This is a genomic window from Streptomyces sp. SID10853 (assembly GCF_010548145.1).
GTDB lineage: Bacteria > Actinomycetota > Actinomycetes > Streptomycetales > Streptomycetaceae > Streptomyces.
The window spans coordinates 1-56,273 of record NZ_JAAGLN010000009.1 but is presented as its reverse complement, the minus strand read 5'-3'; the positions used below and the strand labels follow the sequence as shown (position 1 = coordinate 56,273).

48 protein-coding genes and 2 pseudogenes (1 of these 50 running past the window's edge) are annotated in these 56,273 nt (G+C 71.8%); 26 read left to right on the top strand and 24 right to left on the bottom strand.

The features are described 5' to 3' along the window. From G3I19_RS04130 to G3I19_RS04105, 6 genes are all read right to left on the bottom strand, one after another. Positions 1 to 1,761, bottom strand: the 5' portion of a protein-coding gene (locus G3I19_RS04130) for an arylsulfatase (RefSeq protein WP_164259568.1). 555 nt of this gene lie to the left of the window's left edge; 1,761 of the gene's 2,316 nt are visible here — the first part of the coding sequence; the start codon lies at positions 1,759 to 1,761; its stop codon lies beyond the left edge, outside the window. Positions 1,762 to 1,924: 163 nt separating this feature from the next. Next, on the bottom strand, positions 1,925 to 3,844 hold the full coding sequence (locus G3I19_RS04125) for an ABC transporter ATP-binding protein (RefSeq protein ID WP_164259566.1): 1,920 nt from the start codon (positions 3,842 to 3,844) through the stop codon (positions 1,925 to 1,927). Next, positions 3,841 to 4,878, bottom strand: a complete 1,038-nt coding sequence (locus G3I19_RS04120; protein WP_239073950.1) for an ABC transporter permease — start codon at positions 4,876 to 4,878, stop codon at positions 3,841 to 3,843. The genes G3I19_RS04125 and G3I19_RS04120 overlap by 4 nt, the downstream gene beginning before the upstream one ends. Positions 4,879 to 4,883: 5 nt before the next feature. After that, entirely contained in the window at positions 4,884 to 5,828 is a 945-nt protein-coding gene (locus G3I19_RS04115; RefSeq protein WP_164259564.1) for an ABC transporter permease, read from the bottom strand. 1 nt (position 5,829) lies between these two features. After that, complete coding sequence (locus tag G3I19_RS04110; protein WP_164259562.1) at positions 5,830 to 7,422, bottom strand: ABC transporter substrate-binding protein; 1,593 nt, start codon at positions 7,420 to 7,422, stop codon at positions 5,830 to 5,832. Between the two features lie 555 nt (positions 7,423 to 7,977). Next, positions 7,978 to 9,183 carry an ROK family transcriptional regulator gene (locus G3I19_RS04105; protein ID WP_164259560.1) on the bottom strand — a complete coding sequence of 402 codons (1,206 nt, stop codon included), beginning with the start codon at positions 9,181 to 9,183 and terminating at the stop codon, positions 7,978 to 7,980. Positions 9,184 to 9,817: 634 nt separating this feature from the next. Here G3I19_RS04105 and G3I19_RS04100 point away from each other — a divergent pair. Continuing rightward, entirely contained in the window at positions 9,818 to 10,882 is a 1,065-nt protein-coding gene (locus tag G3I19_RS04100) for a TauD/TfdA family dioxygenase (RefSeq protein WP_275402686.1), read from the top strand. Continuing rightward, complete coding sequence (locus G3I19_RS04095; RefSeq protein WP_164259558.1) at positions 10,879 to 12,297, top strand: sulfatase-like hydrolase/transferase; 1,419 nt, start codon at positions 10,879 to 10,881, stop codon at positions 12,295 to 12,297. The genes G3I19_RS04100 and G3I19_RS04095 overlap by 4 nt, the downstream gene beginning before the upstream one ends. 37 nt (positions 12,298 to 12,334) lie before the next feature. On the opposite strand, the gene G3I19_RS04090 is transcribed toward G3I19_RS04095, so the two are convergent. After that, the gene (locus G3I19_RS04090) at positions 12,335 to 14,179 is read right to left on the bottom strand and encodes a protein kinase (protein ID WP_164259556.1); all 1,845 of its coding nucleotides are present in this window, start codon (positions 14,177 to 14,179) and stop codon (positions 12,335 to 12,337) included. A gap of 62 nt (positions 14,180 to 14,241) precedes the next feature. On the opposite strand from G3I19_RS04090, the gene G3I19_RS04085 reads away from it, so the two are divergent. Continuing rightward, positions 14,242 to 14,874: a TetR/AcrR family transcriptional regulator gene (locus tag G3I19_RS04085; RefSeq protein WP_164259554.1), complete on the top strand. Its 633-nt coding sequence runs from the start codon at positions 14,242 to 14,244 to the stop codon at positions 14,872 to 14,874. A gap of 23 nt (positions 14,875 to 14,897) precedes the next feature. Then, a complete protein-coding gene (locus tag G3I19_RS04080; protein WP_164259552.1) occupies positions 14,898 to 15,683 on the top strand; it encodes an SAM-dependent methyltransferase in 786 nt (261 codons plus the stop codon). Here the strand turns inward: G3I19_RS04080 and G3I19_RS04075 are convergent. Beyond that, positions 15,656 to 16,162, bottom strand: coding sequence for a GNAT family N-acetyltransferase (locus G3I19_RS04075; protein WP_164259550.1), 507 nt, complete (start codon positions 16,160 to 16,162; stop codon positions 15,656 to 15,658). The genes G3I19_RS04080 and G3I19_RS04075 overlap by 28 nt on opposite strands. A 63-nt stretch (positions 16,163 to 16,225) precedes the next feature. Here G3I19_RS04075 and G3I19_RS04070 point away from each other — a divergent pair, with 63 nt between their 5' ends. Further along, a complete protein-coding gene (locus tag G3I19_RS04070; RefSeq protein ID WP_164259548.1) occupies positions 16,226 to 17,029 on the top strand; it encodes an exodeoxyribonuclease III in 804 nt (267 codons plus the stop codon). Between the two features lie 131 nt (positions 17,030 to 17,160). Here G3I19_RS04070 and G3I19_RS04065 read toward each other — a convergent pair whose 3' ends face one another. Continuing rightward, positions 17,161 to 17,826 (bottom strand): MerR family transcriptional regulator, encoded by a 666-nt coding sequence (locus G3I19_RS04065; RefSeq protein ID WP_203599161.1) that lies wholly within the window; start codon positions 17,824 to 17,826, stop codon positions 17,161 to 17,163. Positions 17,827 to 17,987: 161 nt separating this feature from the next. Here G3I19_RS04065 and G3I19_RS04060 point away from each other — a divergent pair, with 161 nt between their 5' ends. The 3 genes from G3I19_RS04060 to G3I19_RS04050 are packed head-to-tail and all read left to right on the top strand — an operon-like array spanning position 17,988 to position 21,315. Then, entirely contained in the window at positions 17,988 to 19,526 is a 1,539-nt protein-coding gene (locus G3I19_RS04060) for an NAD(P)/FAD-dependent oxidoreductase (protein WP_164259544.1), read from the top strand. Beyond that, positions 19,523 to 20,437 (top strand): alpha/beta hydrolase, encoded by a 915-nt coding sequence (locus G3I19_RS04055; RefSeq protein WP_164259542.1) that lies wholly within the window; start codon positions 19,523 to 19,525, stop codon positions 20,435 to 20,437. The genes G3I19_RS04060 and G3I19_RS04055 overlap by 4 nt, the downstream gene beginning before the upstream one ends. Continuing rightward, positions 20,434 to 21,315 carry an SDR family oxidoreductase gene (locus G3I19_RS04050; RefSeq protein ID WP_164259541.1) on the top strand — a complete coding sequence of 294 codons (882 nt, stop codon included), beginning with the start codon at positions 20,434 to 20,436 and terminating at the stop codon, positions 21,313 to 21,315. Before G3I19_RS04055 ends, G3I19_RS04050 begins: the two co-directional genes overlap by 4 nt. A 233-nt stretch (positions 21,316 to 21,548) precedes the next feature. Here the strand turns inward: G3I19_RS04050 and G3I19_RS04045 are convergent, their stop codons facing one another. After that, positions 21,549 to 25,106 carry a S41 family peptidase gene (locus G3I19_RS04045; protein ID WP_164259539.1) on the bottom strand — a complete coding sequence of 1,186 codons (3,558 nt, stop codon included), beginning with the start codon at positions 25,104 to 25,106 and terminating at the stop codon, positions 21,549 to 21,551. Positions 25,107 to 25,312: 206 nt separating this feature from the next. Here G3I19_RS04045 and G3I19_RS04040 point away from each other — a divergent pair, with 206 nt between their 5' ends. Further along, positions 25,313 to 25,900 (top strand): TetR/AcrR family transcriptional regulator, encoded by a 588-nt coding sequence (locus tag G3I19_RS04040; protein ID WP_164259537.1) that lies wholly within the window; start codon positions 25,313 to 25,315, stop codon positions 25,898 to 25,900. A 152-nt stretch (positions 25,901 to 26,052) separates the two neighbouring features. Next, positions 26,053 to 28,248 (top strand): MMPL family transporter, encoded by a 2,196-nt coding sequence (locus G3I19_RS04035; protein ID WP_164259534.1) that lies wholly within the window; start codon positions 26,053 to 26,055, stop codon positions 28,246 to 28,248. A 21-nt stretch (positions 28,249 to 28,269) separates the two neighbouring features. Here G3I19_RS04035 and G3I19_RS04030 read toward each other — a convergent pair whose 3' ends face one another. Continuing rightward, positions 28,270 to 28,743, bottom strand: coding sequence for an SsgA family sporulation/cell division regulator (locus G3I19_RS04030; protein WP_164259532.1), 474 nt, complete (start codon positions 28,741 to 28,743; stop codon positions 28,270 to 28,272). A gap of 279 nt (positions 28,744 to 29,022) precedes the next feature. Between G3I19_RS04030 and G3I19_RS04025 the strand changes: the two genes are divergently transcribed. From G3I19_RS04025 to G3I19_RS04015, 3 genes are read left to right on the top strand one after another with little or no spacing between them, the layout of a single operon-like run. Then, a complete protein-coding gene (locus tag G3I19_RS04025; protein WP_164259530.1) occupies positions 29,023 to 30,078 on the top strand; it encodes an energy-coupling factor ABC transporter permease in 1,056 nt (351 codons plus the stop codon). Position 30,079: 1 nt separating this feature from the next. Beyond that, positions 30,080 to 30,841: a cobalt ECF transporter T component CbiQ gene (gene cbiQ / locus G3I19_RS04020; protein ID WP_164259528.1), complete on the top strand. Its 762-nt coding sequence runs from the start codon at positions 30,080 to 30,082 to the stop codon at positions 30,839 to 30,841. Next, positions 30,829 to 31,596 carry an ABC transporter ATP-binding protein gene (locus G3I19_RS04015; RefSeq protein WP_164259526.1) on the top strand — a complete coding sequence of 256 codons (768 nt, stop codon included), beginning with the start codon at positions 30,829 to 30,831 and terminating at the stop codon, positions 31,594 to 31,596. The genes cbiQ and G3I19_RS04015 overlap by 13 nt, the downstream gene beginning before the upstream one ends. A 45-nt stretch (positions 31,597 to 31,641) precedes the next feature. Here G3I19_RS04015 and G3I19_RS37230 read toward each other — a convergent pair. Further along, positions 31,642 to 32,311, bottom strand: a pseudogene (locus G3I19_RS37230) (hypothetical protein). Between the two features lie 303 nt (positions 32,312 to 32,614). Between G3I19_RS37230 and G3I19_RS04010 the strand changes: the two are divergent. Next, a complete protein-coding gene (locus G3I19_RS04010; RefSeq protein WP_343234977.1) occupies positions 32,615 to 33,772 on the top strand; it encodes a serine hydrolase domain-containing protein in 1,158 nt (385 codons plus the stop codon). A 7-nt stretch (positions 33,773 to 33,779) separates the two neighbouring features. Further along, positions 33,780 to 34,559, top strand: coding sequence for an SDR family NAD(P)-dependent oxidoreductase (locus G3I19_RS04005; RefSeq protein WP_164259522.1), 780 nt, complete (start codon positions 33,780 to 33,782; stop codon positions 34,557 to 34,559). Between the two features lie 157 nt (positions 34,560 to 34,716). On the opposite strand, the gene G3I19_RS04000 is transcribed toward G3I19_RS04005, so the two are convergent. Beyond that, positions 34,717 to 35,964: a S53 family peptidase gene (locus G3I19_RS04000; protein ID WP_239073949.1), complete on the bottom strand. Its 1,248-nt coding sequence runs from the start codon at positions 35,962 to 35,964 to the stop codon at positions 34,717 to 34,719. Between the two features lie 272 nt (positions 35,965 to 36,236). Here G3I19_RS04000 and G3I19_RS03995 point away from each other — a divergent pair, with 272 nt between their 5' ends. Next, on the top strand, positions 36,237 to 37,037 hold the full coding sequence (locus tag G3I19_RS03995) for a TrmB family transcriptional regulator (RefSeq protein ID WP_164259520.1): 801 nt from the start codon (positions 36,237 to 36,239) through the stop codon (positions 37,035 to 37,037). Between the two features lie 102 nt (positions 37,038 to 37,139). On the opposite strand, the pseudogene G3I19_RS03990 reads toward G3I19_RS03995, so the two are convergent. Next, a pseudogene (locus G3I19_RS03990) lies at positions 37,140 to 38,440 on the bottom strand (chloride channel protein); the annotation flags it as partial. Between the two features lie 126 nt (positions 38,441 to 38,566). Here G3I19_RS03990 and G3I19_RS03985 point away from each other — a divergent pair. After that, on the top strand, positions 38,567 to 39,004 hold the full coding sequence (locus G3I19_RS03985; RefSeq protein ID WP_164259517.1) for a glutaredoxin domain-containing protein: 438 nt from the start codon (positions 38,567 to 38,569) through the stop codon (positions 39,002 to 39,004). Positions 39,005 to 39,014: 10 nt separating this feature from the next. Here the strand turns inward: G3I19_RS03985 and G3I19_RS36775 are convergent, their stop codons facing one another. Together G3I19_RS36775 and G3I19_RS03975 are read right to left on the bottom strand one after the other, a co-directional pair. Further along, positions 39,015 to 39,239, bottom strand: coding sequence for a DUF397 domain-containing protein (locus G3I19_RS36775; RefSeq protein WP_164259515.1), 225 nt, complete (start codon positions 39,237 to 39,239; stop codon positions 39,015 to 39,017). Further along, positions 39,226 to 40,050, bottom strand: a complete 825-nt coding sequence (locus G3I19_RS03975) for a helix-turn-helix transcriptional regulator (protein ID WP_164259513.1) — start codon at positions 40,048 to 40,050, stop codon at positions 39,226 to 39,228. The genes G3I19_RS36775 and G3I19_RS03975 overlap by 14 nt, the downstream gene beginning before the upstream one ends. A gap of 173 nt (positions 40,051 to 40,223) precedes the next feature. Here G3I19_RS03975 and G3I19_RS03970 point away from each other — a divergent pair, with 173 nt between their 5' ends. Further along, on the top strand, positions 40,224 to 40,502 hold the full coding sequence (locus G3I19_RS03970) for a hypothetical protein (protein WP_164259512.1): 279 nt from the start codon (positions 40,224 to 40,226) through the stop codon (positions 40,500 to 40,502). Then, a complete protein-coding gene (locus G3I19_RS03965) occupies positions 40,502 to 40,930 on the top strand; it encodes an ATP-binding protein (protein ID WP_164259510.1) in 429 nt (142 codons plus the stop codon). The genes G3I19_RS03970 and G3I19_RS03965 overlap by 1 nt, the downstream gene beginning before the upstream one ends. 12 nt (positions 40,931 to 40,942) lie before the next feature. Here G3I19_RS03965 and G3I19_RS03960 read toward each other — a convergent pair whose 3' ends face one another. From G3I19_RS03960 to G3I19_RS03945, 4 genes are all read right to left on the bottom strand, one after another. Then, positions 40,943 to 42,025 (bottom strand): hypothetical protein, encoded by a 1,083-nt coding sequence (locus tag G3I19_RS03960; protein WP_164259508.1) that lies wholly within the window; start codon positions 42,023 to 42,025, stop codon positions 40,943 to 40,945. A 100-nt stretch (positions 42,026 to 42,125) separates the two neighbouring features. Continuing rightward, entirely contained in the window at positions 42,126 to 42,839 is a 714-nt protein-coding gene (locus G3I19_RS03955) for a DUF4232 domain-containing protein (RefSeq protein ID WP_164259506.1), read from the bottom strand. Between the two features lie 238 nt (positions 42,840 to 43,077). After that, the gene (locus tag G3I19_RS03950) at positions 43,078 to 43,821 is read right to left on the bottom strand and encodes an LLM class flavin-dependent oxidoreductase (protein ID WP_239073948.1); all 744 of its coding nucleotides are present in this window, start codon (positions 43,819 to 43,821) and stop codon (positions 43,078 to 43,080) included. 85 nt (positions 43,822 to 43,906) lie between these two features. Beyond that, a complete protein-coding gene (locus tag G3I19_RS03945) occupies positions 43,907 to 45,124 on the bottom strand; it encodes an amidohydrolase family protein (protein ID WP_164259504.1) in 1,218 nt (405 codons plus the stop codon). Between the two features lie 272 nt (positions 45,125 to 45,396). Here G3I19_RS03945 and G3I19_RS03940 point away from each other — a divergent pair, with 272 nt between their 5' ends. From G3I19_RS03940 to G3I19_RS03930, 3 genes are all read left to right on the top strand, one after another. After that, positions 45,397 to 48,351, top strand: coding sequence for an AfsR/SARP family transcriptional regulator (locus G3I19_RS03940; protein ID WP_164259503.1), 2,955 nt, complete (start codon positions 45,397 to 45,399; stop codon positions 48,349 to 48,351). A 312-nt stretch (positions 48,352 to 48,663) separates the two neighbouring features. Then, positions 48,664 to 48,819, top strand: a complete 156-nt coding sequence (locus G3I19_RS03935) for a hypothetical protein (RefSeq protein ID WP_164259501.1) — start codon at positions 48,664 to 48,666, stop codon at positions 48,817 to 48,819. Between the two features lie 132 nt (positions 48,820 to 48,951). Then, complete coding sequence (locus G3I19_RS03930; protein ID WP_164259499.1) at positions 48,952 to 49,128, top strand: hypothetical protein; 177 nt, start codon at positions 48,952 to 48,954, stop codon at positions 49,126 to 49,128. A 128-nt stretch (positions 49,129 to 49,256) separates the two neighbouring features. Here G3I19_RS03930 and G3I19_RS37975 read toward each other — a convergent pair whose 3' ends face one another. Both G3I19_RS37975 and G3I19_RS03925 read right to left on the bottom strand, forming a co-directional pair. Continuing rightward, complete coding sequence (locus G3I19_RS37975; RefSeq protein WP_275402685.1) at positions 49,257 to 49,391, bottom strand: hypothetical protein; 135 nt, start codon at positions 49,389 to 49,391, stop codon at positions 49,257 to 49,259. Between the two features lie 72 nt (positions 49,392 to 49,463). Continuing rightward, positions 49,464 to 51,047, bottom strand: coding sequence for a FadD3 family acyl-CoA ligase (locus G3I19_RS03925; RefSeq protein WP_164259497.1), 1,584 nt, complete (start codon positions 51,045 to 51,047; stop codon positions 49,464 to 49,466). Positions 51,048 to 51,117: 70 nt separating this feature from the next. On the opposite strand from G3I19_RS03925, the gene G3I19_RS03920 reads away from it, so the two are divergent. Genes G3I19_RS03920 through G3I19_RS03910 form a run of 3 tightly spaced genes read left to right on the top strand, consistent with a single transcriptional unit; the run spans position 51,118 to position 53,492 of the window. Then, positions 51,118 to 52,293, top strand: a complete 1,176-nt coding sequence (locus G3I19_RS03920) for a lipid-transfer protein (protein ID WP_239073947.1) — start codon at positions 51,118 to 51,120, stop codon at positions 52,291 to 52,293. 6 nt (positions 52,294 to 52,299) lie between these two features. Next, entirely contained in the window at positions 52,300 to 52,725 is a 426-nt protein-coding gene (locus G3I19_RS03915; protein WP_164259495.1) for an OB-fold domain-containing protein, read from the top strand. Then, a complete protein-coding gene (locus G3I19_RS03910; protein ID WP_164259493.1) occupies positions 52,722 to 53,492 on the top strand; it encodes an enoyl-CoA hydratase/isomerase family protein in 771 nt (256 codons plus the stop codon). The genes G3I19_RS03915 and G3I19_RS03910 overlap by 4 nt, the downstream gene beginning before the upstream one ends. Before the next feature lie 69 nt (positions 53,493 to 53,561). On the opposite strand, the gene G3I19_RS03905 is transcribed toward G3I19_RS03910, so the two are convergent. Continuing rightward, positions 53,562 to 54,083 carry a hypothetical protein gene (locus G3I19_RS03905; protein WP_164259491.1) on the bottom strand — a complete coding sequence of 174 codons (522 nt, stop codon included), beginning with the start codon at positions 54,081 to 54,083 and terminating at the stop codon, positions 53,562 to 53,564. Between the two features lie 124 nt (positions 54,084 to 54,207). On the opposite strand from G3I19_RS03905, the gene G3I19_RS03900 reads away from it, so the two are divergent. Beyond that, positions 54,208 to 54,888 carry a hypothetical protein gene (locus G3I19_RS03900; RefSeq protein WP_239073946.1) on the top strand — a complete coding sequence of 227 codons (681 nt, stop codon included), beginning with the start codon at positions 54,208 to 54,210 and terminating at the stop codon, positions 54,886 to 54,888. Positions 54,889 to 55,070: 182 nt separating this feature from the next. Here G3I19_RS03900 and G3I19_RS03895 read toward each other — a convergent pair. Continuing rightward, a partial coding sequence (locus G3I19_RS03895; RefSeq protein WP_164259487.1) for a PQQ-binding-like beta-propeller repeat protein occupies positions 55,071 to 56,273 on the bottom strand: 1,203 nt, incomplete at its 5' end.

Sequence of the window (56,273 nt, the reverse complement as noted above, 5' to 3'; positions counted from 1 at the left end):
CCGGCGCTCCGCCGGGTTGCGGCGGGCGAGTGCGCCGCTGCCGTCGGGCAGCGGGAAGACTCCGTTGCGCAGGGCCGCGGTCTCCCAGGCCGCCGACAGTTCCTTGACGAGAGCGGGCCGGTCCGCGGCCAGGTCGTGGATCTCGGTCGGGTCGGTCCTGATGTCGTACAGCGCCCACTCGGTGTCGTCGTAGGGCGTGCCGGGGCGGTGCAGGGTGACGAGTTTGTGGCCGTCGCGGTAGTAGCTGCGGTTGCCCGTCATCTCGCAGTACTGCTCGGGGTGGGTGGACCGGTGCTCCGCGTCGGCGAGTACGGGGGTGAAGCTGACCCCGTCCTCCTCCTGGACCGGGGCGCCGTGGCGCTCGGCCGGCCGCTCGACGCCGGCCAGGCGCAGCAGGGTCGGGGCGACGTCGGTGACGTACTGGTACTGGGTGCGCAGCCCGGGGGTGAGCCGGCCCTCGCGGGCGCCCCGCGGCCACGACAGCAGGAACGGCACCCGCACCCCGCCGGCGTAGGTGTGCCCCTTGTACAGGCGGAAAGGGGTGTTGGACGCCATGCCCCAGCCGCGCGGGTAGTGCACCAGGCTGCGCGGGCCGCCGATCAGCTGGGGGTCGCGGTCGACGTCCGGGGTCCAGTCGCCGGGCAGGGCCGGGTGGTGGACGAAGCGGCTGAAGTAGGAGCGGGTGCCCTCGGCGCCGCCCTCGCCCGTGCCGCCGTTGTCGGAGGTGAAGACGATGATGGTGTTGTCGAGTTCGCCGAGGGCTTCGAGGGTGTCGGTGAGCCGGCCCAGGTTCTGGTCGATGTTGTCGACGAGCGCCGCGTACACCTCCATGTAGCGCGCGTAGAGCTTCTGTTGCTCATCGGTGAGGTCGGACCAGGCGGGGACGTCGAGTCCGGCCTCGCTGTTGCGCTCGGGCAGTTCGGTGCCGGGCGGGAGGAGACCGTCGGCGAGCTGGGCGGCGAAGCGCCGCTCGCGCAGGACGTCCCAGCCCTCGTCGTAGCGGCCCCGGTGGCGGGCGATGTCCTCCTCCTTGGCCTGGAGCGGGCCGTGGACGGCGTTGTGCGCCAGATAGAGGAGGAACGGTTTGTCGGGGTCGTGGGCCCGCAGCGACTTCACCATGGAGATGGCCTGGTCGGTGATGTCGTCGGTGTAGTAGTAGCCGTCGGGGAACTCGTCGATGTCCAGCGGGCTGTTGTCGCGTACCAGCTGGTGCGGGTGGAAGAGGCTGGTGAGGCCCTCCAGTACGCCGTAGTACTGGTCGAAGCCCTTGCGCAGCGGCCAGTTGTTCCGGTCGTCCGCCGCGTTGGACGCCGAGTCGCGGACCAGGTGCCACTTGCCGACGGCGTACGTGGCGTAGCCGGAGTCGTGGAGCAGTTCGGCGAGGGTGGGGATGTCGTCGGCGATCTCCATGCCGTAGCCGGGGAAGCCGGGGTCGGAGTTGGCGACCATCGCATAGCCGACCCGGTGCGGGTTGAGGCCGGTGAGCAGTGCGGCGCGGGCCGGTGAACACAGCGGCATGGTGTGGTAGTTGGTCAGCTTTACGCCTTCGTCGGCCAGGGACGTGAGGGTGGGCGTGGCGATCTCGGAGCCGAAGGGGGCGATGTCGCTGTAGCCCATGTCGTCGACGAGGACGACCACGATGTTCGGGGCCTTCTCCGGCGGGGTGGTGCGCGGCGGCCAGGCCGGTTCCGATGCGGCGAAGGTACGGCCGATCCGGCCGGGGAAGCCGTCGTACGGGTCGCGTCGGGTCGTGGTGCTCATGGGCGTGTGGACTCCGTCGTCGTCGTCGTGGGTCGGGGAGAGGAGCACGGCCGGGTAGTGGTGCGCGGTCGGGTAGTGGTGTGCGGCTGGGCAGGGGTGTGCGGTCCGGTAGCGGTGTGCGGTCGGGCAGCGGTGTGGTCCGGGGCGTGGGGCGGTGGTTCGGTCATGCCGGGACCTCGCTGCGCCGCGCGTGCTCCGCCAGGGGTACGGGGTCGGGTGCCGCCGCCAGCAGCGCCCGGGTGTACGGCTCGCGGGGGTGCTCGCAGATCTCGTCGGCGCTGCCGCTCTCCACGATCCGCCCCTGGTGCATCACCGCGATGCGGTGGCTGACCTGCCTGACCACTCCGAGGTCGTGCGCGATGAAGACCAGGGCGAGGCCGAGGTCGCGCTGGAGATCGGTGAGGAGGCCGACGATCTGCGCCTGTACGGACACGTCGAGCGCGGAGACGGGTTCGTCGCAGATGAGGACGGACGGTTCGGGGGCGAGCGCACGGGCGATACCGATGCGCTGGCGCTGCCCGCCGGAGAACGCGCGGGGATAGCGGTCGGCCACCGCCGGGTCGAGTCCCGCCCTGCGCAGCAGTCCTGCGACCCGCCGCTCCCGTTCCTCCCGGTCGCCGATGCCGAAGGCGACGAGTGGCTCGGCCACGATCTGTCCGACCGTCATCCGGGGGTTGAGCGAGGCGTACGGGTCCTGGAAGACCATCTGGACCTGTCGGCGCACCGCGTGCAACTCGCGGCGCGACGGCCGGGTGACGTCCGCACGGCGCAGCCGCAGGGTGCCGCCGTCCGCCGGGTGGGCGTGTGCCAGGACCCGGGCCAGGGTGGACTTTCCGGAGCCGGACTCGCCGACGATGCCGAGGGTCTCGCCGGCGGCGAGCGTCAGGGACACCCCGTCGAGCGCGGTGAAGCGGCGCCCACGGACCCCGCGCCCCTGGTACGTCTTGCGCAGGCCCTCGGCCTCCAGGACGGTCGCCCCCGGTGCGGGGCGGTCGATGAGGGTGGGCGCGGCGGGTGCGGTCAGGGGTTCGGTGCGTCGGGCGGCGGGCGGGCAGGCGGCGCGTACCCCGCCCGTGAGCGGGGTGAGCACCGGTGTCTGCGTACGGCAGCCGGCCTCGGCGAAGGTGCAGCGGTCGGCGAAGGCGCAGCCGTCCCCGAGCAGGGTGAGGTCGGGCGGGCTGCCGGGGATGCCGGTGAGCCGGGTGCCGGACGGGGCGGAGAGCCGGGGCACCGCGGCGAGAAGACCGGCGGTGTACGGGTGGCGGGGGCGGGCGAGCACCTCGGCGGTGGGGCCGTCCTCGACGACGGTGCCGCCGTACATGACGAGGACGCGGGCGCAGGCGCGGGCGACGACGCCCATGTTGTGCGTGATGAGGACCAGGGCGGTGCCGGTCTCCCGGTTGAGGTCGGCCAGCAGGGTCAGGATCTGGTCCTGGACGGTGGCGTCGAGGGCGGTCGTCGGTTCGTCGGCGAGCAGGATGTCGGGCTCGCCCGCCAGGGCCATCGCGATGAGGATGCGCTGGCGCTGGCCGCCGGAGAACTGGTGCGGGTGGTCGTCCGCGCGGCGGTGCGGTTCGGGGATGCCGACCCGGTCGAGGAGTTCGACGGTACGGGCCCGGCGGGCGGCTCGGTCGCGGTTGCCGTGGGCGCGGAGCACCTCGTCGAGGTGGCGGCCCACCGTCAGGACGGGGTTCAGCGCCGTCATCGGGTCCTGGAAGATCATGCCGATCCGGGCGCCGCGCACCGCGCGCAGTTCCTGCTGGGTCGCGGTGGCCAGGTCCTGCCCGGCCAGGCGGACCGAGCCGGTGGTGATGCGGCCGGTGCCCGGCAGCATCCGGGTCAGGGCGAGCGCGGTGGTGGACTTCCCGGAGCCCGACTCGCCGACGACCGCGAGTGTCTCGCCGCGGCGCAGGTCGAAGGAGACATGCCGGACGGCGCGCAGGGCCGGTCCTTCGGGTGAGGTGAACTCGACACCGAGGTCACGGACCTGGAGCAGATCCTGTGCTGTCTGTGCTGTCTGGGTTGCTTGGGCTGTCTGAGCTGCTTGGGCTTCCTCAGCTTCCTGGGCTGCTTGGGCGGTCATCGGCGTATCTCCCTGTTGAGCGCCTCGGCGATGAGTGAGAGCCCGAGGACGAGAGCGGTCACGGTGATCAGCGGACCTGCCGCGAAGGTGGGGGCCTGGGCGAGATAGGGCATGGCCTGGCTCAGTACGGCTCCGAGCGTGGGCGCGGGCGGCCGTACGCCCACCCCGAGGAAGCTCATCGCTCCCTCGATGAAGACGGCGACGCTCAGCGACACCGCGATCTGGACGATGAGCGGGTCGGCGGCGTTGGGCAGGATGTGCCGGACCAGCACCCGGCGGCCCGAACTGCCGCCGACCCGGGCGGCCGTGACGTACTCCTGCTCCCGCTGGACGAGGATGCTGCCGCGCAGCAGCCGCCCGAAGGCCGGGACCTCGGCGAGCGCGATGACCAGGATGACGGGGAGCCTGCCGGGGCCGAGGATCGCGGTGATCGCGAGGGCCAGGATCAGGCCGGGGAAGGCGAGGACCAGGTCGAAGACGCGCTGGACGACGGTGTCGGCGGCCGGGTGCGCCGCGGCGGCCAGGGCGAACAGGCAGCCGAGCACCGCGCCCGCGGGGACCGCGATCGCGATGATGCCGAGATCGGCCCGGATCCCGTACAGGACCCTGCTGAGCAGGTCGCGTCCCAGGTCGTCGGTGCCCAGGGGGTGGCCGGGGGTGCCGAGCCCGGCGAGGCTCTGGCCGCTCTGGTCGGTGGGCCCGTGTCCGGCGATGAGGGGGGCGAGCAGCCCGGCCAGGACCACGGCGCCGACCAGGACGAGACCGGCCCGGCCGCGGACGGTGGACAGCGCGCCGCGGTACGGATGACGGCTGCGGGCCGGGCGGCGCGGGCCTGCGGGGGAGTGGCCGGTGGGGTCCGTGGGCGTGGTGGGGCCGGTGGGACCTGCGGGACCGGTGGGGGAGTGGACGGTGGAGTCTGCGGGCCCGGTGGGGCGTGTGGGGTCTGCAGGGCCGGTGGGCCCGGTGGGGCCGGTCGGGGAGTGGTCTGCGGGGCCGGTGGGGCCGGTCGGGTGGAGGTCGGCGGTTGAGCTCATGGCGGTTACTCCCACCTGATCCGGGGGTCGACCCAGGCGTACACGAGGTCGGTGAGCAGCTGGACGAGGACGAAGACGGCGACCAGGAGCAGCAGGAGGTCCTGGACGACCGGGTAGTCGCGGAGGGTGAGGCCCTGTTCGGCGAGCTGGCCGAGGCCCGGCCAGGCGAAGATCGCCTCGACGAGTACGGCCCCGCCGAGCAGTTGGCCGGTCTGCATGCCGAGCAGGGTGACCACGGGCGGCAGGGCGTTCGGCAGCGCGTGCCGCCACAGCAGCCGGCGCGGTGCGACCCCGGCCGCAGCTGCGGTACGGATGAAGTCCTCGGCGAGCGCGCGCTCGATGCCGTCCTTGAGGTAGCGGCCGAGTACGGCGGCGCTCGGCAGCGCCAGGCAGAGCGCGGGCAGCACGAGATACTGCACGGCGAGGTCCGGGGCGGTGAGGAAGGCCACCCGGCCGCCCGGGGGCAGCACGCGGAGGCTCACCGCGAAGAGCCACACGAGCAGCACGCCGCTGACGAACGGCGGCACGGCGAGCGCCGCGGTCGTCGTCACCCGCACCGCGCTGCGGATCCACCGGCTGCGCGCCGTGGCACCGAGCATGCCGAAAGCCGTACCGAGCACGATCACGAACAGCAGCGCGCCCAGGGTGAGTTCGGTGGTGGCGCCGAGGCCGTGGCCGATCAGGTCGGCGGTCCGGCCGCCGACCGCGTACGAAGGGCCGAGGTCCCCGGTCAGCAGGGAGCCGATCCAGTGGGCGTACTGGGAGAGCAGCGGCGCGTCGAGGCCGAGCCGGTCCCGGATCGCGGCGACGGTCGCCGCGTCCGCGTCGGGCCCGGCGAGGGTGGTCGCGGGGTCGCCGGGGACGAGCCGCAGGATGGTGAAGATCAGGAAGGAGGCGATGACCAGGACGAGGAGGGCGGACGGCAGCCGCCGGATCAGATAGCTGCGCATGTCACACCAGGTAGGCGTGGTCGAGGTTCAGATACGAGAACTTGTTCAGGGCCACACCGTGCAGTTGGCGGGCGGCGACCTGGATCTGTCCGCGGACGACCAGGTCGATGATGAACGCCTCGTCGAGGAGGATGCCGGAGATCTCGTCGTGCAGGGCGTTCGCCCGCGCCGCGCTCGACTCCGGTTGTGTCCATGCCTCCCGCACCACGCGGGTGTAGTGCGCGGAGTGGTACTTGGAGGTGTTCTTGGCCTCGTTGAACGGATAGGCACTCACCGCCAGCGTGGAGGGCTGGACCTGGGCGAAGCCGTGGTTCATGGTCCACAGGGCCGGCATGCCCTGGGAGATCAGCTTCTTCTGCGCGGTCGCCGAGTCGGTGGGCTGGAGGGTGACGTCGACGCCCACCTGCTTCAGGTCGTACTGGACGGCTTCGGCGATCGCCGTGTCGCTGGGTAGCGCGATGTGGAGGAGGGGCAGTTCGAGCTTCCCGTGTCCCGCGGACTTGAGCAGTTCGCGGGCCTTGCCGGGGTTGTGGGTGTAGTGCGTGCGGTGGGCCTCGGTGAAGGCGGGCGACGACTTGGGCCAGGGGGCGGCGGAGGCGAGACCGTACCCGCCGAGTGCCTGGTCGAGGAGGCGGTCGCGGTCGACGGCCCAGGCGATGGCCTGCCGGACCGTCCGGTCGTCCAGCGGGGCGACCTTGGTGTTGACGCCGAGGTAGACCGCTCCGGCCCCGGTGTCGTAGTCGGTGATGCCGAGCTTCGGGTCGGCCTTGACGGTGCCCAGGCTCTTCCCGGGGACGTCGAAGGAGAGCTGGGACTGGCCGGAGCGCAGGGACGAACTCAGCGCGTCGGCCTGGGGTATCACCCGTACTTCCACCCGGTCGAGATAGGGCCGGCCCGGCAGCCAGTAACCGTCGTACCGGGTCAGGCTCAGGCCGGAGCCTGGGCTCCACTTCGTCAGCCTGAACGGGCCGGTGCCGATCAGTCTCTTGCCGGTGACGGCGTCGTCGACCGTGCCCGGATCAGTGATGATCATGAATTCGAAGAGATCGAAGAGGTTGTTCACGCGGTGCGCGAGCTTCAGTACGAGTCCGTGGTCACCGCGCTTCTCGAAGCCGGTGATGGTGGCGGCGGTGCTGCGCAACTGGGCGGCACGCACCGGGTTCTGCAGATTCTTCACCGCGAAGATCACGTCGTCCGCGGTGAACGTCCGGCCGTTGTGGAACGTGACGCCTTCGCGCAGCTTGAGCGTGATGCTGCGGCCGTCCTTGGCGTACGTCCAGGAGGTGGCGAGTTCCGGCTGGGGCGTGAGGTGGTCGTCGTACCGGGTCAGGGTGTTGTAGATCAGCCGGTGCTGGAGGGCCTGGTTGCTCTGCGAGAAGAGCAGGCCGGGGGTGAAGTCGCTGTTGATGGCGACATTGACGGTGCCGCCGCGCCGGGGGGCGGCACCGGCGCCCTGCGTCCCGGACGAGGCGTCCGAGACCGCGGAGCGGCAGCCCGAAAGACCCAGCCCCGTCAGCAGGGTGGCGCCGCCCGCGGCCCGCAGGGCGGTGCGGCGGGACGGCCCGGTGGGCATGGAGGGGTGGAGCTCGGTCATCGAAACCTGCCTGTGGCGGTGAGAGACAGTGAGGGGCGGGGTGTGCTGCGGCATTGCTTCCGCAGCGGTACGAAGTGGTTCCACGCGCGCTTACAGAGCCCGTACGCCGTGAGCCGTGACGCGTGAGCTGTGCTGCGTGAGCCGTGACGCGTGAGTAGTGCTGCGTGAGTAGTGCTGCGTGAGTCGTACGTCAGGCGGTTCTGGCGTGAACAGGTAGGGGAATGCCGGGAGTTGTGCGCGCCGGTGCGGGCGGTGCGGGCGGTGCGGAGGTACGGGAGGTCCTGGCCCGGTGTGCAGGGCCGGCCGGGAGCGTGACCGGGCCGGGCCGGGTCAGCTGTGGGTCACGGGCAGCCGGGACGGGCCCGCGGGGAGAGCGTCCGGGTCAGCCGCGCGGGGCACAGACCGCGCTGGCCTGTCGACAGAGGTCGACGTGCCTGCGGGAGATGAGGCGCATGTCCGGGTTCACGGGAGCAATATGGCAGTGGCCTCGCCGGGCGGTCAACACGGTCCGTCCGGATCCTGATACCGGGACCGGCTCAGGACTCGGCTGCGCGGCTACTCGCCGAACGCCGCCAGAGGGCTTCTGAACAGCGGGTTCAGCAGAATCGTGCCGGCCGCCACGGGCAGAACCGCCGTTTCGGCATGTGGAATCACGATCCGTTCGGGATCGGCGCAGACATGGGACAGGTCGACCGCCGCGCCCCGGATCTCCTCCAGGTACTCCGGGTTGACCAGGCTGGAGTTCTCGGTGATCACGACCAGATCGGGGTTGAGGACATCGAGCAGCAGGGCCGCCGCACGGCCGACCGCGCGGGCCCTTTCGCGCAGCAGCCGGTCCGCGCGCCGGTCACCGGCCGCCGCCGCGTCCACCACCAGGAACACATCCGGCTCCGGAACGATCCCGCGCCGCACGGCGGTCAGCGCGACCGCCGTGTTGGAGGCCGTCGCACCCAGACAGCCGGACCGCCCGCAGGGGCAGACGACCGTGGAATCGGGCACGGGCAGATGCGCGACATCACCCGCGCCCGACCCGGGCCCCTGGTGCACCACCCCGGCGATGCCCAGGGCCGCGTCGACCACATTGCCGACGAAGAGATGCACCAGGCTGCGGCGCGCCGCAGGCCGGCCGAAGAGGATCTCGGACTGGGCGATGGCACGCGCGTGATTGTCGATCCGTACGTGAAGTCCGCCCAGGTCACGGGCGAGTTCAGCGGCGAGCGGCCGCTGGTGCCAGCCCAGTGCCGGGTGCCGTACGACGGTCCCCGGCCCGGGATCCACCCAGCCGCCGATGGCCGCGCCCACCCCCAGCAGCCGGCGGCCGCCTGCGGTGTCGTCGAGGAACGTCCGCAGCCCCTGGCGGATCCGGTGCGGCAGCTCTCCGGGATCGATGCCGTCGTGCGGGAACGCCCGGCGGGCCAGCAGCTGTCCGCGCAGGTCGAGCAGGCCGAACGTCGAACCGGGTACGCCGATGTGGACGCCGCCCGCCACCGGGCCGCCCGGCTGCCCGGTGTGCAGGTCGACCGGGATCTGCGGTCTGCCGACACCGGTGCTCTCCGTGAGGTCGGGCAACTCCCTCACCAGGCCCAGGCGGACGAGATCGGTGCACTGACGGGACACGGCGGCCGGGCTGAGGCCGGACAGCTCGGTGATGGTGCGGCGGGCGACGGGGCCGTGATCGAGCACGGTGCGCAGCACCGATGCGGCATTGGCCTCGCGGCGGCCGTCACCGGTCGCCCGGGAGATCCGGGGGGCGGCTGTCATGGGACTTCCTTCGTCCGGCGCCGCCGGGGCGGTCGCAACGTTACGGCGGCATGAAATCGCGCCGCTGTGTGGGACCCGGTTCACGACGGGGTGTGCGCACCTCGCACGGCTGGCTGAAAAGCCGCTGCTCAGAGGTGCTTTGAGGGTGCGGGGGCGGTGCTGCCCGAGGCCCTGCGCAGACGCCGATTCAACCACTCCCGCGCACGGTCCGGCAGACGAAGGGCCCTTGACGCGGACGGAAGGGCGCTGGAAATCTCCGGGGCATGTTCGCGACGGCCGTTCCCGACGCGTGGCCCGCCCACGCCACCCGCCCCGCTGTGCGGGTGGCGTGTCCGGGCGGCTGTCGCTGTACCGCCGCCTGACCGGACGGCCCGGCGGTTCCGGTCTTTCCGGCCACGCCGCACCGTCACCACCGGTGGGCCGTAACGGCCCGAAGGTCCGTGACCACGTGGCCCCGAAGGCTTGTCGTCACTCGTCAGCACTGACCCGTACCTGACCTGACCCCGTAACTGGCCCCGTAACCGCACACGTTCGGCTCTCTCGTCCGTGCCGCCCTGGCTTCGCCGCTCGGCCTCATTAATTCCTCTCCAAGATTAATCACCGGATGATCTTGGCCTCCGAAGGGAATCCCGCCATGTCCTCGGCAACCACCGCAGCTGCTTCCGCCCCCGCCACCGGAAAGTCCGCCACCGGAAAGTCCGGCGCGGACGAGGTCACCGTCCAGAAGCTCGGCGGCCGTATCGGCGCCGTCATCTCCGGGGTGCGCCTCGGAGGCGACCTCGACCCGGCGACCGTCACCGCCGTCCGGGACGCGCTGCTGGCCAACAAGGTCGTCTTCTTCCGTGGCCAGGACCACCTGGACGAGGACAGCCACGAGGCGTTCGGCCGGCTCCTCGGCACCCCGGTCGCACACCCCACCGTCCCGTCCGCCGACGGCCGTTACTCGCTCGGCATCGACTCCGACCACGGCGGCCGGGCCAACCAGTGGCACACCGACGTCACCTTCGTCCCCGCCTACCCGGCCTTCTCGATCCTGCGCGCCGTCGTCATCCCGCCGTACGGCGGCAACACCCTGTGGGCCAGCACCGCCGCCGCCTACGCCGGGCTGCCCGAGCCGCTGCGCGCCCTCGCCGACACGCTGCGCGCCGTCCACTCCAACGACTACGACTATGTGGCCGTACGCCCCAACGCCAGGCCCGAGGCCCTCGCCCAGTACCGGAAGGTGTTCACGTCCACGAAGTTCCTCACCGAGCACCCGGTGGTGCGCGTCCACCCCGAGACCGGCGAACGCGTCCTGCTCCTCGGCAACTTCGTGCAGCGCATCAGCGGTCTGACCGGCCGGGACTCGCGCGCCCTCGTCGACCTGTTCCAGTCGCACATCGAGCGTCCGGAGAACACCGTGCGCTGGCAGTGGCAGACCGGTGACGTAGCCATCTGGGACAACCGCGCCACCCAGCACTACGGGGTCGACGACTCGGACGAGCACACGCGCAAGCTCCGCCGCGTCACCATCGACGGGGACGTCCCGGTCGGGGTCGACGGCCGCCCGTCCACCCTCATCAGCCCCGAGGAGGTGCCCGACCCGGCCTTCGGTATCGCATCAGGCGCATCGGGTGCATCAGGCGCAGCCGGTACCTCGGGCGCATCAGGTACCTCGGGCGCGGCCGGCACCCGGGTGCCGGAGACGGCCGGCGCATGAGCACCTCCGCCGGGGCGCCCCCGCAGGTGATCGTGGTCCTCACGGACCAGCAGCGCTGGGACACCACCGGCGTGCACGGCAACCCGGCGGGGGTGACACCCGAATTCGACCGCATCGCCCGCGAGGGGACGCTCTTCGAGCAGGCGATCACCCCCAACCCGGTCTGCGCACCTGCCCGTTCGGCGCTCCAGACCGGCCGCTACCCCACCGCGACGGGGGTGTTCCGCAACGGGCTCCCGCTCCCGCGGGACATCCCCACGCTCGCCGGTGAGTTCGCGGGTGCCGGTTACGCGACCGGGTACATCGGCAAGTGGCACCTGGCGGGCGACGACTGCCCGCCCGGCCCGGTGCCGTCCGGTAGCCGTGGCGGCTACCGGACGTGGCTCGCTTCGGACCGGCTCGAATTCACCTCGGACGCCTACCGCACGGTGGTGTACGACGAGGACGGCGAGCCGGTCCGGCTGCCCGGCTACCGCTCGGACGCGCTGGTCGACGCGGCCATCCGGTTCGTCGCCGACCACCACGACCGCCCGTATCTGCTGTTCCTCTCCCTGCTGGAACCGCACCACCAGAACCCGGCCGACGACTACCCCGCACCCACCGGCTTCCGTGAGCGTTACGAGGGTGCCTGGCTGCCGCCCGACCTGGCCGCGCTCGGGCCCGGCGCCCCGCAGGGCGGAGCCCACCGGCACATCGCCGGATACCTCGGTCAGATCAAACGGGTCGACGAGGGGGTGGGGCGGCTGCGCGACGCCCTGCGCAGCCTCGGGACCGAGGAGAACACGGTGCTGGCATGGACCGCCGACCACGGTTCCCACTTCCGCACCCGCAACAGCGAGTACAAGCGCTCGGCACACGAGGCATCGGTCCGGGTGCCGCTCGCGCTGACCGGGCCCGGCTTCAGCGGCGGCGGCCTGGTCAGGGAACCGGTCGGCACGGTGGACCTGATGCCGACCCTGCTGGCCGCCGCGGGCATCCCGGTGCCGGACGGTGTGCAGGGGCGCTCGCTGCTGCCGCTGACCGGCGGCGGCCGTGACCCCGGCCGCCCCGGCTCCGTGTTCGTGCAGATCAGCGAGGACCGGGTGGGCCGTGCCGTGCGTACGTCCCGCTGGAAGTACGCGGTCGACGCACCCGGCGCCGACGCCTGGCACGCCCCGGGCGCCGACCGCTACACGGAGACCGAGCTGTACGACCTGGCGGCCGATCCGTACGAGCTGGACAACCTCGCGGGGCTCGACTCGCACCGGTCGGTCGCGGACGGGCTCCGGGACACCCTGCTGGGGTGGCTCGACCGGATCGAGGACGCGAAACCCGTGATCGAACGGGCCGCGCCCCGCCCGGCCGGCCAGCGCCGTGCGGAGTCGTTCCCTGCGGAAGTGCCGTGGGAGGGGGTGCGGTTCGGCCACCGGCCCTGAGGGTGCGGCCGGTGAGCAGGGGGGACGCGGGCTCGCGTCACCCCCTGCTCCAGCGCTGGGACGTTCCTCCGTCGCACGGCGTCGTCGCCAGACCGCTGCTCATGGCCAGGTCGAGGCAGCCGCCGCTGAACTCGCTCACGAGGCTGCTGCCCGAGCCCGCTTTCCACAGCCGGCCGGCGTTCGACGCGCAGTCGCCCACGATGACGTTCTGGCCCATCATGTTGGCCGCCAGGCACCGGCCGGTGTGCTTGTTGACGAGTGTGAACGTGCCGCCCGACGCGCTGCGGGCCGTCCACTGCGCGGTGGAGTCCGAGCAGCTGCCGTGGTCCGCCGCGTTGCCGTACGTCTCGATGATGCACGCGCCGTCGTCGCCGTTGCGGTAGCTGTGGGTGCCGGACGCGGGGGGCTTGGGGGCGGTGGGCGTACCGCCGCCGGAGCTTCCTGAGCCGCCGGATGTGCTGGAGCCGCCGCCTGAACTTCCGCCCGAGCCGCCGCCGGTGCTGCCGGAGGTGCCCCCGCCTGAGCCTTTGTGTGAGCCGCCGGAGGAGCCCCCGGTCGTGGAACCGGACCCGCCCGCGCCGCCGTTCCCCCCGTCGCCGGCCTTCCCTTTCCCCTTGTCCTTGTCCTTGTCCTTGTCCTTGTCCGACGGCTTCGCCTTGCCCGGAGAATGCGCCGGGGACGCCTTGCCGGACGGGCCGCCCGATGCCGTCCCCGCCGGGGCCGCGTGTGATGTGGCCGGGGTGCCCTGGGCCCGGGCGTCGGGCGCGGAGGTGTGCGGGAGGTACTGGACGGCGAGCGTGGCGCCGCCCGCGATCAGGACGACCGGGACCGCGGCGAGGATGACACGGGTACGACGGCGCCGCTCCGGCCGTTCACCCGCGGAAGCGGACGCAGCCCCGGACGCGGGCCCCGCAGCCGCCCCCGGCTTTCCGTCCGCGAGGGGGACCGTCGGCAGGTCGAGCTTCTGGACCTGCGCCGCGAACGCGGCTCGCTCGGACAGTGACCCGCTGATGTCCGCCGGCCACAGCGGTTCGGTGAACGGGCCGTGCTCCTGCGCGAGACAGAGGAGTTCAGCCGCGGTGGGGCGGCCGTCGGGGTCCTTGTCCAGGCAGGCCGCGACAGCCTCGGCGAGGCCGGGGTCCAGCTCCCGCAACGGCGCCAGGTCCGGCTCCTCGTGGACGACGCGGTACAGCACACCGGGCCCCGACTCGTCACCGAACGGCGGCCGGCCGGAGCCCGCGTACGCGAGGACCGAGCCCAGCGCGAACACATCGGTGGCCCCGCTCAACTGCCGTGACCCCGAAGCCTGTTCGGGTGCCATATAGGCCGGCGTACCCACGACCATGCCGGTCCTGGTCAGCTGGGACTGCTCGGCGGCCCTGGCGATGCCGAAGTCGATGAGGGTGAGACCGCCGGAGGTCAGCATGACGTTGGACGGCTTGAGGTCCCGGTGCACCATGTCCAGTGCGTGCACCGACGCCAGCCCGGCAGCCGCCTCCCGCAGCAGCAGCCACAGCGCGTCCGCGGGCAGCGGACCGTCGTGCAGCTCCATCGCCTCCCGCAGGGTGAGCCCGGGGACGTACGCGGTGGCGAGCCACGGGGGCCGCGCGTCGCGGTCGCTGGCCAGCAGCGGCGCGGTGGCCTCCGGGGGCAGCAGGGCGAGGTTGTCCAGCTCGTGCGCGAAGCGGCGCAGGAAGTCCTTGTCCTCCCCGACCACCGAGGCCAGCAGCTGTTTGACGGCGACATACCGGCCCTCGTGGACGCCGAGGTACACCCGTCCCATACCGCCGGCGCCGAGCCGCCCCGCCAGCGGAACCGGTCCGATCCGGCGCGGGTCGTCCGGCTCCAGTGGCTCGGCCCCGCTACCCCTCAGCTCCCACACATCAGCCCCGTTAGAATTGGAATCAATTTCTAGAAATCTACTGGACAACCGGAGAGGATTCCATGAGCCCGAAGCAGCAACGCGGTGAACTGACAGCCGAGTTGCTGCTGGACACGGCGCTGCGCCTCTACGCGGCCGACGGCCCCCGTGGCGTCACGGTCGGCGCGGTCACCCGGGCCAGCGGGGTCAGCGCGGGCAGCCTCTACCACCACTTCGGCAGCGTCGAAGGGCTGGTCGCCGCACTGACGGACCGCTGGCTCGGGCGGCTCCTCGGCGATCTGCTCACGTCCCTGCGCGGCGCCCGCACCGCCCGTACCGGCATCCGCGCCCTGGTCCTGGCCTATCTCGCCTTCGTCGATGAGCACCGGGACGCCGCCCTGCTGCTGCACTCCGCCACGGCCGACCGCCGCACCATGGAGCAGGGCAAGGTGCTGCGGGACGCCCAGGAAGCCAGGCTCTCGGCCTTCGCCGGGTGGGCCCAGCAGTTTGTGACATCCGGTGAACTCGCCCCGCTCTCCATGCCGTTGATCGAGTCACTGGCTCTGGGCCCGGTCGTCGGTGTCGCCCGGCGCTGGCTCTCCGGCACCGGGGACGTCGATCTCGGCGAGGCCGCCAGGGTCCTGCCGGAGCGGATCTGGCTGTCGCTGGCCGCAGCGCGCGGACCGGCGGTCCCGACTACCGTGGAGGCTCAGTGATTCGAACATCCGAGGAGCGTTCCGTGACGGCCGGCAGTGACAAGCCTCTGATCGACACCAGCAGACCCCATCCGGCGCGCGTCTACGACTGGCTCCTGGGCGGCAAGGACAACTACCCGGTCGACCAACAGGTCGGCGAGAAGCTGCCGTTGGAGGCGCGCGCCAACGCGGCGCGCAACCGGGCCTTCATGCACCGCGCGGCCGGGTGGCTGGCGCGGAACGGGGTCGACCAGTTCCTCGACATCGGTACGGGCATTCCCACCGCGCCCAATCTGCACCAGGTGGTCCAGGCGGTCACGCCCGCCGCCCGGGTCGTCTACGCGGACAACGACCCGATCGTGCTGCGCCACGCGGAGGCCCTGCTGATCAGCAGCCCGGAGGGAGCAACCGACTACATCGACGCCGATGTGCGGGATCCGGAGTCGATTCTCGCCCGCGCCCGGGAACTGCTCGACTTCGAGCGGCCTGTCGCCCTGTCGCTCATCGCGCTGATGCACTTCCTGCCTGACGACCAGGACCCGTACGGCATCACGCGCGCCCTCGTCGACGCGCTGCCTTCCGGCAGCTGGCTGGTGCTCTCGCACGGCACGGCCGACCAGCATCCCGAGCTGGAGGACGAGACCAGGACGGCGTACCGCAACGGCGCCATCTCGCTGCGGATGCGCACCCGGGCGGAGGTGGAGCCGTTCTTCGCCGGGCTCGATCTGGTCCCGCCGGGGCTGGTGCCCGCGACCGAGTGGTACCAGGACGGGCCCGCGCCCGAGCAGGAGCGGAGCGGGTTCTACGTGGGGGTGGCCAGGAAGCCCTGAGCGAGCGGCTTGGCGAAGCAGCGGCTGCTCTCGTACTCCCGGTAGTGGCCGAATTTGGCGCAGGGTGTGTAGCCGCTCGACGTGTACAGCGCGATCGCCTCGGGCTGCTGGTCCCCGGTCTCCAGCACCATGCGGGTCCGGCCCGCCGCGCGGGCGCTCTCCTCCAGGGCGGCCAGGATCCGGCGGGCGAGACCCAGACCGCGTGCCTCGCGCACCACGTACATCCGCTTCAGCTCGGCGTCGCCCGTCGCGTACCCCTCGGCGCCGGCCCCGTCCTGGTTCCGCCAGCCGCCGGTGGCCACCGGGCTGCCGTCCTCGTCGTACGCCAGCAGGTAGAGCCCGGCGGGCGGGTCGAACATCGTGGCGTCGAGCGGGGTGATGTCGCCCTCGTCGCCGTAGCGCTCGATGTATTCGAGCTGGACCTGGTCGTTGAGCTTGACCGCGTCGGGATGGTCGTAACGGACCGGCCGGATATTCATGCGAAGCATGGTACATCTATGCGGATGGAGTGTGCTCCGGGCCGGGGTCGGTAAAGTGCCTTGATGCTCACTGTGACAACCGTAAACGTGAACGGGCTGCGCGCCGCCGCCAAGAAGGGCTTCGTGGAGTGGCTGGCGCAGACCGACGCCGATGTGATCTGCCTCCAGGAGGTGCGGGCCGAGCCCGGACAGCTGACCCCGGAGGTCCGCGAGCCGGACGGCTGGTTCACCGTGCACGCTCCGGCGGCGGCCAAGGGGCGCGCGGGCGTCTCGCTGTACGCCCGGCGTGAGCCGGAGCGGGTGCAGATCGGATTCGGCAGTGCGGAGTTCGACGGCAGTGGGCGGTACGCCGAGATCGACCTGCCCGGGGTGACGGTCGCGAGCCTCTATCTGCCGTCGGGCGAGGTCGGCACCGAGCGGCAGGACGAGAAGCTGCGGTTCATGGCGGAGTTCCTGCCGTATCTCCAGGGGCTCAGGGAGCGGGCGGCGGCCGACGGCCGTGAGGTCGTGGTCTGCGGCGACTGGAACATCGCCCACCAGGAGGCCGACCTCAAGAACTGGAAGGGCAACAAGAAGAACTCGGGCTTCCTGCCCGAGGAGCGCGAGTGGCTGACGCGTGTCCTCGCCGGGGACGGCGGCGCCTACGTCGACGTGGTGCGGGAGCTGCACCCGGATGTGGCGGGCCCCTACTCGTGGTGGTCCTACCGGGGACGGGCCTTCGACAACGACTCCGGCTGGCGCATCGACTACCAGATGGCGACCCCCGGTCTCGCCGCGAAGGCGGTCAAGGCGTGGGTCGAGCGCGCCGCCACGCACGACGAGCGGTGGAGCGACCACGCGCCGGTGACGGCGGCGTACGACCTGTAGGGACGGCCTCGGTCGGCGCTGACCGGCCGGGGCGTACGGGCCGGGGCGGGGTGGCCGGCGGTGTGCGCGCTGGGGTGGGGCGCCCGTGGGCGTGTGCGGCCGGTGCACCGGGGCGGGGCCGGCGGCCGGTGCTACTCCGCGTCCGGGCCGCTCTTCTCCGCCCGTATCCGGCGGTCAAGTGACATCGACAGCTCCGCCTCCACCACGTCCTTCGCCAGCGGCCGCACCCGCTCCATCGCGCCCGCGAAGCCCTCGTCGGGCAGGTGGTCGTGGACCAGGGCGGAGAACAGCTCCGTGAGGGCCTCGGTGTGCTTGCGGACCTGGTGGCCCGCCGCGAGGACCGACGCCAGCGGGACCCCCTGGCGGACCAGGGCGGCCGACACATCCAGCAGGCGGCGGCTGATGTGGATGATGTCGTCGCCGTCCGTGGCGAGATAGCCGAGGTCGAGGGCCGCCGCGAGATTCTCCGCCGTGACCTCGCCCTCGAAGTAGTCCGCGAGCTGCTCGGGAGTGAGCCGGACCGGCTCCTCCTCGGTCCAGGCCGGCGGTTCGGTGGCGGCCAGGCCGAGCAGCTGGCCCACGTCCCTGCCGCTCTCGAAGGCCGTGGCGAGATCCGCGATGCCGCTGAGGGTGTGGCCCCGCTCCAGCAGGGCCGAGATCGTGTGAAGCCGGGCCAGGTGGTGCTCGTCGTACCAGGCGATGCGGCCCTCGCGGCGCGGTGGCGGGATCAGCTTGCGTTCGCGGTAGAAGCGCAGGGTGCGCACGGTGATCCCGGCCGCTTCGGCCAGCTCCTCCATGCGGTACTCGCGCCCCGTTCTTTCCTCTGCCACGCCGGAAGCCTATGCCGTACCGGCGCGAACTTTCCTTGCTCTGCCCCCTACCCATGAGTACGAAGCTGCTCTACTCTCCAACGGTGCCAGTGATTACTGGCAGAGTCGGGCACTCGGGAGGCGGCAGCATGGCCGAGCACGAGCATGTACGCGTGGCGGTGATCGGATCCGGATTCGGAGGCCTGGGGGCCGCCGTCCGGCTGCGCCGCGAGGGGGTGACCGACTTCGTCGTCCTGGAGCGGGCCGGTTCCGTCGGCGGGACCTGGCGCGACAACAGCTATCCGGGGTGCGCCTGCGACGTGCCGTCCCACCTCTACTCGTTCTCCTTCGCGCCCAACCCGGACTGGCCGCGCACCTTCTCCGGCCAGCCGCACATCCGGGCCTATCTGGAGAACGTCGCCGACACCTTCGGGCTGCGGCCGCACATCCGCCTCAACCACGAGGTGCGGATGATGCGCTGGGACTCCGGCGAACTGCGCTGGGAGATCGAGACCACGCGGGGGACCTTGACCGCCGATGTGGTCGTCTCCGCGACCGGGCCGCTCTCCGACCCGAAGATGCCCGACATCCCCGGGCTCGACTCGTTCTCCGGTGAGGTCTTCCACTCCGCGCAGTGGGACCACGGAGCCGACCTGCGCGGCAAGCGCGTCGCGATGATCGGGACCGGGGCGTCCGCGATCCAGATCGTGCCCGCGATCCAGCCCGACGCCGGCCGGCTCACCCTCTTCCAGCGCACCCCGCCGTGGGTGATGCCCCGCATGGACCGCGCCATAAGCGGCGCCGAACGCTGGCTGCACGGGAAGGTGCCCTTCACCGCGGCCGCCCGCAGGCGGCTGCTGTGGAGCATACGAGAGCTGCAGGTCAGCGCCTTCACCAAGCACCCCAACGAACTCGGCCTGATCGAGTCCATAGGCAAGGCCAACATCGGCCGGTCGATCAAGGACCCGGCGCTGCGCGCCAAGCTGACGCCCTCGTACCGGATCGGGTGCAAGCGCATCCTGCTCTCCAGCACGTACTACCCGGCGCTCGCGCAGCCCAATGTGGACGTCGTGGCGTCCGGGCTCAAGGAGGTCAGGGGAAATACGCTGGTCGCGTCCGACGGCACCGAGACCGAGGCGGACGTGATCATCTTCGGCACCGGTTTCCATGTGACGGACATGCCGATCGCGGAGCGGGTGGTGGGCGCCGGTGGTGCCACGCTCGCCGAGGCGTGGAAGGACGGCATGCAGTCGCTGCGCGGCGCCACGGCGACCGGCTTCCCCAACTGGATGACGATCATCGGCCCGAACACCGGCCTCGGGAACTCGTCGATGATCCTCATGATCGAGTCCCAGCTGAGCTATCTCGCCGACTATCTGCGGCAGTTGGACGTCCTGGGTGGCAGTGTCGCGCTCGACCCGCGGCCGGCGGCCGTGGACGCCTGGAACACGCGCGTCCAGGAGCGGATGAAGCGGACCGTCTGGAACACCGGCGGCTGCACCAGCTGGTACCTCGACGCCAACGGGCGCAACACCACGGTCTGGCCCGGCACCACCGCCGAGTTCCGCAGGGCCACCCGGGGGGTGGACCTCGGTGAGTACGACGTCGTACGGGCCGGGGCCGGCCGGCCCCTGGTGCGCCAGCGCACCGGCGACCACGACCGCGTCGTGGACCGGGAGTCGGTGTGAGCGGCGCCGGAGCGGTACGCGAACCGACCGCCGTCTCCGCGGACGGCACGCGGATCCACACCGAGGTGTACGGGCCCGACGGCGCCCCCGCCGTGGTGCTCTCGCACGGCTGGACCTGCTCGACCCGCTTCTGGGACGCCCAGATCGGCGCGCTCTCGGCGGATCACCGGGTGGTGGTGTACGACCAGCGCGGGCACGGGCGCACGCCGGCGGCCGATCAGCGCGGTTACACCACGGATCTGCTGGCCGACGATCTGGAGGCGGTGCTCGCCGCCGCCCTCGCCCCCGGTGAGCGGGCCGTCCTGGCCGGCCACTCCATGGGCGGGATGACGATGATGGCCGCCGCGGGACGGCCCGGGTTCCGGGAGCACGCTGCGGCGGTTCTGCTGTGCAGCACGGGCAGCTCGCGGCTGATCGCCGAGTCGACGGTGCTGCCGCTGCGGCCCGGACGGCTGCGGACCCGGCTGACCGGCGCGGTCCTGGGGGCGCGCGCCCCGTTCGGCCCCGTCACGCCCGCATCGAAACGGATCCTCAAGTACGCGACGATGGGCCCCGGTTCGGCCCCGGACCGGGTGGCGGCGTGCGCACGCATCGTGCACGGCTGCCCCCGGGCGACCCGGGTGGCCTGGTCGCGGGTGCTCGCCGGGCTCGATCTGGACGCGGGAGTACGGGAGTTGACCGTACCCACCGCTGTGGTCGCGGGGACGGCCGACCGGCTCACCCCGGTCGCCCACGCCAGGGCGCTGGCCGCCGCGCTGCCGCACTGCGCCGGACTCACCGAGCTGACGGGCATCGGGCACATGACACCGGTGGAGGCCCCCGAAGCGGTCGGTGCGCTGCTGCGTGAACTGGCCGCCGCACACCTGCCGGTCGAGCCGGCCACCCGAGTGGACAAGGAGAGGGCCGTATGAGCAGGGACAGCCTGGAGGGCCAGGTCGCGGTCGTCACCGGGGCCGCACGCGGGGTCGGCGAGCTGCTGGCCCGCAAACTCTCGGCGCGCGGCGCGAAGGTGGCGCTCGTCGGCCTGGAGCCGGACGAACTGAAGGCGGTGTCGGGGCGGCTGCACACCGAGAGCGCGCACTGGCACGCCGACGTCACCGACCATGTGGCGATGGCGGTCGTCGCGCAGGAGGTCAAGGCGCACTTCGGCAAGGCCGACATTGTCGTGGCCAACGCCGGGGTGGCGTCCGGCGGGCCCTTCACCGACTCGGACCCCGAGGCGTGGCGGCGGGTCATCGAGGTCAACCTGGTGGGCGGTGCGGTGACCGCGCGGGCGTTCCTGCCGGTGCTGGCGGAGAGCCGCGGGTACTTCCTGCAGATCGCGTCGCTGGCCGCGATCACGCCCGCGCCGATGATGTCCGCGTACTGCGCGTCCAAGTCGGGCGTCGAGGCGTTCGCGCACTGTCTGCGCGCCGAGGTCGGCTACAAGGGCGTACGGGTGGGCGTCGGTTATCTGTCCTGGACGGACACGGACATGGTGCGCGGCGCGGACGAGGACGACGTGATGCGGGAGCTGCGGCAGCGGCTGCCGTGGCCGGCGAACCGCACCTATCCGCTGGGCCCGGCCGTCGACCGGATCGTGGCCGGGATCGAGCGCCGGTCCTCGCATGTGTACGCGCAGTGGTGGCTGCGCGGGATGCAGTCCGTACGCGGGTATCTGCCCGGGCTGATCGGCACGGTCGGCCAGCGCGAGATGCGGCGCTTCGAGCCGCGGCTCGCCGGGGTCGGGCGGGGGCTCGTGGGTGCGGGCGGGGCGGCGGACGAGAAGGCGCGTACGGAGCGTTACTGATCCTGGCGGGGGGCGCCTTCCCGCTGTGCGGGCTGTGTGGGTCGGTGCGGGCCGGTGCGGGCCGGTGCGCACGGGGGCGCTGCCCCCGGGCCCCCGGTCCTCAATCGCCGGACGGGCTTGAAGGTGGCCTCGATCGCCGGACGCTGCAAAAATCAGCCCGTCCGGCGATTGAGGACATCGGTGACGGCGATGCGCGCGTTGCCGCAGGCGTGGGCGGCAGGGTCGGCCGCGCCCTACCGCGGCGGTAGCTTCGGGCGCCGTTTGTCCGGGACCGCCGAGTAGTCCGGCGGTTCCGCCGCCGGCTTGGCGGCCAGCAGGTCGAGCGCCGTCCAGACCGCGTCGTCGAGTTGACCGTGCCGCCCCTCCGCCCAGTTCAGAGGCGTGCGCAGGGCCTCGATGTCCGGTTCCACGCCGTGGTTCTCGACCGACCAGCCGTACCCGTCGAACCAGGCCGCGTTCATCGGCACCGTGATCACTGTGCCGTCGCCCAGCCGGTGCCGGCCGGTCATGCCGACCACGCCGCCCCAGGTGCGCTGGCCGACCACCGGGCCGAGCCCGAGCAGCCGGAACGCCGCCGTGATCATGTCGCCGTCGGACGAGGTGGCCTCGTCGGCGAGGGCGACCACCGGGCCGCGGGGGGCGTTCGACGCGTACGAGACGGGCTGGGCGTCACGGGTGAGGTCCCAGCCGAGGATCGTGCGGGTGAGCTTCTCGACCACCAGCTCGCTGATGTGGCCGCCCGCGTTCCCCCGTACGTCCACGATCAGCGCCGGGCGTGACACCTCCAGGCGCAGATCCCGGTTGAACTGGGCCCAGCCCGAGCCGCCCATGTCGGGGATGTGCAGATAGCCGCACCGGCCGTCGCTCAACTCCCGTACGACAGCGCGCCGTTTGGCCACCCAGTCCTGGTAGCGCAGCGGGCGTTCGTCGATCAGCGGGACCACCGCGACCCGGCGGGAGCCTCCTGTGCGGCCCGCCGGATTGAACGTCAGCTCGACCGTGGTGCCGCCCGCCGCCGCGAGCAGCGGATAGGGGCCGGTGAGCGGGTCGACCGCGCGGCCGTCGACATGGGTCAGTACGGCGCCCTCGCGGATGCCCGTACCGGCCAGCGGGGAGCGCGCCTTCGAGTCCGACGAGTCGCCGGGCAGGATCCGCTTGACCACCCACGCGCCGTCCCGGCACACCAGGTTCGCGCCGAGCAGGCCCATCACCCGCTGGTAGTGCGGCGGCCCCTCGTTGCGGCGGGCGGCCGTGACGTAGGCGTGCGAGGTGCCCAGTTCGCCCAGGACCTCACGGAGCAGGTCGGCGAACTCGTCGGGGGATGCGACCCGTTCGACCAGCGGGCGGTACTGCGCCAGGATCGCCGACCAGTCGATGCCGCACATCCGCGGCTCCCAGAAGTAGGCGCGGATGATGCGCCCCGCCTCGTCGTACGCCTGGCGCCACTCCGACGGCGGGTCGACGTCGTGCAGGATGCGGCGCGGGTCGAGGAAGACCGTGGTGTCGTTGTCGCCGAGTTCGGTGGCGGGGACCGCGCGCAGTTCGCCCAGGTCCATGACGACCAGCCTGCTGCCGTCACCGCTGACCTCGAACCAGTCCAGGTGGTCGACCAGTTCGGCCTTGCGGGCCCGTGCGATGGCGAAGTGTTCGAGGGTGGGGCGGCCCGAGAGGTCGGCCGGGTTCACGAAGGTCTCGCCGAGCGCGCCCGAGATCGGCCAGCGCAGCCAGACGAGGCCGCCGCCGCTGACCGGGCAGAGCGACGAGTACTTCGAAGCGGGCACCGGGAACGGGGTGACCCGGCTCTCCAGGCCCTCGATCTCGACCAGCACCTTGCTGCCGTCCGCGCTCTCGTCCCCCAGGTCGTCCACCGGGTCGAGACCGCCCGCCGCGGGACGGCCGTCGGGGGAGAGCGCGAAGGGCGAGGGCGTCGTGGAGGTCAGCGGCACCAGATACGGGCGGCAGCCCAGCGGGAACGACAGGTCGCCGGTGTGGACGTCGTACACCGGGTCGAAACCGCGCCAGGAGAGGAAGGCCAGATAGCGGCCGTCGCTGGTGAAGACCGGGTTCTCGTCCTCGAAGCGGCCGTTGGTGACGTCGACGACGGTGGGGGCCATCGGTCCGGCGATCTTCGCCATCTTGATCTGCCGCAGGGAGCGGCCGATCCCGGGGTGCGACCAGGTCAGCCAGGTGCCGTCGGGCGAGAAGGCCAGATCGCGCACCGGGCCGTTGAGCGAGCGGATCAGCTCGGTGACCTCACCGGCGGGCTGCTGGTCCGTCGCCGCACGGCCCTGCGCCGCCCTGCCCGCGACCTCCCTGCCCGTGACCTTCCCGCCCGGCGCCTCCCTGCCCTGCGCCGTCCCGTCCGCCGCCTCCCTGCCCTGCGCCTCCCCGTCCGCCGTCTCCCCGTCCGGCGCCGTCCTGCCCATCGCTTCCCCGGCCGACGCTTCCCCGGCCGTCGCTTCCCCGTCCGTCGTTTCGGCGTCCGCCGCTTCGGCATCCGTCTTTTCGGCGGCCGGGGCGGTGCCGAGCACCTCGTCCGTTCCGTCGTCGGTGACCGTGAGCAGCAGCAGCCGCCCGTCGTGCGAGGCGATGGCCAGCCGTTCCCCCGCGGGGTCCGAGACCATCTCCTGGACACGGCCCAGCTCACCGGTGGCGTACCGCCGGGGCGGCCGGTCGCCGCTGGCGCGCGGCATGTACGCGATCTCGACGGCGTCCTCGCCCCCCGCGTCCGTGACGTACGCGATCCGTCCCGCGCTGCCGAGCATCTCGGGCAGCCGGACCCGTACCCCCGGGGTGTCCGTGATGGTGCGGGCGGGGCCGTCGCGGTGGGTGAGCCAGTACAGACTGCCGCGTACGGCGACCGCGCTCGCCCGGCCCGTCTCGTCCACGGACAGCCCGTCGACATTGGTGGACGCCGGGATCTGGTAGGCGCGCCGCCCGGTGCGCGGGCTCCCGATGCGGACGTCCAGCCTGCGCGGCACCGCGCCCGGCGACAGGTCGTCGGCCAGCCAGATGTCGCCCGCGCACTGATAGACCACCCGGTGGCCGTCGGTGGAGGCGTTCCGCGCGTACCAGCTGTCGTGGTCGGTGTGGCGGCGCAGATCCGTGCCGTCAGGCAGACAGGAGTAGAGGTTCCCGATGCCCTCGTGGTCGGAGAGGAAGGCGACCCGGCCGTCGACCAGCATCGGGCAGGACAGATGGCCGTCGATGCCGTCGAGCAGGCGCCGGCCGTGCAGCCAGAGGCGGCCGGTGGCGCCGCCGCGGTAGCGCTTCCAGGCGGCCGGTTCGTGCGGCGGCTTCCCGGTGAGCAGCAGCGTGCGGCGCTCACCGGCGATGTCACCGACCGCGATGTCGTGCACCGGGCCCCAGGGCAGCTTGGCGCCAGGCGAGCCGTCGGTGGCCACCGTGTAGGCCCAGCTGAAGTGCGAGAACGGCTGGTTGTGCGAGGCCACGGCCAGGATGTCGCCCTCCGGTGTCCAGCCGCGTACCCGGGTGTCGAGCGAGCCCCAGTACGTCAGCCGCCGGGACGGCCCGCCCTGCACCGGGGCCAGATGGATCTCCGGGTCGAGGCTGCGCCAGGACGTGTACGCGATGTGCCCGCCGTCGGGGGAGAACCGCGGCTGGCCCACCCGGGTCCGGTCGGCGGTGAGCCGCCAGGCCCGTTCGGGGCGGCCGGCCCCGGCGCAGACGGGCGCGGCCCAGAGGTCGTCCTCGGTCACGAAGCACAGCAGGTCGCCATGGAGGTTCGGGAAGCGGAGGTACGCGGTGTCTCCCGCATCGGCTTGGCTCACCCCCCAATGCTTTCCGTGCCTCGGATGCCCGGCAACTCGTGGCGCCGCCCCAGCGGTCACCCGCGCCGTTCGGACCGCCTGTGCGCCGGCCGGACTTATGCCCGTCCGACAACCGTGACTGAGTCCACAAGCGAAACGTTGTCGTTTCGCTCGGCCGCGGCGTACCGTCGTGGTGTACGAATCCGTTTCGCTCGGGAAGGCCGGGGATGGCGAGCAGACTGACGCCGGAGCGCGAGGGTGAGCTGTACGCGGCCACACTCGATCTGCTGCGTGAAGTCGGCTACGAAGCCCTGACCATGGATGCCGTCGCCGCCCGTACGCGATCGAGCAAGGCCACCCTCTACCGCCAGTGGGGGAGCAAGCCTGAGCTGGTCGCCAGGGCTCTGCGGTACAACAAGCCCGTCCGTATCGAAGACGTCGACACCGGTTCGCTGCGCGGGGACTTCCGGTCCATGGTGGCGCGCGAGGACGACTGCGAGATGGAGCGGAACTCCGCCCTGATGCGGGGTCTGATGCATGCCGTGCATGAGAACCCGGATCTCTTCCAAGCGCTGCGCGAGCTTCTGATCGAACCCGAGGTGACCGGGCTCAAGCAGATGCTGCAGCGCGCTGTGGAGCGTGGCGAGGTCAGTGCCGGCAACCCCGCGCTGCCCTTCGTCCCGCACATGCTGGTCGGCGCCTTCGTCGCCCGGCAGCTGCTGGAGGAGCAGCCTGTCGACCAGGCTTTCCTCTCCCGTTATCTGGACTCCGTGGTACTCCCCGCTCTCGGCGCCCAGCCATCGGACCACCCGTGATCCACGACTGATCAGCACCGTGACCGTCGCTGCGATCACCACCTGAGCCACCGCCTGACACAGCTGAACACCTCTCCACCTGACACGCCGCTCTCGTCGTCGGGCTGGTTCATGACGCCCTTTTCCACCCGACCTGACCGGGAGACGCCCTCGTGGCCACGTACCTCTACAAGCTCGGACGGTTCGCCTTCAGGCGCCGCCGTTATGTCGCCCTGGTGTGGGTGGCGCTGCTCGCGCTCGCCGGCTTCGGCGCCTCGTCCGCCGCCACCGCGACCGCAAGCTCCTTCTCCATACCCGGCACGGAGGCCCAGAAGGCTTTCGACCTGCTGGGGCAGCGGTTCCCGGGGGCGAGCGCCGACGGCGCCACCGCCCGGGTCGTCTTCAAGGCCCCGTCCGGCGAGAAGATGACATCCGCGGCGAACAAGGCCGAGGTCAAGAAGGTCGAGGGGGAGCTGAGCTCCGGCTCGCACCAGATCTCATCGGTGACTGACCCGTACACCGCGAAGGCCGTCTCCAAGGACGGCAGCACGGTCTACGTCCAGGTCTCCTACAAGGTCAGCTCGATGGAGCTGACGGACCAGACCAAGGACTCGCTCCAGAACACCGTGGACAAGGCCGAGCACAACGGGTACACGGTGGAGATCGGCGGTGACGCGCTCCAGGCCATGCCGGAGACCGGCTCCGGCGAGATCATCGGTGTCGTGCTCGCCGCGATCGTGCTGATCGTCACCTTCGGCTCGCTGATCGCCGCGGGGCTTCCGCTGCTGACCGCGCTCATCGGCGTCGGCATCGGCGTCTCGACGATCACGGCGCTGGCCAATGTGCTGGATCTCGGCAACACCACATCGACGCTGGCGATGATGATCGGCCTCGCGGTCGGTATCGACTACGCGCTGTTCATCGTCTCCCGCTACCGGGCGGAACTCGCCGAGGGCAGGGAACCCCAGGAGGCCGCGGGGCGGGCGGTCGGAACGGCCGGCTCGGCCGTGGTCTTCGCCGGGCTCACCGTGGTCATCGCCCTGGTCGGCCTGGCCGTCGTGAACATCCCGATGCTCTCCAAGATGGGCTTCGCCGCGGCCGGTACGGTCGTGATCGCCGTCCTCATCGCGCTCACCCTCATCCCCGCGCTGCTCGGCTTCGCCGGAAAGCGCGTGGTGGGGCGCAAGGCCCGCAAGAACCCGCCGGTGCCGGGCGCCGAGGTCAAGGCCAACGGCGGCACCCGCTGGGCGCGCACCGTGCTGCGCCGCCCCGTCCTGGTCCTGCTCGTCGGGGTGATCGGCCTGGGGGCCATCGCGATCCCGGCGGCCTCCCTGGAGATGGGCCTGCCCGACGACGGGGCGCAGCCCACCAACACCACCCAGCGCCGTGCGTACGACCTGCTCTCCGAGGGCTTCGGCCCCGGCTTCAACGGTCCGCTGACGACGGTCGTCGACGTCAAGGGCGTCAGCGACGGCAAGGCGGCGGTCGACGAGGTGCACCAGAAGATCGCCGGGCTGGACGGTGTGGTCTCGGTGGCGCAGCCGTTCTACAACAAGGCGCACGACACCGCGACGATCAGTGTCGTCCCGAAGGACCGGCCGTCGTCGGTCAAGACCGAGGACCTGGTCCACTCCATCCGTGACGCGGGTGCGCAGGTCAAGTCGGACACCGGTGCCACGGTGCTGGTCACCGGCGCGACCGCGATGAACATCGACTTCTCGCAGAAGATGAACGACGCGCTGGTCCCGTATCTGGCGCTCGTCGTCGGGCTCGCGTTCCTGCTGCTGATGCTGGTGTTCCGCTCGGTGCTGGTGCCGCTCAAGGCGGCGCTCGGCTTCCTGCTCTCGGTGGTCGCCGCCCTGGGCGCGGTCGTCGCGGTCTTCCAGTGGGGCTGGCTCGGCTCGCTCTTCGGTGTCCAGCAGACCGGCCCGATCATGTCGATGATGCCGATCTTCATGGTGGGTGTGGTCTTCGGCCTCGCGATGGACTACGAGGTCTTCCTGGTCACCAGGATGCGGGAGGCGTACGTCCATGGGGAGACCCCGGGTCAGGCCGTCGTCACCGGCTTCAAGCACGGTGCGCGTGTGGTGACGGCCGCCGCCGTCATCATGATCGCGGTCTTCTCCGGCTTCATCGGCGCCAGCGACTCGATGATCAAGATGATCGGTTTCGGGCTCGCCATCGCGGTCTTCTTCGACGCCTTCGTCGTACGGATGGCCATCGTGCCCGCCGTCCTCGCGCTGCTCGGCAAGCGGGCGTGGTGGCTGCCGCGCTGGCTCGACCGGGCGCTGCCGAACGTGGACGTCGAGGGCGAGGGTCTGAACAAGCACATCGAGGCGCAGGCGCAGCGGGAGCTGGTCGACGCCTGAGGGAGCCGGAGCCCGAGTGGCTCAGGTCCGCAGAGGCCCCCCATGCCCCACGGCGTGGGGGGCCTCCGCCTGGGCCTCGGTCCGTGCTCCGGTCTGCTTCAGGGGCGCGTCCTCGCGGAGCGCCTCCCTGCGGGCGGCCTTCCCGGCCCGTTCGGTCTCCTGCGGGGCCGCCGCGTGGGTGCGGCGCAGGAAGCGGATCAGCGGCGCGTTGTCGAACTGCACCACAGCCACCCCGTCCGCCGAGTAGAACTCCAGCACCACCTGGGCCCGCCCGCACGGCCAGATCCCGATGTCACCGGAGCGCCGGGGCGTCCGCAGCCCCGCTTCGAGCAGCTCCCTGGGGAAGACCCACTCGTTGTCGCCGGGGAAGACGAGGCGCACGGCGCCCGGGTCCTTCTCCGGCTCGTACTGGAGCGCGACATAGACCACCGACCACTGGCCGGGGACATCCGTCACCACATGGCCTCGTACGGGCACCTCGACGGCGGGGGACATGTGCGCTCCCTTGATCTGTGACGCGGGCGATCCGGCGGTGCGGGTGGCCCGGCGGTGCGGAGGCTCCGGCGGTGCGGGTGATCCGGCGGTTCGGATACATGCGTCATTTGGGACTGTTTGTATTCCAATGTCCCATATTTCTGCGGTGATGCCACCGCTCGGCCCCTGCCGGACCGTCGCTGCTGGGAGCAAGGCGCTCTTGCGAGCTGTTCGCAACAGGGCTCTATCATCGAACGGTTCACCACCGCCGGTGCGCCATCGCGAGGAGAGAGTCACCACATGCATGTCCCCGACGGATTCATCAACGCCCCCGTATCGGCGGTGACCGGTGTCATCGCCGCGGGCGCGATCGCTGTGAGCCTCCGGGGCGCCCGCCGAGAGCTGGACGAGCGCACCGCGCCGCTCGCCGGTCTGGTCGCCGCCTTCATCTTCTCCGTGCAGATGCTGAACTTCCCCGTCGCCGCCGGCACCAGCGGTCATCTGCTGGGCGGAGCGCTCGCCGCGATCCTCGTCGGCCCGTACACCGGGGTGCTCTGTGTCTCCGTCGTCCTGCTGATGCAGGGCATCCTCTTCGCCGACGGCGGGCTCACCGCCCTCGGGGTGAACATCACCGACATGGCCATCGTGACGACCGTCGTCGCGTACGCCGTCTTCCGCGGCCTGGTCAAGGTGCTGCCCCGCCGCCGCAGCTCGATCACCGCCGCATCCTTCGTCGCCGCGCTGCTCTCCGTGCCGTGCGCCGCGCTCGCCTTCACCGCGATGTACGCGCTCGGCGGCACCACCGACGTCCCGGTCGGCAAGGTGCTGACCGCGATGGTCGGCGTCCATGTCCTCATCGGCATCGGCGAGGCCGCGATCACCGCGCTCACCGTGGGCGCCGTGATCGCCGTCCGCCCCGACCTGGTCCACGGCGCCCGCGGCCTGACCGCCCCCCTCAAGCTCCGGGTGGGCGGCGAGCTCGTCGACGCCCCCGCGGCCGAGCCGGTCCCGGCCGCCGCCAGGTCGGCCCGCTCCACCCGCAAGATCTGGGGCATCGGGCTGATCACCGCCCTCGTCCTGGCCGGGTTCGTCTCCTTCTACGCGTCCGCCAGCCCCGACGGCCTGGAGAAGGTCGCCCACGACAAGGGCATCGACGCCAAGGAGCAGCCGCACCGCACCGGCGACTCCCCGCTCGCCGGTTACGGCGTCAAGGACATCACCGACGCCCGGCTCTCCGGTGGCCTCGCCGGGCTGATCGGCGTCGGCGCCACCGTCGTCGTGGGCAGCGGAGTCTTCTGGGTCATCCGCCGCCGTCGTACGCAGGCCCCGGCCGGCCCGCGCGCGGAAGCCGTCTGACATGGGCGCCGGTCACGCCCACAAGCTCTACCGGCACGGGCACTCGCCGGTCCACGACCTGCCGCCGCACTGCAAGCTCGCCGCCGTGTTCGCCTTCGTGATCGTGGTGGTCTCCACCCCGCGCGAGGCGATGTGGGCGTTCGCGCTGTACGCGGTGCTGCTCGCGGGGGTGACCGCCGTGGCGCGTATCCCGGCCGGGTTCCTCCTCAAGCGGCTGCTCATCGAGATCCCGTTCGTGGCCTTCGCGGTGCTCATGCCGTTCGTCGTCCCCGGCGACCAGGTCCACGTCCTGGGCCTGTCACTCAGCGAGCCCGGACTCTGGGGCGCCTGGAACGTCCTGGCCAAGGGCACGCTCGGCGTCGCCGCTTCCGTGCTCCTCGCGTCCACCACCGAACTGCGCTCGCTGCTCCTCGGGCTCCAGCGGCTGAAGCTCCCGCCGATGCTGGTGCAGATCGCGTCCTTCATGATCCGGTACGGCGACGTGATCACCGACGAGATGCGCCGGATGTCGATCGCCCGCCGCTCCCGCGGGTTCGAGGCACGCGGCGTACGGCAGTGGGGGGTGCTCGGCAAATCGGCCGGGGCGCTCTTCATCCGCTCCTACGAACGGGGCGAGCGCGTCCATCTGGCCATGGTCAGCCGGGGATACACCGGGACCATGCCGGTCATCGACGAAGTGACGGCGTCGGGCGCGCAGTGGCGGTCCGCCGCCGCACTCCCGTTCGCCGCGCTCTGCGTCTGTCTGCTGGGATGGTGCCTATGACCACGACCCCCACCGCCCCTCCGTCCCTTGAGGTCGCCGGGCTCGCGTACGCCTACCCGGACGGCCACCAGGCGCTCTTCGGGGTCGACCTGGCGGTGCAGCGCGGCCAGCGGGTCGCCCTGCTCGGACCCAACGGCGCGGGCAAGACCACCCTCGTACTCCACCTGAACGGCATCCTCACCGGCGGCGCCGGCACGGTCTCGGTGGCCGGGCTGCCGGTCGCCAAGGCCAACCTCGCGGAGATCCGCCGCCGCGTCGGCATCGTCTTCCAGGACCCGGACGACCAGCTCTTCATGCCGACGGTCCGCGAGGACGTGGCGTTCGGCCCGGCCGCCGCCGGGCTGCGCGGCCCGGAGCTGGAGGCGCGGGTCGTCGCCGCGCTCACCCAGGTCGGCATGGAGTCGTACGCGGACCGTCCCCCGCATCACCTCTCGTACGGCCAGCGCCGCCGTGTCGCGGTCGCCACCGTCCTCGCGATGGAGCCCGAGATCCTGGTCCTGGACGAGCCGTCGTCCAACCTGGACCCGGCGTCCCGCCGCGAACTCGCCGACATCCTGCGGTCGTTGGAGGTGACGGTGCTGATGGTGACGCACGACCTGCCGTACGCGCTCGAACTGTGCCCGCGCGCCGTGGTCCTCAGCGACGGTGTGATCGTCGGCGACGGGCCGACCGGCGACATCCTGGCCGACGAGGCGCTGATGCAGGCGCACCGCCTTGAGCTGCCGTTCGGCTTCAACCCCCGCGCGGCGGTCTGAGCGCGGCGGTGCGCGTGGCTGTCTGCCCCGCTGTCGGCCCGGCCGTCAGCCCTGCTGCCTGTCCTGCTGCCGGAGGAGACCCGAGGCCGGGTCAGTGCCGGTCAGTTCGCAGCTGATCTCCCACAGACGCCCGGCGACCACCGGGTCGGCCAGATGCGCACGGACCCTCTCGGGCTTCGGCCTGCCGCGCAGCCCGAACACCCGCGGTCCCCACAGCCGGCCGCCCACCACCGCCGGGTCGAGGACGGCCCGGACGGCGGGCTGGGCCGCGGCCTCCTTGCCCTGGAGCAGCAGAACGGCGGGCAGGGCCGTCAGCCGGACGCTCCCGGTCGAGCAGGACCCGTGCGTGCAGCCGTCGCTCTGTGGCGGGGCCGGCGCTCGGCCGGGTCGGTGGGTCGCGGCGCGAGGGCCGGGTCGCGCGATCGGTCGGCAGCTGGCCGGGCCGCGTGCCGGGCACCGGGGAGCGGATCGGGGCCATGGCGGCTGCGGCCTTCGCCGCGTCCCGGCTGCCGAGGACCACGGTGGCCCCGGTCCCGGCGAGCTGTTCGGCGGTGAAGTACCCGATGCCCGCGTTGCCCCCGGTGACCAGGAACGTCCTGCCGTCGGCCCGGGGCAGCCGGTGCACGTCCCAGGGCCGGGGGGCGGCCAGGCCCGAGGGGGCCGAGGGGGCCGCGGACGGTGTGGCGGACGACGGTCCGGAGGGTGTGGCGGGCATGGGCTCTCCTGTGTACGTGCGGTACGGCCGGCTGTCCCCGGCCGGGCCGCGGACGGGATCCTCACCCGTACCGGCGGCCGGACCACCCATGCTGGCCGCCCCCGCCGACAGCCCGCCGACAGCGGACGCGTACGCACCGACAACCGGCCGACAACCAGGCCGGGCCGCCCGGCGCGCACGGCCCCCGCCGGTCACCAGGATCAGCCGGAAACCCCACCCCCCGGCATGTGACGGCGGGCCCGCACCGCACCATGGACCCTGTACGCCGTCCGGGCGTACAGCTAGACGTGGGAGCGCGACGTGGTGGACGTCCAGGGCACAGTGGCGGACGGATTCGAGGCGGTCCGGGACGCCTTCGTACGGAACTTCACGCACCGTGCGGAGCGGGGCGCAGCCGTCACGGTCTACCGCGACGGTCACAAGGTCGTCGACATCTGGGCCGGTACGAAGGACGTCGACGGCGCCGAGCCCTGGGCCCTGGACACCGCGCAGATCGTCAGGTCCGCGACCAAGGGGGTGGCCGCCGCCGTCCCGCTGCTCCTGCACCAGCGCGGCCAGCTCGACCTCGACGCCCCGGTCTCCACTTACTGGCCGGAGTTCAAGGCGGGCGGCAAGGAACGCGCCCTCGTCCGGCACTTCCTGGCCCACCGCACCGGCGTCCCCCTCATCGACCGCCCCCTCACCCCCGCCGAGGCCATCGACGGGGTGTCGGGCCCGCGCGCGGTCGCCGCCCAGCAGGCCGCCTGGGAGCCGGGCACCGACCACGGCTACCACGCGCAGACGTACAGCTGGCTGCTGAGCGAACTCGTCCGGCGGGTCACCGGCCGCACCATCGGCCGCTGGATCGCCGAGGAGATCGCCCGCCCCCTCGACATCGACTTCTGGGTCGGCCTGCCCGCCGAGGAGGCGCACCGCGTCGGCCGGATCGGCAGCGTCGCCGCGCCGCCGGTCGGCAGCGGCCTCAAGATCAGGCCGAAGCGGTCCGTCAGCGACGCCTACCAGGACCCCGCCTCGCTGACCAGCCGCGCCTTCGGCGTCATCGAGCCGTTCCCCGACGAGAACGACCCGGACTACCGCGCCGCCGAACTCCCCGGCTCCGGCGGTATTTCCACCGCCCGCGCCCTGGCCCGCGTCTACGCCGCGATGATCGGCCACGTCGACAACGGCAGCCGCCTCTTCGCCCCCGCCACGCTCGCCCTGGCCCGCAGCGAGGAGTCATCGGGCCCCGACCGTGTGCTCGTCGTCAACACCCGCTTCGGCCTCGGCTTCATGCTGCACGGCCCGTCGGCCCCGCTGCTCGGCCCCGGCTCGTTCGGCCACCCCGGCCGGGGCGGCTCGCTCGGGTTCGCCGACCCGGAGGCGGGCATCGCGCTGGGGTACGTGACCAACGCGCTGCAGAAGGGCGTCACGGCCGATCCGCGCGCCCAGGCCCTGGTCAGGGCGGTACGCGCGGCGACATGATCGCCGTATGGAAATCACGAGGCGGTTCGAGGGTTACGCGGTCCTGATCACCGGAGCGGGCAGGGGCATCGGCGCGGCCACCGCCCGCAGGTTCGCCGACGAGGGCGCCCGCGTCCTGGTCACCGATCTGGACGGGGCCCGTGCGGAGAAGACGGCGAAGGAACTGCCGGGCGCGCTGCCGTTCCCGTGCGACGTCACCGACCGGTCCGCGGTGGAGGCGGCCGTGGCGTACGCGGTGGCCGAGTTCGGCGCACTGGACGTCCTGGTCAACAACGCGTACGCCTGCTCGCCGGACGCCCCGCTCTTCGAGGACGAGGACGACGAGTCCTGGCACCGCGACCTGGACGCCACCCTGAGCGGCGCGTTCCGTGTCTCGCGCGCCGCCATGCCGCACCTCGCGGCGGCGGGCGGCAGAGGGGCGATCGTCAGCATCGGCTCGGTCAACGGCGCCCAGGACTTCGGCAATCACGCCTACAGCGCGGCGAAGGCGGGTCTGACCAGCCTGACCCGCACGCTCGCGGGCCACGCGGCGCCGCGCGGGGTCCGGGTCAACCTGGTGGCGCCGGGCACGATCCACACGGACGTCTGGGCGTCGCGCGGTGTGGAGGCGACGCTCGAACAGGCCGCGAAGCACTACCCGTTGGGCCGGGTGGGAGTCCCGGACGACATCGCGGCCGCGGTCGCGTTCCTGGCCTCGCGCGACGCCGCGTGGATCACCGGGGTGACGCTGCCGGTGGACGGCGGCCTGCTGAGCAGCAACCTGGGGCTGCGCGGCGCACTGGGCTGAGCAGGGGGGAAGGAACGGGCCGGACAGGACAGCGGGCCCGGACCGGGGTTGCCGGCTCGGGCCCGCTGCGTTCACGGTGCGGTGATCACGTCGTCGTGGTCACCGCGTCGCCCGGTGGCCGCGTTGGGCCGGTGGGCGCGTCTGTCGGTGGTGCGGGTTACTTGGTGAAGGCCGCGGTGCCGTTCGGCGTGCCGAGACCGGTCGGGCCGTCGTAACCGGTGCCCGCCTTGCACAGGTAGTCGCTGCACGACCCGTTGGCCCCGCTGGTGACGTCGTTGAGGGAGCCGGTGTGGGCGTACGGGTACGAGGCGGGGGTGTCACCCGAGCCGGGGGCGCCGGCGAGGGCGTAGACACCCGCGATGAACGGCGACGAGGCGCTGGTGCCGCCGTAGACGTTCCAGCCGTCGGCCTGGTAGCTGTCGTAGACCGCGAGGCCGGTGGCCGGGTCGGCGACGGACGACACGTCGGCGACGGCGCGCTTGGCGCAGTTGGCGTCCTTCTGCCAGGACGGCTTCGCGTCGTACTTGGAGCAGCCAGAGCCCGCTCCCTCGCCGCCCGCGCTGGTGCCCCAGACGGACTCGGACCAGCCGCGCGTGCTGCTGTCCTTCTTGAGCGAGGTGCCGCCGACCGCGGTGACGTACTGCGAGGCGGCCGGGTACTCCACGCCGTAGCCGCTGTCACCCGAGCTCACGGTGATGGCGACGCCGGGGTGCTTGAAGTACTGGTCGTCCGCCTGCGTGTCGGTGGTGTCCTCGTCGCCGCCGTAGCTGTTGGAGACGTACTTGGCGCCCTGCTTGACGGCCTGGTTCACGGCCGCGCCGAGGTCGTCCATGCTGGCGGACTTGGCCTCGACGAGCAGGATGTGGCACTGCGGGCAGGCCGCGCTGACCATGTCGACGTCGAGGGAGATCTCTCCGGCCCAGCCGGCGTCGGGCGCCGGGTAGTCCGAGCCGCCGTCCTGGTCGATCTTCTTGAAGCAGCCGTTGTCCGTGGTGCACTCGGGCAGGCCGTACTGGGACCGGTAACTGCCCAGGTCCTTCTCGGCGTTGGGGTCGTCGTTGGCGTCGACGATCGCGACCGTCTGGCCCGAGCCGCCGTCCTTGGGGAGGTTGTAGGCGGCCTGCAGGTCGCTGGGGCCGAAGCCGGAGGGGGCGGCGTTGTGGCCGATCGACTTCTGCTGCTTGATGTCGGTACGGGCCAGCGCGTTGCACGCCATGTAGCCGGGCTTGGACGGTTCTGAGCAGAGCCGGTGCGTGTGCGCCGTGGCCGCGGCCGGTGCCGCGGAGTCCGTCGCCGCGAACGCGGATGTCTGGGAGGCGGCAAGGAGGCCGCCGGATATGAGTGCCGCTGCCGACAGCAGGGCCGGTGCGCTGCGGCGCAGCAGACCGTTTCGTTGGGATCGCAAGGAGCTGCCCTCCGTGGGGGGGTTGGGTGTCCGGACGGACATCCGGGTGCATTCCCGCCAAGGGCTGTCAAGAGCATGACAACCCACATGACGAGGAACTTATCCGGACGGAGCGTCGCGGGTCCTGAGGGTGGCGCTGTTCGGTCGACTACTGCCACCCCGGTGAGTGGTGGCTAGACAGAAAGCTATTCAATCGCTTGCCCAAGTAGCTACCGGGCGTTGGTAAAGCCTTTCCCTCGACCCGTGCGCTTTGGCATATACCTTGTCTTGCCATGGAGTTGGAAGAAGGACCGATCAGCGATCTGGTGGCGCTCGGCCTCGCGCGGTACGAGGCACGTGTCTATCTGGGCCTCATCAGGCGTGATGCGTACACGGCCGCCGAGGTGGCCCGCGAGACGGACGTACCGCGACAGCGGGTCTACGACGTCCTGGACGCACTGGTGCGGCGCCGGCTGGTCACCACCCGCCCCGGGCGGGTCGCCACCTATTCCGCCGTCACCCCGGAGCTGGCCGTGGCCCGCCTGATGGCACTGCAACGCGAGTCCGTCGACCGGCTGGAGCGGGTGTCGGAGGGGCTCGCCGCCGTGCTCCAGCCGGTCTGGTCCGACGGGCGGGTGCACACCGACCCGCTGGACTACATCGAGATCCTGCGCGATCCGAAGGCGATAGCCGAACGCTTCGCCGACATCCAGCAGCAGGCCAGGCACGAGCTTCTGACCTTCTGCAAGCCACCGTTCGTCGCCCCCGAGGAGAACACCGAAGGCATCAAGGTCGTCCGCCGTCTGCACCGGGCCGGCGGCACGGTCCGCGCCATCTACCTTGACGACGCGCTGGACAACCCCGGGACGGTGGAGCACATCAAACGCTTCGCCGACGCGGGGGAACAGGCCCGCTTCACCGCCGAACTGCCCCTGAAACTGGTCGTCGCCGACTCGTCCCTGGTGCTGTGCGACATGCCGGACCCGGTGGCGGGAGCGGGCTCCACCACGACCCTGTTCATCGAGCACCCGGCGCTCGCGGGATGCCTGCGCCTGGCGTTCCTGACGGTCTGGGAGGGCGCGACGGAGGGGTGACGGCCGGGCCCGGGGGCTTCTGCCGGAGGTGGCCCCGCCGGGTCAGGCGGGCGCCGGTGCGGGCACGGCAGGGGCGGTCGGGGCCGCAGTCCGTGGCGGGTTGAGCCGTGCGGACGCGACATGGCAGACCACCACCGCGACGATCACCAGCGGCATGACAGTGACACCGTCATGTCCGAGCAGCAGCGTGGCGAGCAGTACGGAGGTCATCGGCAGCCTGAGCAGCGCCACCGCCATGGCGCCCATGCCCATCGCGGCGGCCGCGACGAACGGCAGGCCCGGCAGATGGGACAGGGCGATCCCGCCCGCGGCGCCGAGGAAGAGCGCCGGGAAGATCGGGCCGCCGCGGAAGGCCGCGAGCGACACGCAGTAGGCGAGGCTCTTGCAGGCGATCAGCAGCACCAGCGCGCCCACGGAGTACGAGCCGGTGCCGAGGAGAAGCCCGGGCAGTGCGCTCTGCCCGGAGAACAGCACATCGGATGTCCCCTTCCCGGTCCCCTCGGCGTACGCGACGGCAAGACCCGCCACGACCAGGCCGACCACCGGTGTCCACACCGTCCGGCGCCGGTTCACGCCCGGTTGCAGCCGCAGCGCCAGGCGGTGGACCCCCGTACCGAGGAGCGCGGCGGCGGCCCCGATCACCAGCGCGTACCCGAACTGGGCGAGATCTGGGCGCCCCGCGGTCGGCAGGCTCGGGATGGTCAGGGTGCCGACACCGAAACCCGCCCACGTGCCGAGCCCGGTGAAGACCAGCGAGCCGATCCCGGCGGCCAGCAGCCCCGGCACGAGCACGATCCCGAGCATGGGTCCGCCCAGGCCGGACGCCTCCATCAGCAGAAACGCGCCCACCAGCGGCGATCCCAGCAGCGCGCTGATGGCCGCGAAGCTGCCCGCTGCCGCGACCAGGGCCTGCTGCGGCGCGGTGGCACCGGGCCGCAGCAGACGGAAGGCGTACAGGGCGATGCTGCCGCCGAGCGCGATCAGCGGTGCCTCGGGCCCGACCACGGCACCGAACGCGAGGGACGCGACAGCGGCCAGCAGGATGCCGGGCAGCTCGGCGGCCGGTGCCGCCCCCTTGGTCTTGAGCCCTTCGGCGGGCTGGTGACCGCCGTTGCCCGGCAGGTAGCGCACGGTCAGCGCGACCAGCAGCCCGGCGACCGCGAGCAGGGGCAGCGGCCACCAGACAGGCACACTGTCAAGGCCGAGGGCGTGGGGGAGGCTTGAATAGAGGGCGGTCTGGAGGTGGTCGACGCCTGGAGGAAGCCGTAGGCGCCGGCCGAGAGCACGACGCCGAGGAGCGCGGTGAGGACGAGGAGCAGCAGATAGCCCCTGGTCCGCAGCGGCCCGAACGGATCCGCGAGCAGGGCTGCTTGCTGGTCGGCCGCCGGCTCGTCCGCTGACATCAGGGGTCTCCTCAGGGGCTGTCCGGGATGGTCACCACCTGACGATAATGACAGCTATGAGGCGTTTTCAGGGCATTCCGAATATCTCGGATCTGGTGGCTTGAATTGCCGGTAGCCTGCGTCAGCATGATGCGCGCGTGGGTCTCGCCGATGCTGCTTGTGGTCTCCGGCTCAGTCGTGGCGACTGAGCTGATCTCCGGAGGGAACCCCATCGCGGCAACCGTGCTCCTGCTGCTGTTTCTGCTGCTCGCGGGCTTGACCTCGCCCCTGATCTTCCCGAGGTCGATCGGTGTGCTGGAGGCGCAACGCCGCAGCGCGGTCGACGGTCGGCCGATCGTCTTCTGGCGGCCGGGCTGCACGTACTGCCTGCGACTGCGCATCCGGTTGGGCCGTAGCGCCCGCCACGTGCACTGGGTCGACATCTGGCGTGACCCTGCTGGAGCGGCCGTGGTGAGGTCGGCCAACGATGGCAATGAGACCGTGCCGACCCTCGTCATCGCGGGTCGGCCGCACGTCAACCCCGATCCTGAATGGGTGCGCGAACAGCTCTGTCCTCCCGTGTGATCAGGAGTAGTTACGCGGTGAGGCGCCCGCTCTTCACGGCGGTGACGAAGGACGACCAGCGGTCGGCCGGGAAAACCAGGGCCGGGCCGTGGGGGTTCTTGGAGTCGCGGACGGGGACGGCCGTGTAGCCGTCGGCGACTTCCAGGCACTCGCCCTGACTGCCTCCGCTGTAGCTGGATTTCCGCCATCCCTGAAGGCGGTCGGCGTTGGAGACGGTCTGGTCACTGCTCTGCACGCTCGTATTCCTTCGCTACGGCCCTGATCAAGGCCAGTGAGTCCTTGTGCGACAGCGCGTCGCCGAGGGCCAAAGAGTACGCCGCCTGGCACTCGCTCACCATGGCTGGATCGTCCATCAAACGACCTGTTCGCAGGCCCTCGGCGTAGGCCACAGGTGCGGCGTCATCAAAGCTCATCAGGTAGAGCATGCCTTCGACCAGTGCATGAGCGCCCGTCTCAAATGTCAGCACATGCAGCCGCAGACGCCCGGCCTCGGCCATGTCTGCGATCTTCCCGAGCTGATCGGCCATGACGCGCGGGCCACCGACATTCCGCCTGAGCACCGTTTCGTCCAGCAAGACCCACGCCACAGGGCCGGACGGCCCTTCCAAGAGGTGAGCACGTTCCATGCGCATGACGACGCTGTCGTCAAGGTCTCGGGCCTCATGGTTCGGAGTGTGCGCGCGGAACACCGCACGGGCGTATGCCTCTGTCTGAAGCAGGCCAGGGACAAGCGAAGCCCCGTACTGTCTGATTTCTTTCGCCTGCTGCTCCAACTCGGCCGCCGCCGCAAAGTGCTCCGCGTACTTCGAGTCCAGGTCCTTCAGCCAGCGGGCGAAGAACCCGTCTGCCCCAAGGGCGCGGTCCAGCCGCTGTGCGTCGTCCGGACTGGGCAGACGGCGTCCCGCTTCGTAGTGACTGATCAGTGTCGGGGAGCAGACCACCACCTCGCTCACCTCCTCTTGCGTCAAGTCCGCGGCGACGCGCCGGATCCTCAGCTCCTCGCCGTACTTCTGTCGCATCGAGCGCGGTTTGCGTGCTGCGGCCACGAGCCCAACTCCTCCACTTGAATTGCCTGTTGTCAGGGCGAAACCCCTAGAAGCGTAGCGACGCAAGGCACAGGCTGTGAGTTATTCGTCACAGTGCGACAGGAGCGCACGAGACCCCCGCGACCGCAGCAACAGTCCGGGGGCGTGGCCAACGCCTACCCAGGAGCGTCGACATGCTGAAGTTTATTGCCCGTTTCGCCGGACCGGTGGCCCGATTCGTGAATCGGTCGGCGAGGCGGCGGACCGGGCCGCCACCCCCGCTCGTGGTCCGGCGGCGCCGTCTGCTCGTATGCCGTGCGTATCTGCCGCTCGGGCACCAACTCCGCCCGCATCTGGGCTCGTTCTCGGCGCTGGCCTACGAGCGTCTGGAGCACAGCCGGATCGCCTGGTTCGACCTGCACGGTGTCGATGTCGGGCCGCGCTGCCCGCTGCACGGTGTGGTGGTGCGCTGATGGAGCGGATCGTCAAGGACGCCGTCGTGCGGCGGTGGAGCCGCCACCCCGCCTGTGTGGCGCGGGCCCGCGCGGAACTCCGTACAGCACTGGAGAGTTGGGGCCTTGCCGCCCTCATGGGCCCGGCGGCGGTGGTTCTCTCGGAGCTGCTGACCAACGCCGGGCGGCATGCCGTGGTCTCGCCGGGGCGCGAGATCGAGACCCGGTTCCTGCTGGACGGGGACGGCCGCGGCCTCCGTATCGAGGTGCACGACGCGTCGCCCGTACCTCCCCGCATGGCCGCACCCGACCAGGAGGCGGACGGCGGCCGTGGCCTGTTCCTGGTGGACGCGCTGGCCGACACCTGGGGTTTCGGCGAGCGCGTCGGGCCCGGCAAGGTCGTCTGGGCCGTGCTGGGGCCGGACGGGGGCGGCGGACGTGACGCGTGAGGGCTGCGGGCCTCAGTGCCCGGCCGGATCCGCCGCCGGTCGCAGCTCCGTGCGCAGGAGCGCGTGCGCTGTGGCGACCGGGGGTACGACCAGCGCTGCCAGGACCAGCAGGCCCACCGCGGTCGGGACGACCTCCATCACGGCGCCCGCGGCGTAGGGGTTGTCGTGCGTGAGCCACAGCACGGCGAGGCCGACCGTATGCGCGACGGGCCCGGCCGCGTGGGACAGGAGGGCGAACGCGGCGGTGACGACGGCCGCGAGCAGCACGCAGACGGACAACGCCCGCCACCGTCGCGCGCCGCGGGTCAGTTTCCAGGACCGGGCCAGGGCGGCCCGCGCGGTGGGCGCGTCGTTCACCGCGGCGGCGGTGGCGAGGTTCAGACGGAGCCATACGAAGACCCCGGCGGCGATGACGAGGGACGTCATGCTGTTGCCCAGCAGCCGGTAGGGCGTACTGCTCCAGTAGTCGAGTCGCGGGATCTCGATGCCCATCATGCCCCCGCTCCGGAAGAACGCCGCCACGAGATAGGCCAGCAGCGCCAGGGGCGCCACGCACACGAGCGTCAGCAGCTGGACGCGGAAGCCGCGCCAGATGTACGGGCGGCTGCGCCGCCACAGATCACCGGGGCGCAGGGCGGGGCCGCCCGCCGCCGTGTCGCGGACGGCCACGGCGTTCGCGACGAGCAGCACGGCGAGCACCAGGACGGCGAAGACCAGCAGCAGCCCCATGAAGGGGAGGCTGCGCAGAACGATGGAGGTGTACTGCTCCGCGAAGTAGCCGAAGGGCGGGTCCTCGTACGCTATTTCGTCGCGTGCCTGCTTCCAGGTGACGGCGAAGTTGTGCCAGGAGAGGGCGAAGGCCGCCGCCACCAGGGCCGCGCCCACGAGTGCGGCGAACAGGGTGACGCCGAAGGAGAAGCCGTACAGGCCACGCCAGTTGCCGCGGAAGAGATCCAGGGTGGCTGCGGTGATTCTGCGTGGGGGCCGAGGCCCCTCCTGGGTTCCCGCTGCTCCTCCTGGAGATCCCGGCTTTCCGGGGGCCTCCGGATGGTCCGTTCCGTCCGGTGCTGCCGCCCGGCCCTTCTCCCGCGTCACTGCTCGCGCCCCTCTTCGTTCGGCGCCGGCGGGGGATCGTCCTCGGCCGCCGGCGCTGTGTGCGTACGCCCTCCCGCATGGCCAGGAGGGCAGGCTGGGTCTACTTGCCGGTGCCGACCGCGTAGATGACGATGCCGGGGGACTTGGAGTCCGAGTCGGGGTTGCCGACGCCGATGTTGATGGACGTGCTCACCTGCTTGGAGTGCGTCTCGTCGGGCGGCGTGATGGTCATGGTGGTGAATGTGTAGCCGCTGCCACCGGTCTTGTTGACCGGGTAGTTCACGACGAACTGGGTCGAATCGCCGGGACCCAGCGTGACGAGGGGCCGCTCGCTGGAGCCGCCGCGGGTCGCGCTGACGCCGTCCGTGTCGCCCTTGCCCCTGAGGTCGACGCCCGCGTAGCCCTGCATCGTGCAGGAGGTGGAGGCGTTGTTCCTGAAGTTGACCACTTCCTGGCCCTCCCCGGAAATGCCGTGCTGGGTCGTGATGGCGAGGTTCGCGGTCTTGCAGGTGCTGCCGGACGCCGAACCGGAATGGGAGGAGCCGGAACCGGAACTCGCGTTCCCAGAGCCGCCGCTCGCGCTGGAGCCGTTGCTTGAGCTGGTCCTTGAGCCGCTGCCGGAGGAGCCGTCCTGGCCGCTCGCGGCGCTCGGCGCGGACGTCGCGCTGGAGGAACCGGCTGACGCGGCCGTACCGGCGCTGTCGGACGACGGCGCCGGTCCGGAGGCGGTGGAGTTGGGGTCGCAGGCCGTCAGGGACAGTCCGGCGGCCACGACGACGAGGGCGAGAGCCGAGAGCCTCTTGTTGCTGCGCATTGCTTCTCCGTATCGGACACCGGCCCACTCGGTCGCGGGCCCTTCTCGTTCATGGAGGCAGAGGGGGCCTGCGGCGGTTGCAGGCGGGCCGCAACGGGACACTTCCGTAACACGAGGGAAGCATGATCGCGACCCGCTTGCCGGACCCGCGACCCGCGACCAGCGGCCCGGAGCTGGCGAGCGGATTCCACGAGTCGCTTGCCGGGCGCGGACGCGGACGCGACAGCGGGCGTCCCCGTTATTCCGGCTGTCCGACCGCGCGCACATATGCCTCGGCGAAGAGTTCGCAGAGCTCGTTCACGGGCGGGAGGTCAAGGCTCCGGATGGGTTCGATGGCCGGTCGCGTGAGGATGTGGGTGATCATCGGACCCAGCAGGAGCTGGACCAGGACCGGGAGCGGCAGCGGTCGTATCCGGCCCGCTTCCACGTGCGGTAGCAGGAGCTGGGCGAGGCCGTCGAAGTCGTAGAGCGCGCCGTGGTGTTCGGGGTATTCGGCGGGTCCGAGCGCGGCCCGGAGCGCGTCGATGGACTCGTTCAGTACGGATCCGCGCCCCGGGAAGTCGGCCCCGACGGCCTCGAACTCCTCCGGTACGTGCCCGGCCCCGACCCCGAGGATCAGCCGGCCGCCGCTGAGGTGGTCCAGGGTGGCGTACTGCTTGGCGGTGAGCAGCGGGTGCCGCAGCCCGAGGACGGCGACATGGCTCATCAGCCGTACCCGCTGGGTGACCCCGGCCAGGAAGCCGAGGGTGGCGACCGGGTCGTACCAGACGGTGCCCATGGCCTCGGCGAGCCGCCGCGGGATGGCCACGTGGTCGCAGCCGGCGATGTAGGCGAAGCCGGTGCGGTCGGCGGTGCGGGCGATCTCCGCCAGGTCGTACGGGGTGGCGGCGGCCTCCCACGCCTCCGCGTAGATGGTGCTCTGGGACTGGATGGGCAGTTGCATCCCGTAGACGAGCTGCCCTTCGGGAAAGACCCGTGCCATGGGTGGGACTCCTCCTGTGCGCCCTGCGAAAAGTGGCAACAAATAACATGACCTCGCACATCGCGGTGGCGACGAGCGGGCCGGGTCACCCCGCCCAGAGGCCGTCCGGCGTCAGGCCGAGCAGCTCGATCGCGTTGCCGCGCACGATGCGGTCCACCACGTCGGGTGCCAGGTGCCCCATCTGGGACTCGCCGACCTCACGGGACTTGGGCCAGGTGGAGTCGGAGTGCGGGTAGTCCGTCTCGTACAGCACGTTCCCCACCCCGATCGAGTCGAGGTTCTTCAGCCCGAAGGCGTCGTCGAAGAAGCAGCCGTAGACGTGCTCGGTGAACAGCTCGGACGGCGGCCTGAGTACCTTGTCCGCCACCCCGCCCCAGCCGCGGTTCTCCTCCCAGACCACGTCCGCGCGTTCCAGGATGTACGGGATCCAGCCGATCTGGCCCTCCGCGTACATGATCTTCAGGTTCGGGAAGCGCTCGAACTTGCCGCTCATCAGCCAGTCGACCATCGAGTAGCAGCAGTTGGCGAAGGTGATCGTGGAGCCGACCGCCGGCGGTGCGTCGGCCGATGTGGACGGCATCTTCGACGACGAGCCGATGTGCATCCCGATGACCGTGCCGGTCTCGTCGCAGGCGGCGAGGAACGGGTCCCACTCGTCGGTGTGGATGGACGGCAGCCCGAGGTGCGGGGGTATCTCCGAGAAGGCGACCGCGCGGACCCCGCGCGCGGCGTTGCGCCTGACCTCGTCCGCCGCGAGCTGCGCGTCCCACAGCGGGATGATGGGCAGCGGGATGAGGCGGCCACGCGCCTCGGGGCCGCACCACTCCTCCACCATCCAGTCGTTGTACGCGCGGACGCTCAGCAGCCCCAGTTCGCGGTCGGACGCCTCGGTGAAGGTCTGGCCGCAGAACCGCGGGAAGGTCGGGAAGCAGAGTGCGGACTGGACGTGGTTGATGTCCATGTCGGCGAGGCGGTCGGGCACCGAGAAGGAGCCGGGCCGCATCTGTTCGTAGGTGATGACTTCGAGTTTGATGTCGTCCCTGTCGTAGCCGACCGACGTGTCCAGGCGGGTCAGCGGCCGGTGCAGGTCCTCGTAGATCCACCAGTCGCCGATCGGCCCCTCATCGCCCTTGGCGCCCATCACCGGGGCGAACTTGCCGCCCAGGAAGGACATGGACTTGAGGGGGGCACGGACGATGCGCGGACCGACGTCCCGGTATTTGGACGGGAGCCGGTCCTGCCAGACATGGGGAGGTTCCACGGTGTGGTCGTCCACCGAGATGATCTTCGGGAAAGTCTCCATGCTCTCCACCGTAGCGCCGATCTGACGAACCGTCAGCTATCGGTGCGGCTCTCCCTGCGGAAAGATTGCGGCCCTCCCCGCGGAAAGACGCGGCAACGCTCCGGCGCGCCGGTTGGCGGAGAGCTTGTGGAGAGCCACCCCCAGAGCTGACGTACTCGCCATGAACAAGGCAAACTGGCCCGTGCGATCGAGCGGACAGGTGAGGACGGGTGCGGACAGTGCGGACCGGACAACCGCCTGAAGCGCAGACACGGCAGGAGGCAGGGGCAGCTATGGACCGTGACAGCGGGCCGCGTGTACCGGGGCAGCGGACTCCGCAGCAGGGCAGGGAGAACGGACTCACGTTCAGTGTGCTCGGACCCGTACGTGCCTGGCGCGACGGTGCGGCGCTGCCGCCCGGATCACCGCAGCAGCGCGCCCTGCTGGCCGCGCTGCTGACCCGCGACGGCCGCACGGCCACCGCGGGCGAGCTGATCGACGCGATCTGGGGCGACGACCCGCCCTCCCAGGCGCTGGCCGCGGTACGGACGTACGCCTCCAGGCTGCGCAAGGTCCTGGACCCCGGGGTCCTGGTCAGCGAGTCGGGCGGCTACGCGATCCGGGTGCGGGCCGACTCCGTCGCCCTCCACCGGGCGCAGCAACTGGCCGCCGGCGCCGAGAAGGCGGCGGGCACGGGCGACCGCGCCACGGCGCGCGCGCTGATCGACGAGGCGCTGGGGCTGTGGGACGGCGAACCGCTGGCGAACGTCCCCGGGCCGTACGCCGAGACCCAGCGGGCCGCCCTGGACGAGTGGCGGCTCCAGCTGACCGAGTCGCGGCTCGACATGGACCTGGACGTCGGCTGCCACGCGGAGGCGGTCTCCGAGCTGACCTCGCTGACCGCGGCCCATCCGCTGCGGGAGCGGCTGCGTGAGCTGCTGATGCTGGCGCTGTACCGCAGCGGGCGGCAGGCGGAGGCGCTCGCCGTGTACGCCGACACCCGCAAGCTCCTCGCCGACGAGCTGGGCGTCGACCCGAGGCCCGAACTGGCCGCGCTCCAGCAGCGGATCCTCCGGGCGGACGCGGAACTGGCCCGCCCTGCCGAGGAGTCGGCGCCGCCCGTGCCGACGGCCGCGCACCCCGCCCAGCTCCCGGCCACCGTGCCGGACTTCACCGGGCGGGCCGCCTTCGTACGGGAGCTGGGCGACCGGCTGGCCACCGCCGAGTCGTCGGTGATGGCCGTGTCCGCGCTCGCCGGTATCGGCGGGGTGGGCAAGACGACGCTGGCCGTGCATGTGGCGCACGCGGCGCGGCCGCACTTCCCGGACGGGCAGCTGTATGTGGACCTCCAGGGGGCGGGGTCGCGGGCCGCGGAGCCCGAGACCGTGCTCGGCGCGTTCCTGCGCGCGCTCGGCACGGCCGACTCGGCCATCCCCGACTCGCTCGACGAGCGCGCCGCGCTCTACCGGACCGCGCTCGACGGGCGCCGGGTCCTGGTCCTGCTCGACAACGCGCGCGATGCGGCGCAGATCCGCCCGCTGCTGCCCGGCACGGCCGGATCGGCCGCCCTGGTCACCAGCCGGGCCCGGATGGTCGATCTGGCGGGTGCCCATCTGGTGGACCTGGACGTGATGTCGCCCGAGGAGGCGCTCCAGCTCTTCACGAAGATCGTCGGCGAGGAGCGGGTCAGCAGCGAACGCCAGGCGTCCCTGGACGTGGTGGCGGCCTGCGGCTTCCTGCCGCTGGCGATCCGTATCGCGGCGTCGCGCCTCGCGGCCCGGCGCACCTGGACGGTCTCGGTGCTGGCCGCGAAGCTCGCCGACGAGCGGCGCCGCCTGGACGAACTCCAGGCGGGCGACCTGGCGGTGAAGGCCACCTTCGAGCTGGGGTACGGGCAGTTGGAGCCGCAGCAGGCGCGGGCGTTCCGCCTGCTGGGCCTGGCGGAGGGCCCCGACCTCTCGCTCGCCGCGGCCGCCGCCGTACTGAACATGCCGGCCCGGGAGGCGGAGGACCTCCTGGAGTCGCTGGTCGACACCTCGCTCCTGGAGTCGGCCGCACCGGGCAGGTACCGCTACCACGACCTGGTCAGGCTCTACGCGCGTTCCTGCGCCGAGCGCGACGAACAGCCGCCGGTGGAGCGGGAGCTGGCCCTGTCACGGCTGCTCGACTTCTATCTGGCGACGGCGGCCCGGGTGTACGCGATCGAGCGTCCGGGCGACCGGCTGGTCGACCACCTGGAGCCGGCGACGTACGAGGGCCTGGCCTTCGCCGACCGGCACGACGCCCAGGACTGGCTGTACGCGGAGGCGATGCCGCTGCTGGCGTGCGTCCGCCAGTCGGCCACCGGATCCGCCACCCTGCGGCGGGCGGTGGACCTGCTGTGGGCGGCGCTGGACCTGGCGGAGTCGGGGGCCAACTCCAAGGAGTACAGCTACGCGGCGGACCTGCTGCGGGACGCGGCGCGCGCCGGGCAGGACGAGCACGCCGAGGGGCGGGCCGCGATCACGCTGACCTATGTCCACCATGTCGCGGGCCGGTTCGACCTGGCGGGACAGGACGCCGAGGAGGCCGACCGGCTCGCCGTACGGACCGGGGACCGGCTGTCGGCGTGCTGGGCGGCCAACCTGCGCGGCATCATGGCCATCTACGAGGGCGACTACGACATGGGGAAGACCCATCTCACCGATGCCGTCGAAGGGTTCCGGGAATGCGAGGACATGGCGGGTGAGGCGAGCGCGCTCTGCAACCTCTCGCGGCTCCACCTCGTCACCGGGAACGTCAGCAAGGCCGTGGCGCTCTCCCGGCAGGGCACGGAGACGTACGACCGCATGGGCAACGCCCTCAAGGGCGCCAACGGGCGCTACGCGCTGGGGGTCGCGCTGACCCAGAGCGGTGACCTCGCCGCCGCTTCGGAGCGGCTGCAGGAGGCGCTGGAGGTCTTCCGTGACAGCCGGCAGCGGCTCTGGGAGGGCATGGCGCTCTTCCGGCTCGCCGAGGTCGACATCGCGGCGGGCCGTCCCGCCGAGGCGGCGGCCGGGGCGGAGACGGCACTGACCGTCCTGCGCGGCATCGGTGGCAACTGGCGGCGTGGCAACGTCCTGACCGTGCTGGGCAGGGCCCTGTCCGGCATAGGGCAGTCGGGCCGGGCACGGGTCTGCTGGCTGGAGGCCCTGGCGATCTACGATGAGCTCAAATCGCCTGAGGCCGACGAGGTACGCGAGCTGCTGGCACCGCTGACGGCGGCCTGAGAGCGGGCCGGGAGCAGGCCAGGAGCGGGCCGGGAGCAGGGGAATCCGGGCCGGAAACGGACCACTCCGGAACCCGTAGCGGGCGTTCATCATTTGTTTATCGCGACCCGACATTCTCATTCCACGACGAACCGTCGCGTCGGGGGGCAGGCGGTCGTCGGGAGGGCCCCGCACCGGCGAATTGAGATCGTCCGACGAACTGTCGGCCGACTATGGTGAGCGGCCTGCGGAACGCCCGTCCGGCCGCGCTCGGGGGAGCAGCCGGACGGGCTTCAGCACCACAGACCTTCACACACAGGGGAGTTGACCACCATGGCCGCAGAGCCGAAGAGCGACGCCACCGTCGATCCGGACAACGCGCATATCACGGACAAGCCCACCGTTGCGAAGCCCGCGAACGCGCACATCACCGACAAGCCGACCGCGGTGAAGCCCGACAACGCGCACATCACCGACAAGCCGGCGTGATCTGAGACCTTCACGACGGGGCACGGGGGAATCGGGGGAACAGTGGCCGTGGTGGCCCGGAGGGGGAGCCACCACGGCCTCTGCCGTATGTCCGCACCCATCATCCGACACTCCCGTAACGAGAGAGCTGCCATGACACTGACGAAGAAGCTGCTCGCCACCGCCGCCCTGGTGATAGCCACCGCGGCGGCCTCCGCGACACCGGCCCTGGCGAACGGGCATGTGACGGGCACCGACCCGTCTCACGCCCAGGTCCAGCCCGCCGACGTGGGCCCGGCCAACGGCCACATCACCTCGGCCCCGCTGTAGCCACCGCCGTAGCCACGAGCGGCCCGGGGAAGACGCCCGGGCCGTCCGCTACGGGGGTGGGCAGCGGCGCTGCCGGCCCCACAGGCATCAGACGGACCGCACCAGGACCCGTGGGCCACAGAGCTTCTTCATGCCGTCCACGTCCGAGGTGAACAGCACGATGCCCTGCAAGCCGCTGCACCGCGGCCCGCGCCCTGCTCGGCCAGCTCCGCCAGCTCCGCCAGCTCCTCGGGGAGCGTCGCGGTGTACTTCTCGGTCGCCATGCGGCAAACCATGCCATCAGGAACGGGACCCACAGCCCCAACCAGCGGCCTCCGCAGCAACGCTGCCCCGTCCTACCTCCGCCCCCGCAGCTCCCCCTTCACCACCTTGCCGCTCGCGTTCCGTGGCAGGGCCGGTACGAACTCGACCTCGCGCGGGACCTTGTAGTTGGCCATCTCGCGGCGTGACCACGCGATCAGGTCGTCCGCCGTCAGCGTCGAGTCCGGGCGGCGGACCGCGTACGCCTTGCCGACCTCGCCCAGGCGGCCGTCCGGTACGCCGACGACCGCGATGTCCGCGATATCCGGGTGCAGGCCGAGCAGTTGCTCTATCTCCGCCGGGTAGGCGTTGAAGCCGCCGACGATGAACATGTCCTTGATCCGGTCGGTGATCCGCAGATTGCCCGCCGCGTCCAGGACCCCCACATCACCGGTGCGCAGCCAGCCGTCCGGGGTGAACGCCTCCGCTGTCGCCTCCGGGGCCTCGAAGTACTCGCCCATGACGTTGAAGCCGCGCACCAGCACCTCCCCCGGCTCGCCCGGCGGGGCCGACACCCGTACCTCGGTGTCCGGGATCGCCCGGCCCGACGTCGAGGCGATGACCTCGACGCTGTCGTCGGCGCGGCACATCGTGACGATGCCGGACGCCTCGGAGAGGCCGTACGCCGTGATCACCGTCGCGATGCGCAGCTCCGAGCGCAGCCGCTCGACCAGTCGGAGCGGGACGACCGCCGCGCCCGTCACCACCAGGCGCAGTGCGCTCAGGTCGTGCTGGTCGCGGGACGGGTGGTCGAGCAGGGACTGGTGGAGGGTGGGCGGGCCCGGCAGCACCGAGATGCGTTCGGCGGTGACGTTGGCGAGCACGGTGTCCACATTGAAGACCGGCTGCGGCACCATCGTCGCACCCCGCATCAGACAGGCGATGATGCCCGCCTTGTAGCCGAAGGTGTGGAAGAACGGGTTCACGATCAGATAGCGGTCGCCCTCGCGCAGCCCGGCCAGCTCGCACCAGATGCCGTAGCAGCGCAGGGTCTGCGCATGGGTGATGACCGCGCCCTTGGGGCGGCCCGTGGTGCCCGAGGTGAAGATGATGTCCGAGGGCGAAGCGGAGTCGACCGCGTCCGCCCGCTCCCGTACCGCAGCGCCGGAGACGTGCTCGCCGCCCGCCAGGAAGTCCTTCCAGGTGCGGAAGGACTCGGGGGCGTCCTCGGACAGGACCACCACCTGCTCCAGCTGCGGCAGCCCGGGCAGCGGACCCGAGCCGCTCCCCGCGCCGGCCGCGCGGCGCAGCGAGGCCACGTACGAGGTGCCGAGGAAGGTGCCGGTGATGAAGAGCAGCCTGGCGCGGCTGCGTTCCAGGACGTACGCCGCCTCGGCGCCCTTGAAGCGGGTGTTCAGCGGGACCAGGACCGCGCCCGCCGTCACCGCGCCGAGCGCGGAGACGATCCACTCGACGGTGTTGGGTGCCCAGACCGCGACCCGGTCACCGGGGTTCACCCCGGATGCGATGCACGCGGCCGCCGCCCGCTCGACCCGTTCGCCCAACTCCGCGTAGGAGATCCGGGTACGGCCGTCGACGACCGCCTCCCGTTCGCCGTACCGTTCGGCAGCGGACCGCACCAGCGCCGGAATACTGCCCCACTCCACGTCCCCGCGCATCGTATGCCTCCCACAACCAGTAGCTGACTATCCGTCAGATTAGCTGTAGCCTTCCCCGCTGTCAGCAGTCATGACGTCCCCGGAGGTGGCGATGGCAGTGGCGACGCTCAAAGACGCAACGGCGATAGTCGGGATAGGCCAGACCGCGTTCGCCAAGCAACTCCCCGAATCCGAGAAGGCGCTGGCCTGCCGGGCGATCCTCGCCGCGCTCGACGACGCCGGTATCGCGCCGTCCGAGGTGGACGCGTTCTCCTCGTACACGATGGAGGACACCGACGAGGTCGAGGTCGCCAAGGCCGTCGGAGCCGGGGACGTGACCTTCTTCTCCAAGATCGGCTACGGCGGCGGCGGCTCCTGCGCGACCGTCGCACACCTCGCCGCGGCCGTCGCGACCGGACAGGCGAACGTCGGGGTCGCCTGGCGCTCGCGCAAACGCGGCAGCGGACCGCGCCCCTGGAAGAACACGGCGGTGCAGCTGCCGACCCCCGCCCAGTGGACCCGCCCGTTCGGCCTGCTGCGGCCCGCCGACGAGATCGGTATGCTGGCCCGCCGGTACATGCACGAGTACGGCGCCACCCGCGACCACCTCTTCAACGTCGCGCTGGCCTGCCGCAACCGCGCCAACCAGAACCCGGCCGCGATCATGTACGAGCGCCCGCTGACCCGCGACATGTATATGACCTCGCGGTGGATCAGCGAACCGCTCTGCCTCTTCGACAACTGCCTGGAGACGGACGGCGCCCTGGCCTGCGTCGTCGTCTCCGCCGAACGCGCCCGTGACTGCCGCCGCACGCCCGTGTACGTGCACGCGGCCGCCCAGGGCCTGCCCGCCCAGCACCACGGCATGGTCAACTACTGGAACGACGACCCGCTGACCGGGCCCGCCTGGACGGCGGCCCGGCACCTGTGGAAGCACGCCGACTTCGGCCCCGACGACGTGGACGTGGCGCAGATCTACGACGCCTTCACCCCGCTCGTCCCGCTCTCCCTGGAGGGATACGGCTTCTGCGGGCGCGGCGAGGGCGCCGGGTTCACCGAGGGCGGCGCCCTGGAGATCGGCGGCAGGCTGCCCCTCAACACCGGCGGCGGCGGTCTCAGCGAAGGCTATGTGCACGGCTTCAACCTCATCACCGAAGGCGTCAAACAGCTGCGCGGCAGCTCCACCGCCCAGGTGCCCGACGCCGGCACCTGCCTGGTCACGGCGGGCGAGTGCGTCCCCACATCCGCGATCCTGCTGAGGAGTTGAGTCCCGGTGCTCCAGCCAGAAACCGACGAGGACGGCGCGCCCTTCTGGGAGTACGCGGCCCGGCACGAACTGCGGGTCCAGTCCTGCGCACAGTGCTCGACGCTGCGCTTCCCGCCCCGCCCCTGCTGCCCGCAGTGCCAGTCCTTCGACAGTGAGTGGCAGCGGATGTCCGGGCGCGGCCGCATCTGGTCGTACGTCGTCCCGCACCCGCCGCTGCTGCCCGACTACGCGGCCCAGGCCCCGTACAACGCCGTCGTGGTGGAACTGTCCGACGCCCCGCACATCAGGCTCGTCGGCAACGTGGTGGCGAGCCCCGGCGCACCGCTGAACTCGGTGGATCCCGCACGGCTCCGTATCGGCGCCCGGGTGCAGGTCACCTTCGCCGAGGACGGCGGGACGACGCTGCCGCGCTGGCTCCTGGAGCGGCCATGAGCCTGCGCGTGGAGAGGAACCGGCAGACGGGCGTCGCGGTCGTCACCCTCGACCGGCCCGACCGGCTCAACGCCGTCGACCTGGCGACCGCCGGTGAACTGGCCGCCACCTGGCGGGACTTCCGCTTCGACTCCTCGGTACGGTCGGTCGTCGTCACCGGCGCCGGGACCCGGGCCTTCTGCACCGGCATCGACCGCTCGGCCGAGGTCCCGCAGCCGGCGTCCCCGTACTCCGTCGACGACCCGCTGATCGCCATCGGCCCGAAGGCCAACGACCTCTGGAAGCCGGTCGTCGCCGCGGTGCGCGGGATGGCCTGCGGCGGGGCGTTCTATCTGCTGGGCGAGGCGGAGTTCGTGATCGCGGCCGATGACGCCACCTTCTTCGACCCGCACACGACGTACGGCATGGTCAGCGCCTACGAGACCATCTACCTCGCCCAGCGGATGCCGTTCGGTGAGGTCGCCCGGATGGCCCTGATGGGGACGGCCGAGCGGATCTCGGCCCGGCGGGCGTACGAGACCGGTCTGGTCAGCGAGGTGACACCGGCCGGTGACGAGCTGGCGGCCGCGGTCGGCTGCGCCGAGACGATCGCCTCGTATCCGACGGATGCGGTGCAGGGGACCGTACGGGCGGTGTGGGCCGCGAAGGAGGCGGCCCGCGCCCAGGCTCTGGCGCAGGCCCCCCATCTCGTGGCACTCGGCAATCTGCCGCCGGAGCGGCAGTCCGCGCTGTTCGGCACCAGGAAGAGTGAGTTCCGGGTGCGGTAGGCGGGTGCGGCGGGTCGGTTCGGCGAGATCGGTTCCGCGAGGTCGGTTCGGCGGGCTGGGTACGGCGCGTCAGTACGCGTACTGGACCGAGTCGATGCGGCACCTCGTGACCGAGCCGGCGTCCGACGGGACCGTCATCGGCACCTTCACCGTCGCGCTGGAGTTGCCGTACACCGGGACGGTCGCGCTGCCGGTGTCCACGACGGAACCGCCGGCGCCGAGGAAACTCATGCTGACCCGGTAGGTGTTGCTGCCGCTCGCCGCACGGGCCGACACCCGTACGGTGGCGGCGGTCGCGCCCTTCTTGGCGCAGGTCACCACGGTGCCGGTGGCCTTGGGGTCGTGCGTCGCGGACGAGGACGTACGGCTGCTGGAGCCGCTCGACGAGCCGTAGGTGTTGTCGTCGTAGCTGTTGCTGTTGTTGCTGTTGTAGTGGTGCGTGGTGGAACTGCTGTGGCTCTTGCTGCTGGAGCAGCCGCCGCCGGAACTGTGGCTGTGGCCGTGACTGTGGCTGCTGTGGCGCGAGAAGCCCGTCAGAGCGAGGACCACCCCCACCAGAACGGCACCGAACCTCAGACGTCGCATGATCATGTCATCTCCCCCGTTTCGGCGGACACCGTAGCAGGGTGCGGCGGCAGGGCGCGTTCCGCTGTGGTGGCGGGGCCACGGACCCCGGCGTAGCGTCGAAACCGAGATCCGGCGGAGGAGACCGAAGATGATGCGCAATGTCCTTGGCTCTCTCGTCGCTCTCGTCGGAGCTGCGGCCGCCGTATACAGCCCCTTCCGTAACTGGTACGACGGCCGCCACGGCAGCGAGTACCGCATCCAGGACCTGTTCAACGGCATCACGGCGCACAAGCCGGACGCCGGGGGCTCCGTCCTGATCCCGTTCGCCTTCTCGGCCCTCCTCGTCCTGATCGGCATTCTGCTGCGCTCCCGTCTGCTGGTGACGCTGGCGGGCCTGGTCACTCTTGCCTTCACCGTGCTGTGGATGGTCCGCGTCGGCATCGCGGAGCACAGCCTGGCGATCAGCTCCGGCGGCCGCGGGCTGGGACTCGGCGTGGGGGACGCGCTGATCGGCGGGGTGCTGATGCTGCTGGGGGCGGGGCTGATGCGGGGGCGGCGGGTGCCTGTGGCTCCGGCCCCGGCTGCGGATCCGTACGCGGAGGCGGGTGCCGCGGGTCCGGCGGGGCCGCCGCCTGTGCAGCCGTCGGTGCCGCCGACAGGGCAGCCAGCAGGGCAGCCGCCTGTTGCTCGGCCCTATGAGCCGGGGGCGGAGCACGACACGTTGTCCTTCAGCTCGGCCGATCTGCCTGCGGAGCTGACAGCGCCTGAGGAGCCGGGGGAGACGGGGTCCGGTGGCGGGGCCACGCGGGCTCGGCCTCCGGGTGAGTGACCGCCTTCGGGGGCCTCTGCCCCCGGACCTCCGCTCCTCAATCTCCCCCCAGCCAACGCTGGGAGGTGCCCCCAGGAGGGGCTTGATGGGTCCGACCGGCCGGAGGGGCTTGAATGGCCCGACCGGCCGGGGGGCTTGAGTGGCCCGACCGGCCGGAGGGGGCTTGAGTGGCCCGGCAGGGCTCAGTTCGGGCGGCCCGTGCCCGTTCCCTTGGCGGCGTCCAGGGCGTAGACGCAGCGGTCCTTGCTACAGGCGTAGACGACTCCGCTGCGGACCACCGGTGAGCCGGTGATCTCGCCGCCCGTGGCGAGCTTCCAGCGGAGCTGGCCCCCTGCCGCGTCCAGTGTGTACAGACAGTGGTCCGCCGAGCCGAAGTGGATCCGGCCGTCCGCCACCACCGGCGCTCCGACCACCTCGCCGCCCGCCGCGAACCGCCACTTGGGGGTGCCGGTCACCGCGTCCAGCGTGTAGAGCGCGCTTCCGCTTCCCACATGGACATTGCCCTGCGCGACAAGGAGCGGGTGGAGGGACTGCCGGGACTCGGTGGCGATGCGCCAGCGGTCCTGGCCGGTCGTGACGTCGATGGCGTACACCGTGCCGAGGTAGTCGGCGAGGTAGACGCCGCCTCCGGCCACCGCGGGCCCCGGTGCGAAGGCCGGGGCCGACAGGAAGACCGCGGGGGCCTCGAAGTGCCAGCGGACCAGGCCGGACGCGCGGTCGACGGACAGGACGCGGGTCCCGGCCGCGATGTACACACAGCCGTCGTCGGCCGACGTCACCCGGACGGGCACTCCCCCGCACGCGGCGGCGTCGCCCACCGGGTACGACCAGCGCTCGGCGCCGGTACGGGGGTCGAGCGCGAAGAGCCTGGCGTCCTTCCAGACGTACACCGTGTCGCCGTGGATGGCGGGACCCGACTCCGGTGTCTCGAAGTCGGTCTGGGCGCCGCTCAGCTCCCACAGCTTGTCGCCGTTGGACGCCTCCCACGCCTGGACGCCGCCGCCCCTGGTGCCGGTGACGACCGTGCCGCGCTCGGCCTGGAGCGAGTACACCCACGCATCGGTCGAGAGGCGCCACAGGTCGGTGCCGTCGGTGCCGTTCAGCGCGTACAGCGTCGGCCCGTCCGACGCGTGGATCCGGCCGCCCGCGACGGCCATCGCCCACGCCACGTCCTTGGTCTTGAACTGGCGCCGGCCGCTGCCCACGTCCAGGGCGTGCACCTCGAAGGAGGTGACGTACAGCAGATCGCCGTCGACGGCCGGGGACCCCCAGACGTCGTTCGACATCCGGAAGCGCCAGGGCCGCCAGCGGACGGGCTCCTCCGGGGCCGCCCGGGGAGCGGGCGGCGCGGCTGTCGGGGGCGCGGCCTCCGCGCCGTGCCGGCC

Bases quoted from the DNA above. Each gene is read 5' to 3' on its own strand.
- G3I19_RS04095 (WP_164259558.1), top strand. From the start codon at position 10,879: ATGAGCACCTCCGCCGGGGCGCCCCCGCAGGTGATCGTGGTCCTCACG.
- G3I19_RS03910 (WP_164259493.1), top strand. From the start codon at position 52,722: ATGAGCCTGCGCGTGGAGAGGAACCGGCAGACGGGCGTCGCGGTCGTC.
- G3I19_RS04075 (WP_164259550.1), bottom strand. From the start codon at position 16,162: ATGAATATCCGGCCGGTCCGTTACGACCATCCCGACGCGGTCAAGCTC.
- G3I19_RS03925 (WP_164259497.1), bottom strand. From the start codon at position 51,047: ATGCGCGGGGACGTGGAGTGGGGCAGTATTCCGGCGCTGGTGCGGTCC.
- cbiQ (WP_164259528.1), top strand. From the start codon at position 30,080: ATGGGCGCCGGTCACGCCCACAAGCTCTACCGGCACGGGCACTCGCCG.
- G3I19_RS03920 (WP_239073947.1), top strand. From the start codon at position 51,118: ATGACGTCCCCGGAGGTGGCGATGGCAGTGGCGACGCTCAAAGACGCA.
- G3I19_RS03970 (WP_164259512.1), top strand. From the start codon at position 40,224: ATGCTGAAGTTTATTGCCCGTTTCGCCGGACCGGTGGCCCGATTCGTG.
- G3I19_RS03930 (WP_164259499.1), top strand. From the start codon at position 48,952: ATGACACTGACGAAGAAGCTGCTCGCCACCGCCGCCCTGGTGATAGCC.
- G3I19_RS03955 (WP_164259506.1), bottom strand. From the start codon at position 42,839: ATGCGCAGCAACAAGAGGCTCTCGGCTCTCGCCCTCGTCGTCGTGGCC.
- G3I19_RS37975 (WP_275402685.1), bottom strand. From the start codon at position 49,391: ATGGCGACCGAGAAGTACACCGCGACGCTCCCCGAGGAGCTGGCGGAG.
- G3I19_RS04060 (WP_164259544.1), top strand. From the start codon at position 17,988: ATGGCCGAGCACGAGCATGTACGCGTGGCGGTGATCGGATCCGGATTC.
- G3I19_RS04125 (WP_164259566.1), bottom strand. From the start codon at position 3,844: ATGACCGCCCAAGCAGCCCAGGAAGCTGAGGAAGCCCAAGCAGCTCAG.
- G3I19_RS03905 (WP_164259491.1), bottom strand. From the start codon at position 54,083: ATGATCATGCGACGTCTGAGGTTCGGTGCCGTTCTGGTGGGGGTGGTC.
- G3I19_RS03945 (WP_164259504.1), bottom strand. From the start codon at position 45,124: ATGGAGACTTTCCCGAAGATCATCTCGGTGGACGACCACACCGTGGAA.
- G3I19_RS04015 (WP_164259526.1), top strand. From the start codon at position 30,829: ATGGTGCCTATGACCACGACCCCCACCGCCCCTCCGTCCCTTGAGGTC.
- G3I19_RS04120 (WP_239073950.1), bottom strand. From the start codon at position 4,878: ATGAGCTCAACCGCCGACCTCCACCCGACCGGCCCCACCGGCCCCGCA.
- G3I19_RS03950 (WP_239073948.1), bottom strand. From the start codon at position 43,821: ATGGCACGGGTCTTTCCCGAAGGGCAGCTCGTCTACGGGATGCAACTG.
- G3I19_RS04115 (WP_164259564.1), bottom strand. From the start codon at position 5,828: ATGCGCAGCTATCTGATCCGGCGGCTGCCGTCCGCCCTCCTCGTCCTG.
- G3I19_RS04040 (WP_164259537.1), top strand. From the start codon at position 25,313: ATGGCGAGCAGACTGACGCCGGAGCGCGAGGGTGAGCTGTACGCGGCC.
- G3I19_RS04085 (WP_164259554.1), top strand. From the start codon at position 14,242: ATGAGCCCGAAGCAGCAACGCGGTGAACTGACAGCCGAGTTGCTGCTG.
- G3I19_RS04110 (WP_164259562.1), bottom strand. From the start codon at position 7,422: ATGACCGAGCTCCACCCCTCCATGCCCACCGGGCCGTCCCGCCGCACC.
- G3I19_RS03985 (WP_164259517.1), top strand. From the start codon at position 38,567: ATGATGCGCGCGTGGGTCTCGCCGATGCTGCTTGTGGTCTCCGGCTCA.
- G3I19_RS03995 (WP_164259520.1), top strand. From the start codon at position 36,237: ATGGAGTTGGAAGAAGGACCGATCAGCGATCTGGTGGCGCTCGGCCTC.
- G3I19_RS04100 (WP_275402686.1), top strand. From the start codon at position 9,818: ATGTCCTCGGCAACCACCGCAGCTGCTTCCGCCCCCGCCACCGGAAAG.
- G3I19_RS03900 (WP_239073946.1), top strand. From the start codon at position 54,208: ATGATGCGCAATGTCCTTGGCTCTCTCGTCGCTCTCGTCGGAGCTGCG.
- G3I19_RS04070 (WP_164259548.1), top strand. From the start codon at position 16,226: ATGCTCACTGTGACAACCGTAAACGTGAACGGGCTGCGCGCCGCCGCC.
- G3I19_RS04030 (WP_164259532.1), bottom strand. From the start codon at position 28,743: ATGTCCCCCGCCGTCGAGGTGCCCGTACGAGGCCATGTGGTGACGGAT.
- G3I19_RS04065 (WP_203599161.1), bottom strand. From the start codon at position 17,826: ATGGAGGAGCTGGCCGAAGCGGCCGGGATCACCGTGCGCACCCTGCGC.
- G3I19_RS04025 (WP_164259530.1), top strand. From the start codon at position 29,023: ATGCATGTCCCCGACGGATTCATCAACGCCCCCGTATCGGCGGTGACC.
- G3I19_RS03940 (WP_164259503.1), top strand. From the start codon at position 45,397: ATGGACCGTGACAGCGGGCCGCGTGTACCGGGGCAGCGGACTCCGCAG.
- G3I19_RS04005 (WP_164259522.1), top strand. From the start codon at position 33,780: ATGGAAATCACGAGGCGGTTCGAGGGTTACGCGGTCCTGATCACCGGA.
- G3I19_RS04105 (WP_164259560.1), bottom strand. From the start codon at position 9,183: ATGACAGCCGCCCCCCGGATCTCCCGGGCGACCGGTGACGGCCGCCGC.
- G3I19_RS04050 (WP_164259541.1), top strand. From the start codon at position 20,434: ATGAGCAGGGACAGCCTGGAGGGCCAGGTCGCGGTCGTCACCGGGGCC.
- G3I19_RS03935 (WP_164259501.1), top strand. From the start codon at position 48,664: ATGGCCGCAGAGCCGAAGAGCGACGCCACCGTCGATCCGGACAACGCG.
- G3I19_RS03965 (WP_164259510.1), top strand. From the start codon at position 40,502: ATGGAGCGGATCGTCAAGGACGCCGTCGTGCGGCGGTGGAGCCGCCAC.